At 27.8% G+C, this 57,671-nt stretch carries 60 protein-coding genes, 2 tRNA genes and 1 pseudogene; 9 read left to right on the plus strand and 54 right to left on the minus strand.

The genetic code is table 11. From position 1 onward, the window contains the following. Window positions 1–159: 159 nt before the first annotated feature. The 9 genes from EJJ37_RS10405 to EJJ37_RS10445 all read right to left on the minus strand — a co-directional run bounded on the left by EJJ37_RS10405 (window position 160) and on the right by EJJ37_RS10445 (window position 6,661). A tRNA-Val gene (locus EJJ37_RS10405) sits at window positions 160–235 on the minus strand. Between the two features lie 12 nt (window positions 236–247). Next, window positions 248–322, minus strand: a tRNA-Glu gene (locus EJJ37_RS10410). Window positions 323–481: 159 nt separating this feature from the next. Next, window positions 482–1,354 (minus strand): ComEC/Rec2 family competence protein, encoded by an 873-nt coding sequence (locus tag EJJ37_RS10415; RefSeq protein WP_243124875.1) that lies wholly within the window; start codon window positions 1,352–1,354, stop codon window positions 482–484. 265 nt (window positions 1,355–1,619) lie between these two features. Further along, window positions 1,620–3,431: an FUSC family protein gene (locus EJJ37_RS10420; protein WP_133015515.1), complete on the minus strand. Its 1,812-nt coding sequence runs from the start codon at window positions 3,429–3,431 to the stop codon at window positions 1,620–1,622. A 138-nt stretch (window positions 3,432–3,569) separates the two neighbouring features. Further along, on the minus strand, window positions 3,570–4,175 hold the full coding sequence (locus EJJ37_RS10425; protein ID WP_133015516.1) for a hypothetical protein: 606 nt from the start codon (window positions 4,173–4,175) through the stop codon (window positions 3,570–3,572). 143 nt (window positions 4,176–4,318) lie between these two features. Continuing rightward, a complete protein-coding gene (locus tag EJJ37_RS10430) occupies window positions 4,319–5,527 on the minus strand; it encodes a BaiN/RdsA family NAD(P)/FAD-dependent oxidoreductase (RefSeq protein WP_133015517.1) in 1,209 nt (402 codons plus the stop codon). Between the two features lie 137 nt (window positions 5,528–5,664). Further along, window positions 5,665–5,892, minus strand: coding sequence for a hypothetical protein (locus EJJ37_RS10435; protein ID WP_133015518.1), 228 nt, complete (start codon window positions 5,890–5,892; stop codon window positions 5,665–5,667). 9 nt (window positions 5,893–5,901) lie between these two features. Then, the gene (locus tag EJJ37_RS10440; protein ID WP_133015519.1) at window positions 5,902–6,279 is read right to left on the minus strand and encodes an SHOCT-like domain-containing protein; all 378 of its coding nucleotides are present in this window, start codon (window positions 6,277–6,279) and stop codon (window positions 5,902–5,904) included. A 16-nt stretch (window positions 6,280–6,295) separates the two neighbouring features. Next, window positions 6,296–6,661, minus strand: coding sequence for a DUF2089 domain-containing protein (locus EJJ37_RS10445; RefSeq protein WP_133015520.1), 366 nt, complete (start codon window positions 6,659–6,661; stop codon window positions 6,296–6,298). A 309-nt stretch (window positions 6,662–6,970) separates the two neighbouring features. Between EJJ37_RS10445 and EJJ37_RS10450 the strand changes: the two genes are divergently transcribed. Continuing rightward, a complete protein-coding gene (locus EJJ37_RS10450) occupies window positions 6,971–8,266 on the plus strand; it encodes a DUF1002 domain-containing protein (RefSeq protein WP_133015521.1) in 1,296 nt (431 codons plus the stop codon). 72 nt (window positions 8,267–8,338) lie between these two features. Here the strand turns inward: EJJ37_RS10450 and EJJ37_RS21040 are convergent, their stop codons facing one another. Further along, window positions 8,339–9,571: a collagen-like domain-containing protein gene (locus tag EJJ37_RS21040; RefSeq protein WP_133015588.1), complete on the minus strand. Its 1,233-nt coding sequence runs from the start codon at window positions 9,569–9,571 to the stop codon at window positions 8,339–8,341. A gap of 310 nt (window positions 9,572–9,881) precedes the next feature. Here EJJ37_RS21040 and EJJ37_RS10460 point away from each other — a divergent pair, with 310 nt between their 5' ends. Next, window positions 9,882–10,400: an NUDIX hydrolase gene (locus EJJ37_RS10460; RefSeq protein ID WP_133015522.1), complete on the plus strand. Its 519-nt coding sequence runs from the start codon at window positions 9,882–9,884 to the stop codon at window positions 10,398–10,400. A gap of 63 nt (window positions 10,401–10,463) precedes the next feature. Here the strand turns inward: EJJ37_RS10460 and EJJ37_RS10465 are convergent, their stop codons facing one another. From EJJ37_RS10465 to EJJ37_RS20220, 6 genes are all read right to left on the minus strand, one after another. Beyond that, complete coding sequence (locus tag EJJ37_RS10465; RefSeq protein ID WP_133015523.1) at window positions 10,464–11,567, minus strand: DHHW family protein; 1,104 nt, start codon at window positions 11,565–11,567, stop codon at window positions 10,464–10,466. A 14-nt stretch (window positions 11,568–11,581) separates the two neighbouring features. Then, a complete protein-coding gene (locus tag EJJ37_RS10470; RefSeq protein WP_133015524.1) occupies window positions 11,582–12,958 on the minus strand; it encodes an MBOAT family O-acyltransferase in 1,377 nt (458 codons plus the stop codon). 338 nt (window positions 12,959–13,296) lie between these two features. Further along, window positions 13,297–14,442 carry a glycosyltransferase family 2 protein gene (locus EJJ37_RS10475; protein WP_133015525.1) on the minus strand — a complete coding sequence of 382 codons (1,146 nt, stop codon included), beginning with the start codon at window positions 14,440–14,442 and terminating at the stop codon, window positions 13,297–13,299. Window positions 14,443–14,525: 83 nt separating this feature from the next. After that, on the minus strand, window positions 14,526–15,218 hold the full coding sequence (locus tag EJJ37_RS10480; RefSeq protein WP_133015526.1) for a TIGR01906 family membrane protein: 693 nt from the start codon (window positions 15,216–15,218) through the stop codon (window positions 14,526–14,528). Window positions 15,219–15,349: 131 nt separating this feature from the next. Then, a complete protein-coding gene (locus EJJ37_RS10485) occupies window positions 15,350–16,114 on the minus strand; it encodes a hypothetical protein (protein ID WP_133015527.1) in 765 nt (254 codons plus the stop codon). Window positions 16,115–16,331: 217 nt separating this feature from the next. After that, the gene (locus EJJ37_RS20220) at window positions 16,332–16,484 is read right to left on the minus strand and encodes a hypothetical protein (RefSeq protein WP_166484738.1); all 153 of its coding nucleotides are present in this window, start codon (window positions 16,482–16,484) and stop codon (window positions 16,332–16,334) included. A 324-nt stretch (window positions 16,485–16,808) separates the two neighbouring features. Here EJJ37_RS20220 and EJJ37_RS10490 point away from each other — a divergent pair, with 324 nt between their 5' ends. Further along, window positions 16,809–17,993 (plus strand): AI-2E family transporter, encoded by a 1,185-nt coding sequence (locus tag EJJ37_RS10490; protein ID WP_133015528.1) that lies wholly within the window; start codon window positions 16,809–16,811, stop codon window positions 17,991–17,993. Between the two features lie 77 nt (window positions 17,994–18,070). Here EJJ37_RS10490 and EJJ37_RS10495 read toward each other — a convergent pair whose 3' ends face one another. Both EJJ37_RS10495 and EJJ37_RS20225 read right to left on the minus strand, forming a co-directional pair. Further along, window positions 18,071–18,319, minus strand: coding sequence for a hypothetical protein (locus tag EJJ37_RS10495; protein WP_133015529.1), 249 nt, complete (start codon window positions 18,317–18,319; stop codon window positions 18,071–18,073). Between the two features lie 178 nt (window positions 18,320–18,497). Then, window positions 18,498–18,647, minus strand: a complete 150-nt coding sequence (locus tag EJJ37_RS20225) for a hypothetical protein (RefSeq protein ID WP_166484739.1) — start codon at window positions 18,645–18,647, stop codon at window positions 18,498–18,500. A 335-nt stretch (window positions 18,648–18,982) separates the two neighbouring features. Here EJJ37_RS20225 and EJJ37_RS10500 point away from each other — a divergent pair, with 335 nt between their 5' ends. Beyond that, the gene (locus EJJ37_RS10500; RefSeq protein ID WP_133015530.1) at window positions 18,983–20,884 is read left to right on the plus strand and encodes a type I glutamate--ammonia ligase; all 1,902 of its coding nucleotides are present in this window, start codon (window positions 18,983–18,985) and stop codon (window positions 20,882–20,884) included. A gap of 46 nt (window positions 20,885–20,930) precedes the next feature. Here EJJ37_RS10500 and EJJ37_RS10505 read toward each other — a convergent pair whose 3' ends face one another. From EJJ37_RS10505 to EJJ37_RS10525, 5 genes are all read right to left on the minus strand, one after another. Continuing rightward, a complete protein-coding gene (locus tag EJJ37_RS10505) occupies window positions 20,931–21,473 on the minus strand; it encodes a YybS family protein (protein WP_133015531.1) in 543 nt (180 codons plus the stop codon). A gap of 13 nt (window positions 21,474–21,486) precedes the next feature. Further along, window positions 21,487–22,107 carry a J domain-containing protein gene (locus EJJ37_RS10510; RefSeq protein WP_133015532.1) on the minus strand — a complete coding sequence of 207 codons (621 nt, stop codon included), beginning with the start codon at window positions 22,105–22,107 and terminating at the stop codon, window positions 21,487–21,489. Window positions 22,108–22,164: 57 nt separating this feature from the next. Beyond that, the gene (locus EJJ37_RS10515; RefSeq protein WP_133015533.1) at window positions 22,165–23,064 is read right to left on the minus strand and encodes a DUF5685 family protein; all 900 of its coding nucleotides are present in this window, start codon (window positions 23,062–23,064) and stop codon (window positions 22,165–22,167) included. A gap of 156 nt (window positions 23,065–23,220) precedes the next feature. Continuing rightward, window positions 23,221–24,015, minus strand: a complete 795-nt coding sequence (locus tag EJJ37_RS10520; protein WP_133015534.1) for a TPM domain-containing protein — start codon at window positions 24,013–24,015, stop codon at window positions 23,221–23,223. Then, window positions 24,012–25,079 (minus strand): TFIIB-type zinc ribbon-containing protein, encoded by a 1,068-nt coding sequence (locus tag EJJ37_RS10525; RefSeq protein WP_133015535.1) that lies wholly within the window; start codon window positions 25,077–25,079, stop codon window positions 24,012–24,014. The genes EJJ37_RS10520 and EJJ37_RS10525 overlap by 4 nt, the downstream gene beginning before the upstream one ends. A gap of 825 nt (window positions 25,080–25,904) precedes the next feature. On the opposite strand from EJJ37_RS10525, the pseudogene EJJ37_RS20875 reads away from it, so the two are divergent. Continuing rightward, window positions 25,905–26,183, plus strand: a pseudogene (locus tag EJJ37_RS20875) (3D domain-containing protein); the annotation flags it as partial. 281 nt (window positions 26,184–26,464) lie between these two features. Here EJJ37_RS20875 and EJJ37_RS10535 read toward each other — a convergent pair. After that, the gene (locus EJJ37_RS10535) at window positions 26,465–26,968 is read right to left on the minus strand and encodes a DUF4358 domain-containing protein (RefSeq protein WP_133015536.1); all 504 of its coding nucleotides are present in this window, start codon (window positions 26,966–26,968) and stop codon (window positions 26,465–26,467) included. A gap of 287 nt (window positions 26,969–27,255) precedes the next feature. Between EJJ37_RS10535 and EJJ37_RS10540 the strand changes: the two genes are divergently transcribed. Further along, the gene (locus EJJ37_RS10540; protein ID WP_243124876.1) at window positions 27,256–28,050 is read left to right on the plus strand and encodes an N-acetylmuramoyl-L-alanine amidase family protein; all 795 of its coding nucleotides are present in this window, start codon (window positions 27,256–27,258) and stop codon (window positions 28,048–28,050) included. 50 nt (window positions 28,051–28,100) lie between these two features. Here the strand turns inward: EJJ37_RS10540 and EJJ37_RS10545 are convergent, their stop codons facing one another. The 5 genes from EJJ37_RS10545 to EJJ37_RS10565 all read right to left on the minus strand — a co-directional run bounded on the left by EJJ37_RS10545 (window position 28,101) and on the right by EJJ37_RS10565 (window position 34,695). Continuing rightward, window positions 28,101–31,868: a glycosyl hydrolase 53 family protein gene (locus tag EJJ37_RS10545; protein WP_133015537.1), complete on the minus strand. Its 3,768-nt coding sequence runs from the start codon at window positions 31,866–31,868 to the stop codon at window positions 28,101–28,103. A gap of 180 nt (window positions 31,869–32,048) precedes the next feature. Further along, a complete protein-coding gene (locus tag EJJ37_RS10550; RefSeq protein WP_133015538.1) occupies window positions 32,049–32,924 on the minus strand; it encodes an aldose 1-epimerase family protein in 876 nt (291 codons plus the stop codon). Between the two features lie 179 nt (window positions 32,925–33,103). After that, complete coding sequence (locus EJJ37_RS10555) at window positions 33,104–33,418, minus strand: rhodanese-like domain-containing protein (RefSeq protein WP_133015539.1); 315 nt, start codon at window positions 33,416–33,418, stop codon at window positions 33,104–33,106. A 67-nt stretch (window positions 33,419–33,485) separates the two neighbouring features. Continuing rightward, window positions 33,486–34,031 (minus strand): class I SAM-dependent methyltransferase, encoded by a 546-nt coding sequence (locus tag EJJ37_RS10560; RefSeq protein ID WP_204596859.1) that lies wholly within the window; start codon window positions 34,029–34,031, stop codon window positions 33,486–33,488. 193 nt (window positions 34,032–34,224) lie between these two features. Continuing rightward, window positions 34,225–34,695, minus strand: a complete 471-nt coding sequence (locus EJJ37_RS10565) for a hypothetical protein (protein ID WP_133015541.1) — start codon at window positions 34,693–34,695, stop codon at window positions 34,225–34,227. 322 nt (window positions 34,696–35,017) lie between these two features. On the opposite strand from EJJ37_RS10565, the gene EJJ37_RS10570 reads away from it, so the two are divergent. Next, window positions 35,018–35,320 carry a hypothetical protein gene (locus EJJ37_RS10570; protein ID WP_133015542.1) on the plus strand — a complete coding sequence of 101 codons (303 nt, stop codon included), beginning with the start codon at window positions 35,018–35,020 and terminating at the stop codon, window positions 35,318–35,320. A 50-nt stretch (window positions 35,321–35,370) separates the two neighbouring features. Here the strand turns inward: EJJ37_RS10570 and EJJ37_RS10575 are convergent, their stop codons facing one another. From EJJ37_RS10575 to EJJ37_RS10645, 15 genes are read right to left on the minus strand one after another with little or no spacing between them, the layout of a single operon-like run. Further along, window positions 35,371–35,823: a 4Fe-4S binding protein gene (locus EJJ37_RS10575; RefSeq protein ID WP_166484740.1), complete on the minus strand. Its 453-nt coding sequence runs from the start codon at window positions 35,821–35,823 to the stop codon at window positions 35,371–35,373. After that, window positions 35,816–36,259: an NADH-quinone oxidoreductase subunit B family protein gene (locus EJJ37_RS10580; RefSeq protein WP_133015544.1), complete on the minus strand. Its 444-nt coding sequence runs from the start codon at window positions 36,257–36,259 to the stop codon at window positions 35,816–35,818. The genes EJJ37_RS10575 and EJJ37_RS10580 overlap by 8 nt, the downstream gene beginning before the upstream one ends. Before the next feature lie 12 nt (window positions 36,260–36,271). Next, a complete protein-coding gene (locus EJJ37_RS10585) occupies window positions 36,272–37,249 on the minus strand; it encodes a respiratory chain complex I subunit 1 family protein (RefSeq protein WP_133015545.1) in 978 nt (325 codons plus the stop codon). Between the two features lie 11 nt (window positions 37,250–37,260). Continuing rightward, the gene (locus EJJ37_RS10590; RefSeq protein ID WP_133015546.1) at window positions 37,261–39,270 is read right to left on the minus strand and encodes a proton-conducting transporter transmembrane domain-containing protein; all 2,010 of its coding nucleotides are present in this window, start codon (window positions 39,268–39,270) and stop codon (window positions 37,261–37,263) included. After that, window positions 39,267–39,602, minus strand: a complete 336-nt coding sequence (locus EJJ37_RS10595) for a sodium:proton antiporter (RefSeq protein WP_133015547.1) — start codon at window positions 39,600–39,602, stop codon at window positions 39,267–39,269. Before EJJ37_RS10595 ends, EJJ37_RS10590 begins: the two co-directional genes overlap by 4 nt. After that, the gene (locus EJJ37_RS10600) at window positions 39,603–40,043 is read right to left on the minus strand and encodes an MnhB domain-containing protein (RefSeq protein WP_133015548.1); all 441 of its coding nucleotides are present in this window, start codon (window positions 40,041–40,043) and stop codon (window positions 39,603–39,605) included. Between the two features lies 1 nt (window position 40,044). Then, window positions 40,045–40,323 (minus strand): hydrogen gas-evolving membrane-bound hydrogenase subunit E, encoded by a 279-nt coding sequence (mbhE, locus tag EJJ37_RS10605; RefSeq protein ID WP_133015549.1) that lies wholly within the window; start codon window positions 40,321–40,323, stop codon window positions 40,045–40,047. After that, window positions 40,320–40,583: a hydrogenase subunit MbhD domain-containing protein gene (locus EJJ37_RS10610; protein WP_133015550.1), complete on the minus strand. Its 264-nt coding sequence runs from the start codon at window positions 40,581–40,583 to the stop codon at window positions 40,320–40,322. Before EJJ37_RS10610 ends, mbhE begins: the two co-directional genes overlap by 4 nt. After that, the gene (gene mnhG / locus EJJ37_RS10615; RefSeq protein ID WP_133015551.1) at window positions 40,576–40,920 is read right to left on the minus strand and encodes a monovalent cation/H(+) antiporter subunit G; all 345 of its coding nucleotides are present in this window, start codon (window positions 40,918–40,920) and stop codon (window positions 40,576–40,578) included. The genes EJJ37_RS10610 and mnhG overlap by 8 nt, the downstream gene beginning before the upstream one ends. Further along, complete coding sequence (locus EJJ37_RS10620) at window positions 40,920–41,183, minus strand: MrpF/PhaF family protein (protein WP_133015552.1); 264 nt, start codon at window positions 41,181–41,183, stop codon at window positions 40,920–40,922. The genes mnhG and EJJ37_RS10620 overlap by 1 nt, the downstream gene beginning before the upstream one ends. Further along, window positions 41,183–41,713 (minus strand): Na+/H+ antiporter subunit E, encoded by a 531-nt coding sequence (locus EJJ37_RS10625; RefSeq protein WP_133015553.1) that lies wholly within the window; start codon window positions 41,711–41,713, stop codon window positions 41,183–41,185. The genes EJJ37_RS10620 and EJJ37_RS10625 overlap by 1 nt, the downstream gene beginning before the upstream one ends. 18 nt (window positions 41,714–41,731) lie before the next feature. After that, a complete protein-coding gene (gene hypB / locus EJJ37_RS10630; RefSeq protein WP_133015554.1) occupies window positions 41,732–42,376 on the minus strand; it encodes a hydrogenase nickel incorporation protein HypB in 645 nt (214 codons plus the stop codon). Then, window positions 42,377–42,718 carry a hydrogenase maturation nickel metallochaperone HypA gene (gene hypA / locus EJJ37_RS10635; protein ID WP_133015555.1) on the minus strand — a complete coding sequence of 114 codons (342 nt, stop codon included), beginning with the start codon at window positions 42,716–42,718 and terminating at the stop codon, window positions 42,377–42,379. 4 nt (window positions 42,719–42,722) lie between these two features. After that, window positions 42,723–43,805: a hydrogenase large subunit gene (locus tag EJJ37_RS10640; RefSeq protein ID WP_133015556.1), complete on the minus strand. Its 1,083-nt coding sequence runs from the start codon at window positions 43,803–43,805 to the stop codon at window positions 42,723–42,725. Window positions 43,806–43,820: 15 nt separating this feature from the next. Beyond that, window positions 43,821–44,198: an NADH-quinone oxidoreductase subunit C gene (locus EJJ37_RS10645; RefSeq protein ID WP_166484741.1), complete on the minus strand. Its 378-nt coding sequence runs from the start codon at window positions 44,196–44,198 to the stop codon at window positions 43,821–43,823. A gap of 246 nt (window positions 44,199–44,444) precedes the next feature. Here EJJ37_RS10645 and EJJ37_RS10650 point away from each other — a divergent pair, with 246 nt between their 5' ends. After that, window positions 44,445–44,861 (plus strand): hypothetical protein, encoded by a 417-nt coding sequence (locus EJJ37_RS10650; protein ID WP_133015558.1) that lies wholly within the window; start codon window positions 44,445–44,447, stop codon window positions 44,859–44,861. 134 nt (window positions 44,862–44,995) lie between these two features. Here EJJ37_RS10650 and EJJ37_RS10655 read toward each other — a convergent pair whose 3' ends face one another. The 7 genes from EJJ37_RS10655 to EJJ37_RS10685 form a co-directional block, all read right to left on the minus strand. After that, entirely contained in the window at window positions 44,996–45,616 is a 621-nt protein-coding gene (locus EJJ37_RS10655) for a hypothetical protein (protein WP_133015559.1), read from the minus strand. A gap of 219 nt (window positions 45,617–45,835) precedes the next feature. After that, window positions 45,836–46,993 (minus strand): tRNA uracil 4-sulfurtransferase ThiI, encoded by a 1,158-nt coding sequence (gene thiI, locus EJJ37_RS10660; protein WP_133015560.1) that lies wholly within the window; start codon window positions 46,991–46,993, stop codon window positions 45,836–45,838. Continuing rightward, window positions 46,990–48,132, minus strand: coding sequence for a cysteine desulfurase family protein (locus EJJ37_RS10665; RefSeq protein WP_133015561.1), 1,143 nt, complete (start codon window positions 48,130–48,132; stop codon window positions 46,990–46,992). Before EJJ37_RS10665 ends, thiI begins: the two co-directional genes overlap by 4 nt. A 253-nt stretch (window positions 48,133–48,385) precedes the next feature. Then, the gene (locus EJJ37_RS10670; RefSeq protein ID WP_133015562.1) at window positions 48,386–48,823 is read right to left on the minus strand and encodes an ACT domain-containing protein; all 438 of its coding nucleotides are present in this window, start codon (window positions 48,821–48,823) and stop codon (window positions 48,386–48,388) included. A 1-nt stretch (window position 48,824) separates the two neighbouring features. After that, a complete protein-coding gene (thrB, locus tag EJJ37_RS10675; protein WP_133015563.1) occupies window positions 48,825–49,724 on the minus strand; it encodes a homoserine kinase in 900 nt (299 codons plus the stop codon). Beyond that, the gene (gene thrC, locus EJJ37_RS10680; protein WP_133015564.1) at window positions 49,717–51,186 is read right to left on the minus strand and encodes a threonine synthase; all 1,470 of its coding nucleotides are present in this window, start codon (window positions 51,184–51,186) and stop codon (window positions 49,717–49,719) included. The genes thrB and thrC overlap by 8 nt, the downstream gene beginning before the upstream one ends. A 238-nt stretch (window positions 51,187–51,424) precedes the next feature. Next, window positions 51,425–53,974 (minus strand): calcium-translocating P-type ATPase, PMCA-type, encoded by a 2,550-nt coding sequence (locus EJJ37_RS10685; RefSeq protein ID WP_133015565.1) that lies wholly within the window; start codon window positions 53,972–53,974, stop codon window positions 51,425–51,427. A gap of 281 nt (window positions 53,975–54,255) precedes the next feature. Here EJJ37_RS10685 and EJJ37_RS10690 point away from each other — a divergent pair, with 281 nt between their 5' ends. After that, complete coding sequence (locus tag EJJ37_RS10690; RefSeq protein WP_133015566.1) at window positions 54,256–55,893, plus strand: putative manganese-dependent inorganic diphosphatase; 1,638 nt, start codon at window positions 54,256–54,258, stop codon at window positions 55,891–55,893. 40 nt (window positions 55,894–55,933) lie between these two features. On the opposite strand, the gene EJJ37_RS10695 is transcribed toward EJJ37_RS10690, so the two are convergent. From EJJ37_RS10695 to EJJ37_RS10705, 3 genes are all read right to left on the minus strand, one after another. Then, complete coding sequence (locus EJJ37_RS10695) at window positions 55,934–56,104, minus strand: YvrJ family protein (protein WP_133015567.1); 171 nt, start codon at window positions 56,102–56,104, stop codon at window positions 55,934–55,936. Window positions 56,105–56,181: 77 nt separating this feature from the next. Then, a complete protein-coding gene (locus tag EJJ37_RS10700; protein ID WP_133015568.1) occupies window positions 56,182–56,982 on the minus strand; it encodes an aminotransferase class IV in 801 nt (266 codons plus the stop codon). 27 nt (window positions 56,983–57,009) lie between these two features. Then, a complete protein-coding gene (locus EJJ37_RS10705) occupies window positions 57,010–57,648 on the minus strand; it encodes an HAD-IB family hydrolase (protein WP_133015569.1) in 639 nt (212 codons plus the stop codon). Between the last annotated feature and the right edge of the window lie 23 nt (window positions 57,649–57,671).

Raw genomic sequence — 57,671 nt, forward strand, 5'->3', positions numbered from 1 at the left:
CCTCCTTTTGTCTATTAAATTTGGCTGCGAACCTTTTTTAATTATTGACAAAAGGAGTTTTTTTATATACTCACCGCTTAAGCTACTCTGAACATACCTGCACAGCAGGTAGTATTCATTTATACAATAAAAAAAGACGAGTAATTTATACTCGTCTTTTGGTGGAAACAACAGGGATCGAACCTGTGACCCTCTGCTTGTAAGGCAGATGCTCTCCCAGCTGAGCTATGCTTCCAAATTAAAATCATGGTGACCCCTAGGGGAATCGAACCCCTGTTACCACCGTGAAAGGGTGGTGTCTTGACCGCTTGACCAAGGGGCCATAATCAACTTATTATTTAAACATTTTTTTCGCAACTTGCTTATTAAATATAATATATATTTAATATTATGTCAACACTTTTTAATATAATATTTTTATATAAAAATAAAAGCTGATAATAGACCTTAATTTATTATCAACCTTCATTAAGATATTAAACTATTTTTGAATAAAATATATATTTTCCCCATCACTTTTAATACTTATATCTCCACTACTTGTATAAAATGTTTTTATTTTATATTTATCTAATAAAGATACAAGCTTTCTATCTGGATACATAAAGTAAGAACAAGTTATAGCTGCATAACTTGGTGAAACTGACTCTAAAAAATTTCCTACTTCATCATTATATATTCCATGATGTGCCATTTTTAAAAAAGTGTATGTTCCAGTATTCTCTTTTATAAATTCTTTCATTCGCTCATCTTCAGCATCTGCTGCAAATAGAAATCTATATTTTCCATAATCAATTCCAACTATAATACAATAATCATTAGATTTATCATAATGCTCTTTAAGGGCTGGATATATTGTTATTTTTGCTCCATTTATATCAGTTACAATATTACTATGTAGTAATATTGGTTGTAGATTATTTCGCTCAACAGCTTCAATATAATTTTTGTATTGAATTGTACTTTTTTCATAATCAGCTTGAACTAAATTATTAATCTTAAAATTATCTAAAATAATAGGAGCCCCTCCAATATGATCTTTATCATTGTGAGTTAAAATTAAATATTCTATCTCTTCAACACCTTTAAAATTTAAAAATTCTTCTATTTTTGCACTATTTTCATAAAATCCACAGTCTATAACAATAAACTTTCCTTCACTCTCTATTAAAATAAAATCTGATTTCCCTGTACTTAATATATCTATTTCAAAAGGATGTTTAATTGTAACATCTGCATCTACCCATCTTTTACTATCACTTTTAATCTTTAAAAAGCTTATAATACTACAAATCATTACTAAAATAACTATAGTTACTCTGATTTTAGTCCTTTTTATTAAATTAATTCTCATACATATCACTTCTTAATTACTAATTTTTTTCTTTATATTATTATACTCTTTAATATATATATAAGTTATACATTAAAAGAAAATAACATTTTTAAAGATATGTTATATATAATCATTTTATTTTCATATAACTGACATAAAGTTGACATATTCATGTAATATAATCATATTCATAAAGAACAACACCAACCAATATAGTAGTGTTGTAATTAGTTAATATCATTCCCTTCACAAAAGGTATAGATTAGTTCCCCCTATTTCTAATCTATATCTTTTTTATTAATGTTCTTATACTATTATTAAAATCCTCATATAATTCACTTAAATATTTAAATATATTTTCATTATATTTTTTCTTATAAACCATCAAAACCTTATATCCAACCTTAACTACAAATTCATTATTTTTATCAATAAACTCTGAAATGCTATTATCACTATACTGTAAATTTCTAAGATATAATTTTTGAGTTAAAAGAGTTGTATGTATTATTAAGTCTCTTATATAATTATCACCTTTACTCTTATTTAAATACTCCCTACTAGTATCAATCAAATATTGATCATATCTTAATATTTTATTTACTAATTGCATTATTCCATCTTTTAACCTATAAGGAAAAATAAATTTATTAGCTAATAAAACTACTATTACTCCTATTATTACGTAAAAAATTCTATATATTAGTAATTTATTTAAACTTACTGATAATGAAGATATACAAATAGATGCCATAGCTGCAAATAATGAAATTTTATAATATTCTTTAAATCCATATAGTAAATATAATGATATAACTAGAATCAAAATAGTTATCCATTGTGTATGAAATAAATGTATTACTACCCCAGTAAATAAAATTGCTATAATATTTCCCTTTATTCTTTCTCTAGTTTTTGAAATTGTATCCTCATAATAAGGTTGCATAATTGACATTATAGTTATAATAGCCCATATAATCTTATAGTACCCTAATAACTCTGCTATAAATATAGAAAAGGTTAATGTTATTGCCATTCTCATAGCAAACTTAAATCTTATTGATGATGGAACAAAATATTCCTTAAATACTACTTTGGGTTTATCTAAGTAAGTTCTTTCCCATTCCTTATAAATTCTATCGGCCTCTCTACTGTCTAATTCTTTAGCTTCTTTAAGCTGCTCTACTATAGATGTTACTATAAGCAATATTTCATTAACTACATATGAGCTTTTTTTATATTTTTCACTTATAAATTTACTTTTATACATTACATCTTCCAGTTTACACTTTTTCTTAGAATACTTTATTATTAATTCAACTAATGATAAAAAATCTAACATTTGTTCCTTAGAGATTTTCTTTTCTTCATATTGCTCATATATATTTTTTAAATATATATTTAAATATTCTATGTTTAAATATAATTTAAACTGTATGGTGCCTAAATTAGTAGTAAGATACTTTTTATGTCGTGTTATATACACCTTATATACTAAATCCATCATTATTTTAGAGCAATTTTCCGTTAATTTTTCATCATATTTGTCATCTATAATATTTTCCATTTGTTTTTGTATGTTAAAAAAAGCAGAATTAACACTATTCCCCATTATTTCTTTACCATTACTTCTTTTTATATATGTTCCTGCTATAATGACCAATGCTCCAAAAACTACAGCTAATAATCTATTAGGCAATTCATAAATTGAAACATTGGCATACTGAGTAAAAACATAAAGCATTATAAATGGTTTATAAAACGTTGCATCATAGGGTGATGTTACAATATAAACCAGTAAAAATATTGCAACAAAATCAATTACAATTCCTGTCCATATATTTAATGCTGATATAAAAGCTATTAATACTATAAGCAAATCTAATGCTAATATTCTAACTATTCTATTAAGAGGTTTTACATAAAAATTTTGCCTTCCTATTACAGTAGAAGTTAATGCTATAGGAAATGCTAACATTACATTTTCACTTCCAAATAATATTCCAACCCCTAGCATAGTTATTACTGCAACAGTGCCGTTTCTAATCATTGATGTAACATTTAAATTATATTTTTCAACAAGATAATTAAGCATTTTCTCTCACCTTCTAATTAAAGCAATAAAATATTCTTTATTAACTTATCCTTATAAATACTTAACTATTCCTTAATATATATTATTTAAAGAAAAAATAAAATGTAAAGGATATATATTACTTATTTCCTTTACATTTTATTTTCTTTTCAAATCATCAATTTGCTTTTGCAACTCATCAATTTGCTTAGTTAATAACTCTATAGATTGCTTTAATTGATATATATCATCATTAAATTGTGTTGAATTTGACGAACTATTACTACTAGATTTTTTATTTTTATTTGAAGCTACATTAGTTTGACTTTCATCACTTGAAGTCGAACAAAAGGGGTTAGCTGCATTTCTGTAAATGGGACTATATATTCTTCCCGGTCCACCTTGATAATATTGTTGTTGAGCATTAAAGACCTCAATTGCTTGCCCTACTAATTGTAACCAGTTACCAACCACATTTTGAATATTAAATGGTAAATTACCTGCCATAACATTTCCCAGTAGCTCTCCTATTACTAATAACAGTTGTGGTGGAATATCTTGAAATCCTCCCGGAATATCACTACATGCTTCTCTCTGACCTTTAGTAGCATTTGCATTAGAATTACCAAATCTACAATTATTACATTGCTCTGAATCTTCTTGGCTATTATCATTACTATTATTTTTATTATTGCCTTGTTGCTCATATATATTTCTACAAAAATTTATTAAGTCATCAAAACTATTAAACCCATTTTGGTCCATTGTTTTTCCTCTGAAAAAGTTATTCAATATTATCTTACTCTTTAAAAAATTATTTGATACAATGCAATGATATATTTAAATCTGATAATCTTGAAAAAAGAACTTCAGCTATTGTTTTAGCTACTACTTACATAACGAACAATTTAGTTAAAATCTGAACCTGCTAAATATCCAGTTGAAAATGCCATTTGAAGATTATAACCTCCTGTTTCAGCATCAATATCTATAACTTCTCCTGCAAAATATAAATTCTTAATTATTTTAGATTCCATAGTTGAAGCATTAATTTCTTTTACCTTAACACCACCAGACGTAACCTGTGCAGCTTTTATAGATAAAGTTTCTCTGGCAGTAAGTTTCATTTCTTTCATATATTCTATTATTTTATTTTCATCTTCTTTTTTTAAATCACTAGACTTAACTTCTGTTAAATCTAACATTTCAAATACTACTTTTAAAAAGTTTTGTGGTAAAACTCCCTTTAAATTATTTAAGACAGTTTTATTTGGATTACTTCTTATTATTTGAGAAATTTCATCCTTAGACTTATCCTTTAAGAAATCTAAAGTGACTTCTACTTCACCTTCACTTAAAGCTTTGCTTATATATGAAGAAAGTTTTAAAACTGCTGGTCCTGATATTCCAAAATGAGTAAATAACATATCACCAAACTTTTCAATTTTTTTCTTTTTAAGCTTAGTTGAAACTACTACATCTTTCATAGCAACTCCTTGTAGTTTTTTCACAAATTCTTCTTTTATAACAAGTGGTATTAAAGCCGCATGTATTGGTGTTATTGTGTGCCCATGCTTCTCTAATATTTCATACATAGCTCCATCAGATCCGGTATGGGGAAAACTCTTTCCTCCTGTTGTTATTATAACCTTATCACCTAGTATCTTTTCTCCATAAGATGTTGTAACTCCTTTGATAGTGCCATCTTCAACTACTAAGTCACATATCATAGTGTTATATCTAACTTTTACTTTATTCTTTTCTAAATCATTTCTCAATAATTCTATAACTTCATCTGCCTTATCACTTTTTGTATATACTTTTTCATCAAGCTCAACTTTATATTCAAGTCCATTATTACTAAAGTATTCTAGAAGTGAATAGTTAGAAAATGTATATAAAGCACTATATAAAAACTTCTTATTATTTACTATTTTATCGAAAAACTCTTCTATATCTCTATTATTAGTTATGTTACAACGCCCTCCACCAGTAAGTCTTAACTTCATACCAATTTCTTTATTTCTTTCTATTAATGTAACTTCATTATTTTTTGCTGCACTAAGAGCTGCCATAATACCAGCAGGTCCTCCCCCAACAACTATAACTTTAGCCAAACTTGTCACCTCACTAAATTTCCTTTGTTTATTCACTCATTATATCATACTTTATAATTGTCTCCATAAGATTAAACTATAAAAATAAATTGTACTACACCAAACTCTTAGTGTAGTACTCCTTATTATTAAATAAATCAAACTTTTATTATAATTTTATCACCATTAGCTGAACTTATATTAACAATTTCAAGACCTTTATACTTTTTTAATTCCTTTTTGCAACTATTTATCATAGCTAAAATTATCTTTTTATCTTCCTTACTAATTTCTTTATTTGGAATTAACCTTACACCAATACTAACAAGGAATAATGGAACTGGAACCAATAGCTTTACATCTTTAGACTTTATCTTAACTTTCATAGCTATCTCCTATTCCACTAAAACTTTAACTTCATCTCCCTCTGCCGAAGTTATATTAACTATTTCACCCATAACTGCAGAATCTAAGGAATTACTTATTATATCCATTAATTCGTCCATATTAATTCCATCCATATTGTTAGACATCATAGGTAATTTACCAGTTGCTTTTATTATTGTCTTTATTACTTTAACTGGCAATTTTATCCTTACCTCATCACCTTCATGACTTTCAATATTCACCTTTAACATTTTATTATCATAATCTTTAACCACTATCATTTGTTCATTTTGTTGTTCTAATGCATCAATAAGCTCCTTTGCTTTATCAGCATTAAGCTTACCTTCTTCTACCATTTTCAAAATTCTCATAATCTCTTCATTCATTCTTTTCTACCTCCATTTATTCTTTTAATTTCTTTAACGCTTCATCTGCAGATATTTCTCCCTTTTCTAAAGCCTCTAAAATATCTGATTTTTCTTTTTTATTTTTTGCTTCCTTCATAACATCATATCCTAAGGCTAATATTACTTCATCAAGCTTTGCTCTAACAGTTGGATATGAAATTCCCAATTCTTTTTCAACATCCTTTATACTACCTCTACACTTTATGAATGTTTCTATAAAATAAAGTTGCTGTGTACTTAAATAATCAAACTTTGATAAACTAAATTCATTTTCTACAACTGTATTACATCCTGTACATCTTAACTTCATTACCTTAAAATTTTGATTACATACAGGACATTTACTTAAAACCTTATACATTTAACCAACTCCTATAAGTCTATATTAACATTACGACTTTATTTTGTAAATATAGGTGTATTAATAAAATTAATTTATTTATTAAAATAATTAATTTTATTTTTAAAATAATTAATTTTATTTATTTTATTATTAATTTTATTATAAAGATCTTATGTGAAAAATTTTTAAGAAATTGTTCGTTTGATTTTAATAAACCAATCCGATATAATTTATAAAATAGGTAATACATACTGCTTTAACTATCTAATTCCATTGGGTAATTTTATTACATCATATTGAAATAATTTATTTAAAAAGGAGATAATTATGGGATTAAAGAAGAAAATTTCGGCATTACTTATATGTGGTGCAATTATTTTAGGAAATGTAAGTACCGCTTACGCTGATGGTGCTAATGTTGTAACTTTAGGGACAAACCTATCTGCTGAACAAAAACAAATAGTTTTAGATTACTTTGGAGTAAAAGAAAATGAAGTAGTTATATTAGAAGTAAATAATCAAGAGGAAAGAAAGTATCTAGAGGGAGTTGCTACGGAAGCACAACTTGGTACAAGAACTTATTCTTGTGCATATGTACAACCAACTTCAAAAGGTAATGGCCTTAATGTTAAAACTGTAAACTTGACTTATGTTACATCTTCAATGATAGCAAGTACACTTACAACATGTGGAATTACTGATGCCAACGTAATTGCAATGACTCCATTATCAGGAGGAGTAAGTGGTACTGGAGCTTTAACTGGAATAATGAAAGCTTTTGAGGATGCTACTGGGGAACCACTTGATGAAACAAAAAAAGAAATTGCATCTGAAGAATTAGTTATAACTGGTGATTTAGGTGAAGATATTGGACAAGATAAAGCTACTGGTGTAATAAATGATATCAAGACGGAAATAATTAAAAATAATACTCAAGATACTATTCAAATAGCTGATACAATAAATAATGTTACTAATAATTACAATGTTACTTTAACACCTGAACAACAACAGCAATTAGAGAGTCTAATGACTAAAGTTGCAGAGCAAGATTATGATTATAAAGAAATGAAAGATGCTCTAAATAGTGTTAAAGATGTTGTTAATGAAAAACTTGACGAAATTGGTGAAAAAGTACCATCAAATTTAATTGATTCTATAAAAGAATGGTTTACTGGAATTGGCGATTGGTTTAGTGGTTTATTTAATAACAATGAAAAAGATTTAGGTATACTAGAAACAACTAATGATGACCTTTTAGGTGACAATGTTGTAATTGATGCAACTGATAAAGACGCTATAAAATTACCTACAGTTGAAGAAACTCAAGGATTCTTTGAAAAAATTTGGAATTGGTTTACTGGTCTATTTAATAATAATTCAGATAATAATGAACCAGAAAATAATGAAAATTCTATAGAACAAGTTGACTCTCCAGTTATAGAAGACTCTGAAAATACAGATTCGACTATACCAGTTGACGATAACTCAAATACAGAGGACACTACAAATTCTATAGAAAACAGTATAAATTCTACAGAAGATACAAGCTCTACAGAAGAAAATATGGACTCTTCTCAAGACCAAAATAATCCAATAGATAGTGAAAATATAAATAACTAAAAAATAAAAGAACTACTAACATTAAATCTAGTAGTTCTTTTTTTAACTATATTATCTAAATAAATAACATATTTATGATAATCTAACTATTGTTACTGTAGCTGCATTAACTATAACACTCTTAAGATCTTGAGTTAAATTAGTTAATCTTACAATATAATCATTCTCTGGACTTATTATTACACTAAGTGAAATACTATTATTATTTACATCTCTTGAAATTGATGCTATATGCCTACTACCTGAAATAAGCATACCATTAGCATTTGTTAATCCAAAAATAACATTTCTAATATCACTATATAATCCACAACCATCCTCATCAGTTGAATAAGATACTGTATATTTAACAAAATATGACTTATTTCCATCTAATCTTATATCAGTACTATTTCCAACATGATTTATGCTATCCCCTGTAATTTGATCTTCTGAGAAGCTTACATGATTTCCATATTCTACAGTTTGATTATCTCCTAATTCTCTAAACATTACTGCATAATCACTTATAGTTCCTGATGGTCCTGTAGCACCTGTAGCACCTGTAGCACCTGTTGCTCCTCTTGGTCCTTGTGGCCCAGTTGCTCCGGTTGCTCCTCTTGGTCCTGTAGCACCGGTTGCTCCAGTTGCTCCTGTTGCTCCTTGTGGTCCTCTTTCTCCTTGTATACCTTGAATACCTTGAACACCTTGTGGTCCTGTTGGCCCTATTGGTCCTTGTGGTCCTGTTGCTCCTGTTACTCCCTGTAAACCTCTTTCTCCTTGTATACCTTGTGCCCCTGTTGCTCCAGTTGCTCCTGTAGGCCCTGTTGGTCCTTGAACACCTTGTATACCTTGAACACCTTGTGGTCCTGTTGGTCCTATTGGTCCTGTTACTCCTTGTGCTCCTGTTGCTCCAGTTGCTCCTGTTGCTCCTGTTGCTCCTCTTTCACCTGCTGGGCCTTGTGGTCCTGTTGCTCCTGTTGCTCCTCTTGCTCCTGCTGGTCCTTGTGCTCCTGTTGCTCCTGTTGCACCTGTCGCACCTGTTGCTCCTGTTGCCCCTCTTGCTCCTGCTGCTCCTGTTGCCCCAGTAGCTCCTGTTGCTCCTGTCGCACCTGTTGCTCCTGTTGCCCCTCTTGCTCCTCTTTCTCCTTGTGCTCCTGTTGCTCCTCTTGGTCCTGTTGCCCCAGTAGCTCCTGTTGCTCCTGGACAACCTCTTGGTCCTCTTGGTCCCCTTGGTCCTCTTGGCCCTCTTGGTCCAACGCAACAACATTTACATTCATCATCACAACATTCATCATCCCAATATTCTTTAGATGAACATTCCATATTTTCATCTATATCATCTGAAAATAACTCTTCGTCTTCATATTCATCCATTTTACTTCTATTTAATCTGCTTTTTCTTAATCTATTCCTATTATTAGGATCATTCATTGAGTTATTATAGTAACGCATTTTATCCTCCCAATTACATACTAAATTTGTCATTTGCTCTGTCTATACTTTCATTTTATGTCGATTTTTTTTTATTGTTACATATTATTTAGATAAAATATCTCATAATGTTACATTTAAACTTTATGATATAATATTTAAATAATATATTAAGTATAAATTATTATAAGGAGATATATTTATGAAATTTTATGAAACCACTATTAAAGAAACGGAAATATATGCTGGTAACTATTTAAATTTAATGAATGTTCAAGTTGAATTACCTAATGGAAAATTATCTAATAGAGATATAATTAAACACCCAGGAGCTTGCGCTATAATTCCCTTTATAAGCGAAAATGAAATTATATTAGTAGAACAATTTAGAAAACCTTTAGAGAGGACTCTTCTTGAGATTCCAGCAGGAAAACTTAATAAGAATGAATCACCTATAACATGTGCTCATAGAGAGTTGGAAGAGGAAACTGGATATAAAGCTAAAGATATGATTTATCTAGGAAAAATCGCCACTGCACCTGGCTTTTGTGATGAAATAATTCACTTATTTAAAGCTACTAATTTATATGATGGTACAAAATCATGCGATGAAGATGAGTTTACAGATATAAAAAAGTTTACATTAGATGAAATGAAATTAATGATAAAAAAAGGCGAAATAATCGATACAAAAACCATCAGTATTCTATCTTATTTATAATCTATAAATAAGATACGCAGTAATAATAAAAGTATTTAATCCTCTTATTATTACTGCGCAAATTTAATATTTAAGCCTTAATATGTTATTCTCTGTAGCTAAATTTATAAAATTATATACAATTAAAATATCTTCAAAATCATTTTCTTCTAAATAACCAGTTAATTTACTACTAAAATGTCTTAAATCTATAACATGGACCTCTTCATAATTTTGAGTCAAAAATGGAACTAATGAATTTCCAAATGAATCTTTTATAACTAATATTTTTTTATTATTTTTAATATCTTTATTCTTTATTATAGTTAATGGATTATTTCCATATAAAAATAACGAATACTTATCTCTTAAAGACTCTTTCGAATAATCATATATAGAATCATATACTTTATCTCCCACTATTTCCATTGTTAAATTATTAAAATCATAATAAGTCATAATATCTGCCTTAATATTAAATGGTTTTGCTTTCGAATAATATGTTCCATAAAAATTAGGCAATTCTACTTCTTGAAAATTCTCAAAATCAACTCTATTTCCCTTAATTGAATCAATAAACTTACAATAAGCTAAATAAGCTCCATATGTTGTCCAGTGATGATCTGTTTTATAATAAATATAACTATTTTTATTATCTAATAATTCTTTCATTATATCTATATTGTTAGTAAAAGATGAAAAATCATATATTTCATTAATTATTTCTTCTTGCATAATTATAGGTGAACCCTTTGGTAAATTTTCTTTATATATTTCATATGAGTTTGGTACAATCATTAATGAAACTTTATCATGATACTTTTCTGCAAAATTATTTATAACTTTAACGTTGCTTTTTAATTTTTCCTCATTTAAAGAATTAAATTTTTCAAATAGTTCTCCATTACTCCCATATATTATTCCATTATTCTCAATTTTACCTAAAATATATTCATTAATTGATTTTAAGCTTATCCATTTATCTCTTAGCGGAAATTGATCATTAATATACTCCTCATAATCTTCTTGAAAACTTCCATCTAAAAATTTTTTTATTGAAAATGTAACACTTGTTTTTAAATTTCTATTTTCTAATTCTGAAAACTTTTTATCATTTTTAATTAAACTAACTATTGTCAATACTATAACTACTATAATAAAAGAATATAACAAATAATTTTTTTTCATATAATCACCATCCCTTAAAATCTAAAATATAAAAATGGATTATATGTAGCATCAACTAAATAAGCTATACTTATCAGAAATATAACCATTAAAATAACCGTCTTTAAGATGTCACTCTTAATAAGCTTATTATATATATTTTTTACCATAGGAGTTGAAAGTACTGTTGCAATTATAAAAGTAATCCCGTAATTTCTCACATAATATATCCATTGACTATTTTTACTTATGCTAAACATTTCTTTCAATAATATTTTTAGTTGCTCTAAATCAACTACTGCAAATATTGCCCATCCAAGCAATATAAAAAATATTGAATATATATGTGAAATTATTTTATGATTTTTTAAAAACTTTAATAAAACTGCTTTCTCTATACTAATTAAAATAAAGAAGTATAATCCCCACAGTATAAAATTGTAACTAGCTCCATGCCAAAATCCAGTTAAAAACCATACTATAAAAAGATTTATATATAGTCTTAATCTTCCTACTCTGTTTCCTCCTAAAGGTATATATACATACTCTTTAAACCAAGTTCCTAATGTAATATGCCATCTTCTCCAAAATTCAGTTATACTCTTTGATATGTATGGATAATTAAAATTTCTTGGAAAGTTAAATCCTAATATCTTACCAAGCCCTATTGCCATTAGTGAATATCCACTAAAATCAAAATATATTTGAAGTGCAAATGCTAAAACAGACATCCATGCTATTATTGTTCCTACTCCTCCAAAGCCTCTTCCTTCAATTTCAGACCAAAATGCACCTATGTTATTTGCTATAAGCACCTTACTTCCTAATCCAATTATAAATAACTCTATTCCATCTTGAATTTGTATTATATCTATCTTTCTATGTTTTAAATCAAGATTTATATCTGTATATTTAACTATGGGGCCTGCAATAAGTTGTGGAAATAAACATACAAATGCTCCAAAATTAATAATATTTTTTTCTGCCTTAACTTTCCCTAAAAATACGTCTATAGTATATGACATAGTTTGAAATGTATAAAAACTAATACCTAATGGTAATGTTATATTTACATATTTTAGAGATATTCCTAAAATATTATTTACATTTTCTATAAAAAAGTTAAAATACTTAAAGAAAAATAACATTCCTAAATTAAATATCATTGATATAGATAAAAGCAGTATACATATCTTTTTATTATTTCTACTTTTCTCTATTCCTCTACTAACCAAGTAATCTACAACTATTGATGCTACCATTATCAAAAAGTACTTAGGTTCACCCCAAGAATAAAATATTAAACTTACAAGCAGCAAGGTTAAATTTTTAAATTTAGTTGGAGTTAAAAAATATAAAATCATTGCTATAGGCAAAAATCTAAATATAAATAAAATACTACTAAAAACCATTTTTTCTCTCTTTCATCCGCCTCTTATTTTCCAATATTTTCATTAACCTCAGAGGCATTTTTTTAATATTTTTCTCTTATTAATTAGACTGTATTCCCTATGAATTTGTTCCTTATGCCATTTTTAAATATACATTCTGTAAATATATGTATTAACCTCAGAGGAAGTTTGTCTCTTTCTAACATGATATTTCCCTAAAAAACTTTATACAATTATAGGATTATATTAAAAAAGTAATTATATGTCCCAAAAGAAATTTATATAAACTTCTATAGGAATTATAATTACTTCTTTTATTTATATCTTCTATTAAAAGAATTAACCTTACTATGCTTAATCTATAGATATTTAGTATAATCACTTAATTTTAATGGATACTCTAATTTAGGTGGTTCTATCTTTAATTCTTTAAAATCTCTTTCGAATACACCTCTATTATATAAAATCTTTTCTGCTTCTCCGTTAAATGTTGATGCTAATTCATTAAAAAAATATGCACATTTTATTTTTCCTAGATTATAATAACAAACACATAATTGCAAGCTTGGTATCCATGTATAATAATCACTATTTGAAAGAGCCATATTATAACTATCAGGTCTTGAGTCTAATGCTACTCTATACCAAAATGCTGCCTGCTTAAAATTTTGTTTTTCCATATAATAATTTCCTAAACTACAAGCTACTTCAGCTGTTGGAGTATCTATCTTAAAGGACTCAAATGCAATATCAGGTATTCTCTCCTTATTATCTATTATATTTAATGCATTTATAATCCTTAAATATGCTCCCTTTACATCCTCTATCCAACCTTGCTTAGTGTCTATAAACTTTCTATATTGTTTTATAGCTTCATTATAATATTTATTATCAAATAATTCATTAGCATAATAATACATATCCCTAGGAGTAAACTTCTCGTTGTTTTTTTCCATATTCTTGAATATTTGAAGATTTCTATCTGTATATTCTTTAACCTTTCCATGCTCAATAGCAAAATTCCCCTCAAGTCCTTTTCCATAAACCTCTAAATATTCATGAACATTTCCTATCCAAACAAATCCACATTTTCTTCTAACTATTCTATTTCTTCTTAATGATGTAGTTACCTTACCATCATTACTTCTAGCTAGTATATATTCTGCGCTAACATAGTCATAACTATCATCCATATTTTCTAAAAGTGATTCTATTTTTTTAATATCGTCATCATTAATATAATCGTCACCATCTAACCACATTATATAATCGCTAGTTGCTTTACTAAATGCAAAATTTCTTGCTGCTGAAAAATCATTTATCCATTTAAAATCATATATTTTAGAATTAAATTTTGATGCAATTTCCTTTGTTTCATCCTTAGATCCTGTATCTACTATTATAATTTCACTTATAAATGATTTTACTGAGTTTAAGCATCTCCAAAGAGTTTTTGCTTCATCTTTTACAATCATACATAAGCTTAAAGAAACTTTTCTCTTCATGTATCTCCTTCATTAAAATAAAAATTAATGCACATATTATAATAAGAAACCTTATTATAATATGTGCATTGCTATCTAATTATTTAATACTTATATTTTTTCTCGCTAATGATTTTTTGCTTTATAACCTTAATGACTATACATACTATTATAATTATTCCTAGTATTACAGCTCCATATATCATAAATAAATCTTCAGGTAATGCATTTATTATAGGATCCATATTCTCATCAAATATCCAATAATCATTTTTAAAAAATATTTTATGAAATATTATAAAAGCTTTTGAAAAATCTATAATATATGCTGATACTAATACTATAAAAAACACAATTAAAATGTTTGACCCAGAATTAAGATTAATTATAATTTTTCTCATGAAATATTTGTTATTCTTAACTTTACAAACAATAGCATAAACTAAATTAACTATTATAAAAATTAAAGCTATAATAATTAGCGAAATAAAAATTCTTTTAACTTCATAAAAATGTATCTCACCATAAGGACTCATAGCAAAATTTTTAAATTTCAATGATTTTATAAATGGATTCTGAAGATAATTTATTAAACCACTATAATCACTCATTAAATTTTCTCTTGAAACTCCAGTAATATTAACCAAATCATATTTATCTATAATAAACTTATATATGAACCTAAGATTCAATGATATTATTGTGGCAATTGATATAATTGATATTGCAGTAAATATACTCCTTAATATTCTAAAAATAATATTAAAATATACTTTATCCCCACTATTTTTTCCCATAACTCCTCCTTTGAACTTATATTAATTTTAACATATTTATACTTATTTGTAATATAATTTATTATGTAAATAAAAAAATAGCAACTTTATATATGTTAAAGTTGCTATTTTTATACTTAATAAATATTTATTTACTTTATACTTTCTAAAAAACATTTATCCTTAACTCTTTTATCTCTATTATCAAAAGGATTATTTATAAGAGCCTTACAATATAAGCTTGGATAATTTCTGCTTAAATACTTCATATATTCAGCCCATTCTATTGTTAAATACTTATATACAGCCATTAAATCTTTTTCTATATGTTTTATTTCATATTCTTCAATTTCTTCACAATATCTTGTATCCAATTCTTCTTTTAGATGCATTATAGTCATTAACATTTCTGTAAATGTCTCATGCTCTAATAAATTCCCATTAGAAATTAAATTAATAAGTAAATCCCTATTATCATCTAATCTATTTCTTATATCCTTTAAATTTATCTTATCTATATTTATTTCATAATCATATTGAAGAATATCCTCATGTAATTTTGCAAAAGATTTGTCACACCATGTATCAGCAGTTATAGTTCTATGATTAGCCATAACCCCATGTGCATCTCCCTTTACTATATCAGATAATAGTTTTGTTCCAAGTTCAGTATAAAATAATCCTATAAGCATATTCAGTTTTTCTAATAAATGTTCCTTTTCTCTTCTTTCAAGCATTTTATCTATTACTATAGTAGTAAAAAATACTTCCAATGGAATAAATGCTATATCTGCAACTAAGAATATCATGGTATGATGTACATCCTTAAAAATTAAAACATGTACATAATGTAAAATTACAGACAATAATACAAGTCCAATACCTATTAAAATCGTTTCTTTTGTTCTTTTCTTCAAATTTTTCCTCCTTCTTAATTTATATAATCTTTTGTTTTTATTAAACTATTTTACTAATGTTTTATAGTATATCAGCTTGTTTTACTATAGTAAAGACTTGTATATTTAAGTTAATAAAAACACTGACTCAAATTACGTTGTAAAAATTAAAATTGAATCTCTAATTTTTAAACTTTACTCTGAATCAGTTTAATTTAGCGTTATTTTCTATAAACTATCACATATCATCATCTTCTTCTGAAGAAAATGAAAATACCTTTGAAGGATCAATTCCTAATTCCTCACAAGCTTCATTTAAATTACATCCTGTTTCATCCATATATTTTGCTACGTAAGCGTTAACATCAATTTGTGAATAAACATTTTCCATACTACATTCCTCCCTAATTTTTTAAATTAATACTTTCTTAAATTACATCATATATAATCAAGTAATTTATTTTATTATATATTTTGATTATTTAAAATATTCCTATATCACCCTTCCCCCATAAAATTTAGTATATTTTTACAAAAATTCTGATAATTATGATTATTCTATATTTTCTTATTTTTCCCTTCTAAATAGAATTAAATTTTATATAAAGTTTACAAAACTCACTTCTAACCAATATTATCCATAACCATTTTTAATATTATGATATAATATATTCTATATCATAATAACTACTTTAATCTTAGGACGGTGAAGGAATTGAAAATACATTTTGATAAAAACCTATTAAAATATTCACTATATGTTACTTTAACAGCCATTGCTATTTACTTAGCTTTAACTATCATGTCCAATATAGGTACAATTTTCACTACTACCTTTAATATTATTGGAGCTGGACTAAGCTTAATTAAGCCACTGCTTATTGCTATAGTTATAGCTTATCTACTATATCCTTTAACAAAAGGTATAGAAAATTTTCTTAGAACAAACACCCTATATAAAATAAAAAATCAATCTGTTAGAAGGGTAATTGCTATTGTAGCATCCTACCTTTTAATAATTGGAATTATATTAGCTTTACTTTGGGGTATTTATTTCATGATTGGTGGCCAATTATCTAAAAACACAACAATAACAAATATGATTTCAGATATATCTTCATATTTGAATACTAATTCATTTTCTACTTCATCAATAGAAAATACTTTAAAAAATCTCAATATACCTTTTATTGATAACTTACAACCTTATATAATTCAAATAGTTGATACTCTTCAAAAATATATTATGATTAATCTTGGAACTATGACTTCTAATATTATGTCTATAGGTAGTAATATTGCTTCTTTCTTTATAGGCATTATCATAAGTATTTATATACTTAAAGATTCTGAATACTTTATTGCCCTATGGAAAAAATTATATTATTTAATTTTTAGAGAAAGTCATGCTGGGAAAAAAATTTTAAAAACATTTAGGCTAATAAATGAAGTATTCTCAAAATTTATTCGTGGACAATTATTAGAAGCATTTTGTGTAGGTGCATTATCATCAATAGCTTTATCTATAGTTGGTATAGATTATGCTGTTGTAATAGGTCTTATCGCTGGTATTTGCAATATGATTCCTTATGTTGGACCTTTAGTTGGTACTATTTTAGCTGCAGTTATGGGATTATTAAGTGGCAGACCTATAAAGGTTGTTTATGCTATTATCTCTATGCTTGTTGTACAACAAGTTGATAATAATTTATTGGCTCCTAAAATAGTTGGAAATAGCGTTGGTCTTCATCCTGTATTTACTATGATGGCAATTCTAGTTGGTGGTAATGTAGGTGGATTATTAGGAATGCTACTTGCAGTTCCAGTTGCAGCTTCTATTAGAGTTTTATTTAATAAATGGTATGAAGAATATACAAACTCAAACTTAACAGAAAATTAGATATTTATCCATAAAACAAAAAAGTCTGAATTACAGACTTTTTTTGTTTTATAATATATAATTTTTCTAAATAAAAATTATAATACACAACTTAAAAGCATGGTAGCTATTCCACCTATAATTACTGTCTGTCCTATTTTTATATTATCAAGTTTCATAATAGCGTATAAAAATCCACCTATAACTAAAAATACACCAGCATATAATATTACATCAAAATATTGATTTAAATAACTCCTAGAAAGAAGAACACTAATAAGCATTACTCCTAATGTAACTACTACCCCATACCATTCTTCCCTAACCTTTTCTTTGCACTTATTCATTTTTCTCCCCATCTCCTTTATTATTTACCCCTAATTTATTATCTTTAAACTACTAATTAAAACGTATACTATAACACCATTTTACCATATTATTCCAATTGTTTGAATACATATTGTTTTTTTTGTAATAAAAAAATAAAAATCTCACTTATTAAATGAGATTTTTATTTTCTTATACTTAATTAAATATCTTAACTACTGTTTTTTTTCCATCGCATTTCCATTTAACTCTTTCTTTGCATTTATCACAAGTTATAATTCCATTAGCCTCACAACCTGGTTCCTCAAAAATTATTTCTCCGCATTTAGGACACAAAACATTATCCATAATTAATCTCCTCTTATTGTTAAAATTGTATTTGTATAATTTTATTATTAATCATATATCTATTATTATTCAATTATAATGAGTAATTTTTTAAATATATTTTTAATTTTTTGTAAAACTATGTTATAATTTGCAAATAGGAATAATTTACAAATAAATGCTATATTTTATTAATTATAATAATAAATGTATTGACATATTTAATAAATTTGTAATAAAATCACTATAAAGAATTTACGAATGTTTTTCTTTTTACCACTAATATTATTCGAGTTATAAAAGAGAGGATGTGAATTTATTTCGTAAATATTTATATATGTTGCGAAATTAAGCTTATGATTGATAATTTACTTTACACTATACCTAAAGAAAATCACACAAAAGAGCAAGTAAAAGAAATTCTATCTACCCATCCAGAAATAAAGTTTGTATCCTTTGTTGGTATTGACCTTTCTGGAAATGATACTGATGAAAAAATTCCAGTAAATTTATTTTTAGATGATTTAGACTCATTTTTACATGGAGTTGCAGTTCAAACAGATGGTTCATCAGTTGTTTTACCTGGAATTGCTACATTAAATAATGCAAAAGTAGATATGGTTGCTGATTTAAACTGTAAATGGTTTGTTGATTATAATTATGATTTTATTGATCATTCAACAAATAAACCTGTAGGTACTTTAAGAATACCTTGTTTCTTATATCACGATAATAAACCTGTAGATTCAAGAAATATCTTAAATAATGCAGTTAAAACTTTTAAAAATAATTTATGGAATATTTTCGAAACACATCCTGAAGTGTTAGATATTTATAACATAAAAAAAGATGACATTGATGAAATAGTTATAACTTCTGCTACAGAATTAGAATTTTGGGTTAGAACTCCAAATACTGATGCTGAACTTGAAGAATTATCTACTTCTCAAGTACTTCACGAACAATATTGGACAAGAACTAAAGGTAAAGTTCGTACAGCTTTAGAAGAAAGCTTGTTATTAATGGAAGCCTATGGTTTTGAACCTGAAATGGGACATAAAGAAGTTGGTGGAGTTAGAGCCAAATTAGATGCTTCTGGTAATTTTAATCATGTTATGGAACAAATTGAAGTTGATTGGAAGTATTCTGATGCAGTACAAGCTGCTGATAATGAATTATTCATAAAAATATTAGTTCAAGAAACTTATAGAAGATACGGATTAGATGTTACATTTATGGCTAAACCACTTGATGGCGTTGCTGGCTCTGGTATGCACGTTCATCTAGGAGTTAGCTTAAAACTTAAAAATGGTAAGAGAATAAACTTATTCCATACTACAAAAGATCACTTCTTAAGTGTTATTGGTTATGGTTCATTAATGGGTATTCTTAAAAATTATGAAGTTATGAATCCATTTATCTCTTCAACTAATAACTCTTTAAAAAGGTTAAAACCAGGATTTGAAGCTCCAGTTTGTATAGTTACCTCTCTTGGATTATCTCCAAGTAATCCATCTAGAAATAGATCTATACTTGTTGGACTTATTAGAGATTTAGCTAATCCTCTAGCTACAAGATTTGAATTGCGTTCTCCAAACCCTCATTCAAATGCCTATATAACTATCGCTGTATGCTATATGGCTATGCTTGATGGTATTCTTTATGCAGTAAATAATAATAAAACTGATGATGAATTATTAGCTGAGCTTTCTAAAGAGTATGGTGAAGAGGCCGATTACTTAGAAAAAAATAGAAAATACAGAGCTGAAGAGGATGTATTTGAAGACTTCACTGAAGAAGAAAGAAATAAATATTTTAGTAAAGCACCAGCTACAATTTATGAAAATATTAGTGCTTTAGATAAGTATCCTGAAAAAGTAGAAGTTCTAAAGAGAAATGGTGTATTAACTGATCAACTTATTAACAGCTTTAGAATGGCAACTATTCAAAGATGGAAAATGGAAATATCTCACAGAATAGTAAATAAGTTTACTTCTGAAATAAGAGCTTCTAAGTGCCTTCATGATTCAAGTAAAGCTCTTGATTTAGATTTGACTAACTGGATGAGAATTCACGAGTTAAGACTTTATATAATGAAAGATACTAATTCTACTAAGAGTCTTTTCACAAGACTTAAAGATGCAATTATTGAAGATAACTTATCACTTGCTTCTGACCTTTATTTAGAGTTAGAAGATAAAATGAGCTTATTAAGACATCTATACTCTTCTTATAAGAAGAATTTATTAGATATTTAGCAAAAAAATGAACTGCTACTTTTAGCAGTTCATTTTTTCTATTAATCTATATATTTTTATGTATTCTCTCCATATAGAATGTAATAATCATAGTCATTGCATAATCATAAATTAGGAAAATTGGCTGTGCTACTATCCATAATATTATAGATGCAATAGTTCTACCTGAAGTATCAAAAAATCTAGACATTAATACTTCTAATCCTGCTATTATATTTATTCCTAAAACATTCTGCATTATTATGAAACCAATTATAAATGCTATATTAAAGAATATAAGTTTAAGCACTATTTCTAACTTCTCTTTTCTTATTCTCTCTATAAAGTATTTAATTATTCCATATACCCCAAAGAATACAAAATATAAAAATGATATATTAATTGGAACTAAGAAAAATGCAATTAAACTAGATGATATATATACAAAAATAGATGTCTGAATATTACTTCTTATAATGCACACCGGTATTAAAGCTGATGCAATTGTTAATATTGCTAATGTACTTATTGGTAATATTGATGTTGCATACAATACTATAGTCGTTAATGCAACTAAAATACCACCAAGAGCTATATCCTTAGCCTTCATAAAACTCCCCCTATTAACAGCAACCTATAAGATCTCCACCAAAACATTCACATAATGAGTCTAAGCACCATAAATTCATACAACAATCACAAGTATCCATATTTCCATTTGAAGTTCTATATGTTTGACTATAACCTCTACCTCTTGATTGTAATTGGCTTAATGCTTGCCTATACTCAAAATTATTAGGATCCATAGTACATGCCCTTTGTATATTATTATAAGCTGATTCAAACCAACCCTTTGCCATCATAACATTTCCATATAAATAATACCATTCTGCATCTCTTTGCTTTATGGCATTAAGCTTTGATTCTGCTACAGATATACTTCTCATCTGAATAAGACTTCTTATCTCTGCATAAATAGCTGTATTACTACTATATGAATTAGATCCTGTATTATAACTTGCATTATATCCATTTGATGAAGAATTATAATTTGTATTTCCTCCACCATTTTTTAGCATATCATATGCCTTATTTACCTCAGCTAGTTTCTCTTGCGCCAAATCCTTTAGTGGATTATCTACATATTGATCAGGATGATATTGTTTTACTAGTTTTCTATAAGCTGATTTTATTTCTTCTTGAGAAGCTCCTGGCTTCACTCCTAATACCTCATACGGATTCATTTTAAACACTCTCCTTATCATCTGCTACCATTATAATTCATAAACCTTAAATATATCTTAATGTTTATTTTTCTTATCCTTGCAGTTACAATTATTAATTATTTTTTCGTATTTATCCATCATACCAAGACTAATTATATTTTCTAATATAGCTTTGTTCCTCTTTAAAGGTAATTTATCTAAAGCATATTTACAATTATATCCGCAATTTAAAATAGTAAATTCCATTCTTGGTTTAATTTCTTCTAATAATTCTTCATAACTTTTATTATCTTTATTATATAAATAATTTATTGGATTAAACTTATTTTTCTCTATATCTTCCTTTAAATCATCTAATGCATCTATTAAATATATCCATTTCCCAAGAGCATATCCTAAATCATAAAGTTCATATCTAAGCTCATCACAATCATCATCAACCTTCTCAGGATATAACTCTAAAATTTTAGCTACTATTAAACTAAAAGGATGTGAAATCTCATCTATTGATGAAAATTCTTTATTTTTCTCTAAATTAGATAGCATATTTAAATTTTCTTCTATTATATCATTAATCATAGTAACATTTCTGTTAAATTTTCGTTTATATGGAGCTAAAGCAGCACTTTCAAATTTACTTTTTAAACTCTTATCATCATTTACATCATCAATTAACTTATAATATACTAATGACACATTCATAGCTGCTGTATATTCTAATGCTTTATTATTTATAATCATAGGCTTATTCTTTAATGGATGAGCCATACACTTTTTAAATTCAATATTAGGCTCTTCATTATGTAAGGCATCTAAAAGTAAACCTAAAAAAGCCATATCATAATTTAAAGCTAATCTTGGAATATTTCCAAAATTATCTTTAATATGCATACATACACCACAATAATATCCCCTAAACATTTCATATTCTCTTATTTTAAGTTCAGGTTTAAGTGGAGTTACATAACCAAACAAATAATCACTCCTTTATATTTCTTATTTTTACATAAATTTAGTATAGTTTATTTACTAATATTAATCAATTTCTACTAATTAAAATTTTATTTATTATCTATCCATTAAATAAGAAATAGCCCCTTAAGGCATTACCTTAAAGAGCTATTTCTTATTTTAAAAGCTTCCCCCGCCACCGCCGTGAGTATTTCCACTACTTGATCTGTGAGTAGAACTTCCACTACCACCACTAGAATTATTTCTTTCAATTTTTGTTTTAGTAGTAAATGTATTTACAAAAGTATCTCTTCTTTTAGTAAATACTATAGAACTATTATCCACATAATTTACACTTGATACTGACTTTGAATTTTTATATGAATTCACTACAACTATACATGTTACTCCAGCCACTACAGCTGCAACTCCTAAGGCAATTAATACAATCTTTAAAGTATTTTCTTCCTCACTGTATGTGTATTGCCCTTCTGGTATCCCACTATCAATGTAATATTGTATATCCGTTAAAAATATATTACATGCATCAAAGTACTCTTCATTACGCAAATATTTACTTATATCACTAATAATAGAGTCTATTCTATTGTCAGTAAAATATTCTATTGCATCTCCACTAGTAGAAATCCATATTTTTCTATCATTCATATCTATTAATAATAATATTCCACTCTTATTATCTCCTAATCCATAACCATTATAATCATAATAATCATCTGCATAGTCCATAGTGTTTTTTCCTTGTAAATCATTTGTTGTAACTATAACTGCATCAATATTATAGCTTTCTCTAAACTTTTCAATATCCTCTCTCAACTTATCTCTTTCATCTTGTGATAAAAGTTTAGCCTCATCAACTACTGGATTTACATTAGCTTTAACTATAAAACTAAATGATAGTATAAAAATTAATACACTAATACAAGGTATAAACTTTTTCTTTAAATTCTTCATATAGTCATACCTCCTATGAATACTAATAAAAATACTATTATAAAAACAAGTAAAAATAATATAAATATTTTTACTTTAGATACAGGTAAAGCACCAAAAACTTTCCCTGTTTGTCCATTCATAGCAAAAATATAATTTTTACTTCCTAAACTATATGTCATCATCCATACAGGCATTAATGCATAATTACAAGAAGTTTTATTAAAGTTCTCATGTGTCCCTACAACATCAACAATTGAATATCCATTTATTGAATTTCTTAATATATCATTAGTTCCTAACCTTATTTTACTTTCTATTAAAGGTAAGACCTGTTCTTTTGTTTTATCATATTTCTCTGAAAAGAAGCCTGGTAAATATGCAATAGAAAATTCCTTAAACTCTCTAGAATCATATGGCTCTATACTTTCCATAATTTTATCATCCATTTTGCTTGATGCATTGCTAGGTACATTTTTAAATATTAGATTTGCTTCTCTATAAATATTATATATATCTGTTTTAGTATATTTATAATCTCCACTAACCCATGTTTTAATTTTTTTTCCTCTTGCACTCATTTGCCCAGTTACATTGGAATCAACTATCCAAAAAGGAATATAAATTCCTGTTATCTTTTCTAATTGTTTAGAAGAGGAAAACTCACTAGGTAAAAACCACTTCTTTTTGCTCCAATTTATAAAGTTCTCAATAGCCTTATCTTTATCTATTTTAAATGGAATAACTTTAGATGGCTTAAATTCTCCATTAAACTTATCACTTAAGACTACAGGTCCATGACAGTAGCAACAAAATGTAGCTGTAGTAGTATTATCTGCTACTATTTCAGCCCCACATCTTGGACAGGAATAAACTCTTGTTTTTTCTCCTATATTATCCCACTCTTTATTATAATTCTGTTCTAAATTCTCTTTGTTTATATGTTGATTATCTAAACCATTTAACCTATCTATCTCATCAACTGTAAATTCACTTAGACAAAAATCACATTTTCCTTTTTGTAACTCTGGATTAAACTTAATCTCAGCTCCACAATTAGGACACTTATATACAATAACAGCCATCTCTTTCCCCCTAATTTAATAATTTTTTATCTATAAAATTATACCATATTTTTTTACATTTTATTCAAAATACTAATTCTAATTTATCTTTTAAAACTTAACTTTCTTAGAACAGCCTCTTAAAATTTGTCTATATATTTTCACTAAAATTTTAATTTACTCTATTATAATATTAAAGGTTATATATCCATATTTATACTTTTTATTTTTCTTGACTTTTATTTATCAATATGCTTTAACCTCTTTTATTTAATATATTACGAGGGTTTTTCCATTATTAACTATTTAATTTTTGGAATTTTAATCCTTGTTATATTCTTCCTTAGCAATTTGACAGTATTTTTGATATATAGTATAAACTACTTGCAGGCCGAAGGAATTAAAATCAAAATCTTGGAGGTGTATTTTCTGTTTAAGAAAATTTTTGTTTTAACAACTTCACTTGCACTATCAATGTTCGGTATAAATGAATTTTGTGCACATGCAAGTGTTTTAAATAATGAAAATAAAAAAGTTATTAATGTTAGTTATTTAGAAAAACATGATGATAATAATGATATAAACTCAAATAATGTTTCAAATAATGAAGGTAATGCTGTTCTAATTAAATCTGATAACGATATAATTATTAGTGACATTCCTACTAGTAGCAATGTAAATATTGTATTTACTTCTACAGTTGATAACATTATGAATGATATTTCTATCTATAATAAAAAAGTAGAAGACCAAAAAGTTAATGAAGCTGAAACTAAAGCTGAAGCTAATGCTAAAACTGAAACTAAAACTCAAGAAGCTAGTACTTCATATAAAGCTACCTATACAATGGAAGCTACTGCATATACTGGAGATACTACTACTGCCACTGGTGTTACCCCTGTTCGTAACCCAAATGGACTTAGTACTATTGCTGTAGACCCATCAATAATTCCTTTAGGTTCAAAAGTTTATATCCCAGGCTATGGTGAAGCCATTGCTGCAGATACTGGTGGAGCTATTAAAGGTCATAAAATTGATTTATTTTTAAATTCTGAAAATGAATGTATTAATTGGGGAAGACAAAATGTTACCCTATATATCCTAGCTTATCCTGGGGAGTGGTAAAATTAATAAGTAATATTTTATTCCCTATTGTTCATACTAATTAAAGTAAGCTTTTTTATACTTTAATTAGGAGGGGTTATCTTGTTAATACCAAAATTTATTTTTTGTATACATAAATATAATTCTGAAATAATAAGAAATATTTGTTTCAAAGGTGGCTATTACGAAAAGCTAACTTGTAAAAAATGTGGTAAAGTTAAAAATCTATATTGGTAAAATAACTTTATTGTATAACATAAAAAGGAGTATCTTAATTTCAGGATACTCCTTTTTTAATTAAATTATTTTATTAATTCTTCATATGTTGCTTGTGCATCTGAAGCTACTTCACTGTTTAATATAAATAATGAAACTAAATTTCCATCAACCTTAACTTCTGCACTTTCAGCAATTTCCTTTTCTGCTGGATAAAAAGCATTTCCTACTTTATCTTGTAAAACCTGTTCTACTGAAGCTTTTACAGCATCAACTTTACCATCTTTAGCCTTAACAACCATAATAAATCCAGGCCCTGGAGAAATTTGAGTTTCTAATATTCCATAATCTTCTACATCATCTAAATTTAAATGATATATTTCTGATGCTATAGTATCATCAATTTCAGCTGCAGCTCTTACATATTCTTTTTCATTTAACTTTTCTACTACATCTTTTGCTGATACTGAAGCTGTTTGTTGCTGGCTTTGCTCAGTTGATGATGAATTTCCAGTATTCTTATTTCCACATCCAGTTAAAGTCGCTCCAACCATAATTGCTATTAATGTACTAACTAATATCTTTTTCATTCTTATAACCTCACTTTATTCTTTTGTTATATCACTTATCTTATCATTCTATTAGACTATTCACTTATTTAAATTGTTCCCAATACTTTTAAAATTTTTTCTTTTATTCGTTTCCAAATATTTACATTTACGTTTTTTTTCATTATACTTATATTAAGAAACACCTTCTACCCTTAAATTGAAGTAAAAGTTTTATTAATATAATTACAAATCGGGTAATTATATCCGAATAAATCATAGATTTATAGTGTTAATTAAACTTTAAAGTTTCTCTTTTATGAAATGAGGTGATTTATATAGACCATAATAATTTTGACTTAAACGCAAGACGAAAATTACTTCATGAACGAAAAAGACAAAGACAAAAAAGATTTAGGATTATAATTTCATCAATTCCACTACTGATTCTATCAATAACCATAACAGTTATTATGTTAAATAGAAATAATACAGTTGCAACATTTAATTTAGCTATACCTAAAGTCGAAGAAAAAGAAATTTATACTGTTTGCCTAGATCCAGGCCATGGTGATTGGGATTATGGTGCAATCAGTCCAAATGGTACAGCAGAAAAAGATATCACACTTGCCATTTCCTTAAAGCTAGGAAAACTATTAGAAGAAGATGGTAGCTTTAAGGTTATTTATACTCGTGCAACAGATACTATGGATTGGATAGAAACCTCTAATGATAGTCTAAAAGAAAGAATTAAAATCTCTAAACTATGTAATGCTGATATATTTGTTTCTATTCATTGTAACTACAGCTCTGATTCTAATGATGTTTCAGGGGTTGAAACTTGGTATAACCCTTCTAATGATAGTAGTTTAAATTTAGCAAAATATTTACAACAAGCTCTAATAGACTTAGATTATACTACTAATAGGGGGTTAAAATCCTATGTCCCCGGTGAAGAACTTGCAGTTTTAGAATTGAATACTTCAACATCAGCATTAATTGAATTAGGTTTCCTAACAAACTCTTCTGATGAGAAATATCTTACTTCAGACCTTGGACAATCCAACTGTGCCAATGCACTTTATAACGCAATTGTTGAATATAGAGATGACACCAATGAATAAAATAAAAAGCCACAATATATATAATTATATATTGTGACCTTTTATTACTTCTATACATTTTGTATCTTGTTTATTTTTCCCTTCAAAAATGCTATCCCTATAATTATACTTATAGCACCTAATAATCCTATTGCTTGAGAACCAATGCCTTCACCAGTTTTAGGTAATTTTCCTAATTGATCATTTTTTATTTCATTCCCCTTATCATTTTCCTCTACTTTAATAATAATCTCATCTTTATTATTCTCATTAGTTATATTAGAATTACTTTCAATGTCCTCATCATCAGGATTTATACCTTCACTTTCATTAATAACTTCCTCTAAAAGATTATATTTTTCTTTTAATAAAGCAATAATTGAATTAACTTCCTCTTCTGTTGCATCTTCATCATTTATTAATTCATTAGCTATAGCTAATACCTTCTTATATTCATTAAAACTTTCTTCTGTATATTTATTTTTATCAATATCCTTATACTCTTCAACTAATAACAAAAGTTCTGTCTTATCCACTTTTTTTATTAATGAGTTAATAGCATTATTTATAGATATCACAGCCTCATCTATTTTTTCTTGAGTTACTTCTGCACTTACCATTAATTTTTTAGCCTCATTAATATTATTAGTTAGTTCATTCCATGATTTAGGTGTATATTCTTTCTCATCTATTAAATCTAGATTATTTATTACATCTTCTAATTCATCATAATTTATGTTAGTAATATAATTTAACTCTATACTATCTATTACTGTCCAACAACCCGCTTTTCCATCAAAATCAAATCCAATTTCAACATCTTCACTATTTACCCAAACTGGAATTGAAATTTTCTGCCATACATTATTAGTATGTCCTATTTTAAATTCTGTTACCTTTTCTCCCTGTCTTATATACATAAAGTCTGAATTATAATCTCCACCGCTGTATACCCAAGCACTTAATTCATATTTACCACAATTTAAATCCTTCACCTTTTGATTAATATTTACATTAAATTCTTTATCACTCCATACTGATAGTGCATATTTTCCTGATGGTGCATCATCGCCAAACCAAGTTCTATCTTGTGCTTGTACTGCATTAATATCACCTTCCACATTCCACCCTTCAAGTGTTCCTATTTCAAAATCCCAATTCTCTAATACTATTCTCTCTGACATTCTTAAGATAACTTCTTTATTTAAAGAAGGCTTTACTTCTACATTGCTTAATTTAGCAGCTCCATAACCTTCTGCTTCACATAATATAACATAGTTTTTATTATCCAGAATATCTTTGATCTCAAAAATTCCATTTTCATCACTTGTTGTAACAAATTTCTCTTCTTCTTTTAGACTTATTGTAACTTTAGCACCAGAAACCTTATTATTGTTATTATCAACAACAATCCCAGTAATGCTTCCTAATGATTTTTCTAATTCAAAATTAACCTCTTCGGTCGTAATTCCCTTGTTTACTTTAATATCAGAAACAGCCATTTCTAAATAGCCTTCTTTAGTTGCAGTAACATTATATCTATCTCCAATTTCTATATATTCTATTTTATATTGACCATTTTCATCAGTTACTGCCTTATACTCTTTATTATCATTTCCTACAGCTGTTATAGTAACACCTGATACTATATTTCCTTCATTATCTTTTACAACTCCCGATATTGCTCCTGAATTAATTATTAATTTAAAATCTATTCCATTAGTATCTTCCTCAAGGCTTACCTTAATATTATCAGCATAAGTACTTTCATAACCTTGCCTTTTGACATTAATCTTATAATTATCACCAGCCGGTAAATCTCCTAAAATATAAGTTCCATCGGCTTTTGATATAGTACTAAATTTCTTTTCTCCTACAACTGAATAAACTTCTGCTCCTTCTATTGGGTTATTATTTTCATCAGTTATCTTTCCTTGTACACTTCCACTGCCTAAAACTATTTCAATCTTCGATACTTCACCTTGAACTACATCAAACACTTTAGTTGAACTACTATATCCATCTTTATTTACAGTAATTGAATTATTATAAGAAGTTTCAACTTCATTCATAAAAAATCTTCCATATTTATCCGTAGTCTTTACATACTTCTCATTGTTTATGTTTAAAACAACCTCTGCTCCAACTATCTTATTTCCATTTTCGCCAGTAACAATTCCAGAAATAATTCCTTTAGTTGTTCCTTCAGTATTATCTCTAAAAGAGTTTAAGGAAGGTAAAGCTTTACCATCAAAATCAAACAATGTTGTATTAGATACTACGTTATCTCCTGCTTTATCTTCACTTCCATCTTCAGCTTCTCCCCTTTCCATAGCCCATCCTACTCCATCATAAGCTATCATAACAGGATCCCAATATAAATCTCCTATTATACAATTATTTTCTGCATTTCTTATTCCATTAAATAACTCATCTAAAAATTCCTTTTGCCCTTGTGGAGATGATTCATGACTTTCATTTCCATTATCACTTAATTGTCCTGGCCATCCATCTGGCTTAGTTGGATTCCAGTTATATCCCGTTTCCATAATTAATATTTTCTTATTATATTTTTGTGATAATTCATTAAACCATGGAATTATATCTTCTACATTCTTTTTAGTCCAAAATGGATAATATGAAGCACCTATAATATCATAATTAACATTATTCTCAATACAGCCATCTAAAAATGTAGTATATCTGTTATCCTCACCTGCTTCATCCAAATGAAGTACTACTTTGGTATTAGTTGAAATTTCTTTTACTGCTCTATATCCAGCATTTAAAAATCTTGCCAACTGTTCAAAATTTGATACTCTTCCATATGGATATAATATTCCATACTGCATTTCATTCCCTAAAGAAATATATTCTGGGGTAGTACCTTGATCTACAAGTTTTTGCATTACCTCTTTAGTATACTCATATACCAATTTTTCTAATTTATCAACAGCAGCATCATTTTCTAATCCCTCTATTTCCTTTCTCCAAGACGATGGAATTTCTTGTGTTGCACCATTTGGCCACCAATCACTATAATTTAATGTAACTTCTATTTCCATTCCAACTTCTTTTGCTCTTCTTGCACTTTTTAATAAATCTTCTGTATTTTGATATCCGTCTGGTAAATAGTAATTAGGATTTGTTATAGAGCCATGCTCTCTACCTGTATCATTATGTGTTCTTAATCTTGCAAAATTAAATCCACTTTCAGCTAATATATGAAATACATCTCTTTCTTCTCCCTCACTATCATAGAATCTTCCACCTAGGTCTTCTATATAGTTAACCATGGTTAAGTCTCCACCTTTTAAAAACTTATATTCTTCATCAGTTTTGACTAAAGAAATACAATCATAATTTGACCATGTTCCTCCTCTTCCCTTTGAATAAAATCCTATAGTTACTGAATTATTAGTTACCTCAAAATTTAATACAACCTTAGTAAATTCATTTGTTATAGGTATACTTGTTCTAGCTCCTGTTCCACCAAAATCATTAGCATAAAGATAATGTGCTTCTTGATTCCCTCCACTGGCAGCATAAGCTTCTACTCTATAATATCCATTTTCTATTCCAGTAATAGTCTGCTCTGTCCATACTTCATAATCAGTATCATTCCAATAACCTAAACTATATGAATCATCATATCCCCAATTATCCTTACCTGTAGCTGCATTAACATCTCCCTTTACATCCCAACCATCTAACCAGTTCTTAAAACTACTATTAATTATCTTATTATCCTCAGCCATGGTAGGAATAGTTATTAAAGATGTAGTATATATTGCAGTTGCAATAATTCCAAAAACCTTTTTTATTATTCTCTTAATCAAAATCCAATATCCCCCTTATACCTGTTATACGTTTTCATAATCATATTTATATTAGCATTATTATTTGTTATTAAAATAAGTAAAATCATTAGATTATAGTAATTTAATTAGTAATTTATTTTTAATAAAAAAATCTAAATAACAGTAATACACTACTATTATTTAGATTCTTTTAAATTATTATTTTATTGTTAATGTATATGCACTATTAAACTTTTGACCTACTTCTAACTTTTCTATTCCAGCTTTATCTTTTAATTCTCCATCAAAATCCTCAAAGTCAGCATGTCCATACCATGGTTCTATACATACAAAAGGTGCTCCTGTTGCTTTTGTCCATAATCCCATATAAGGAAATCCAGTAAAGTCCATAGTTAATACTTTATCATGATTAACAGATTTTAAACTTATTTTATTAGATTTTAAGCTATCAAAAACTAAGGCATCTCCCTTAAATACATCAAAGTTTAATGGTATTATATTATTGTCAACTAAATATTGCTTTCTTTCACGCTTTATATAACCCTGTTCACTTATAGGAATTATGTCACAATTTTCTTTTTCATTAAACTCAAAATAATAGTCATCTATTATTTCTCCAGCTACCATTGGACACATAAAGGCTGGATGAGCTCCTATTGAAAAATAAATTATCTTATTATCAGTATTTTCTACTATATATTCTGTTACAACTCCATTTTCTACTAAAGTATAAACAATTTTTAATGAAAATTTATATGGATACACCTTTAAAGTTTCTTCTGAAGCAACTAATTCAAAAATAATCTTATCATCTGTTTTTTCAATCATTTCAAACTCTTTTAATCTAGCTAATCCATGTTGTGGTAAATTATATTCTTTACCATCAACCTTATAAGTTCCATTCTTAACTTTTCCTACTATCGGAAATAATACTGGTGCACTATAGCCCCAATACCTTTTGTTTCTATTCCATAAATATTCAGTTCCATCTACCTTTGATGTAATATTGTGAAGCTCTGCTCCCTGTTTACTTACAGTAATCTTAACCTTTTCATTTTCTAATGTATATAACATTTTTTTCTCCCCTAACCATTATATATTTATAATAAAAAACACCTCGAAATATTATTGAATTATCACAATGATATCCTATACATAATTATATAATATATCAATAAATTATCATAGCCTAAAGAAAAAGCGCATTTAAAATAGTGAAGCTTAAATATCTACTATCCTAAATACGCTATTTTTTATTCTAATATACCATTGTATCCTAAAATACCTTGGCCCAAATTATATAATTTAGTAAAACCTTCTTCTTCTAGCATTTCACATGCTAATGCACTCTTATGTCCAGCTTTGCAATAAACTAAAATAGGCTTATCTTTATTTTCTTTTAAATCTTCAATTTCCCACTCTAGCTCCTCAACAGGAATATTTATTGCATTTGGTATTTTATTTTCCTTAAATTCACTATATCTTCTAACATCTATAATCATTAGATCTTTACAATCTTTAATTAAATTTTCAGCTTGCACACTACTAATTGATTTAAATGAACTCATAACTACACCTCTTTTATCTTTACATTTAAATTAATTATAGTAATAATAACTATTATTTACAAGCAATTTATTTCTTTATGGGCTTTATTGCATCTATAATAATTGAAACCATTCCTAAATTATTTTTAGAATTCCTAGTATCAAATCTATAACTTCTACATATTTTGCCCTTTGATTCATCCCATTCTCTATAATGAAAATCTCCTTGTTCATCACAATATTCTAAAAGTGTAACTTCAAAACCAGCACTCTCAAAGACATTCACTAATGTTTTGTAATCATATACGATTTTATGTGCACATGCTGGATGATCCTCATGTCCCGGTCCTCCAATTTTAATCATATTTTGATACCATTCATTTCTAAAGTTTTTATCAGGAACTGCACATCTTACATATCCACCTGGCTTTAAAAATTTATAACAATTTTCTGCTGCCTTTAATCCTTCTTCATAGGTTAAATGTTCCCATACATGCTCCGCTAAAATTGCCTCTATCTCATTATCTTTTACAATATTTTCCCACTGCTCTATTGATAATAAATTAAGCTCATTCTCCTGAGTTGAAACCCATCCATCATATTTTACTTTTCCTGCTCCTACGATTATTCTCATAATACTCATCCCCCTAATACTTTTATAAAAAATGTGTAATTATATAATTTTCAACGAGCACCTTTATGCAAATAATTTAAATTTTATTATTATATTGAATAATATATATTTTATACCATTTTTATCCTTTAAGTAAATATTTTTAATTTTTTCATAAAAATAATCATAATATATATTAATTTATTAAAATTATTTAGCAATTTAATACTTCAAAATTTATGGTTGTTCCTAAAAGTATTAAAAGTATTGCAATAAGTCTTTTATAACTATCTCTAATTTCTTCTTCACTTCTATTTTGTCCAGTTTGTGATAAAGCTGTTTTATAGTTATCAAATAAAATTCCTGTAAAAATTGCTGTTACAAATAAAAATATTACATTAGTTCCTTTAGGTACTTCAGTTAAATCTTGCAACGTATCTGCATAGTTCGTAGAGTTTAATTGATCTGTTATTTTTACTTTTTGCCATTCAAGATATAGTATATTAAGTATAGAGGCATATATAATTAAACTAATTCCAAACTCCGACAAATTAGTAATTTCTATCTGCTTAATTAACTGATTTTTTTCCTCCTCTGTAATAGTTGAATTATTATCTGGGTTTGAATTACTTTTAGTATCATCATTAGTACTATTTTTTTTATTCTTACTTTTACATCTCTTCATATATCTAAATTTAAAATTACTCGTCAATACATGATATTCAAATGAAAACATACAGTTACATATATGCTACTTTTATGTTCTTCTTAGTAATTTAATATATTTTATCTAAAAATTGAAATATATCATATATTCTCTTCAATCACTTTTTATACCCTAATTTTTCCCATTATAATATCATTATAAATTTGTTTTTTCTTAATAAATTTATCATTTTGGAATTGATTCCAATATTTTTTTGATAAATTATCATTTTTATCGTTGTAAATATTTTACACAAAGCGTATAATATTATTACTTAAGGAAATTTTTAGGAGGTTTTTTTATGGAAGATAATTCTAACAACGTAAAAGATTCATTTCAAATTTTTTTAGCTGAAAGAAATATACCAGATCCAGATGAAATGTTAGGTAAAGCTTTAAAATATTTAAAAGATAGAGGCCAAAAAGTTTCATTTAAAGGCTTTGATATAAATAATACAGCAATTGTTGAAATAGATAATGTACTATATAGTTTTGATAAATGCTTTGGTCTTTGGCAATCAGCTAAATTTACTAAACTTCAAGGTGCTCTTTCAGACCATCTTATAACTAGTAAAAAATCCAAAATAGAAAGTTTTTACTCTTAAACATATAGTTAAAGCGCACATTAGGTGCGCCTTTATATTTTATCTTATAATTATTTCTTTTTAACTTCTTCTTTATTTGCCACAGCTTCTTTCTGTTTTATTGTTTCTTTGGTCTTAGATGATGGCTTTGGAGGTAACTTTTTAATAAAACTCCCACCAACATTTAATTCTTCCTTATTTTCCGAAATCATAAGAACTTCATCTGTTAATGTTATTGCCTTTTTAGGGCAAAAGTCTTTACATAATCCACAGAATGTACATGAAGTTAAATCAAAATTCATTTTTATCTCTTGTCCACCTTCTAATTGCTTTATCTCTTTCGTTATTGCCTCACCTGCACATACTCTAATACATATCCCACATCCAATACATGCATCTGAATCAAAGGAAAGCTTTCCTCTATAATTTTCAACTCCTTTTACTTCATCAATTGGTTTTTCATCTGTTAGTACCGGCTTGAATATATTAGAGATTCCTTCTAAAAAGTAAGGAAGTTTAAACATAATTTTCATCCTCCCTCTTTTTGTTTAGTATTTCGACAGCTTCTAATATTCCCTTTGCTATAGCCTCTGGTTTTGGTGCACAACCTGCCACTGTTACATCAACCTTTGTCCATTTATCTAAAGGTCCATCCACAGAATAACTTCCCTTAAAAACATTACAAGATGCTGGACATGAGCCTATAGATACAACAACCTTTGGTTCTGGAACCTGAGATAATACCCTTAACATTCTATCTCTTGATTGCACTGTTACAGGTCCTGTTACAACAACTATATCTGCATGTCTTGGTGAACCAGCAAATTTAACGCCAAACCTTTCAATATCGTATCTAGGTCCAAGTAATGCTAAAAGTTCAATATCACATCCATTACAAGATCCTGTATTTACATGATATATCCAAGGAGATCTTTTTCTTCCCTTTTCAATTATTGACATTTATATACCTCCCTATAGATTCAAGCTTACTAAAACATAACTTAATAAAGATAAAACCGTTGGTATTGTCCAATAGAACTTAAACATTTGATTAGTTTTATATCTTCCCATAAGCCCTCTAACTACTGATAAAAACAATATAGCTATAACTATTACCAAAACTAGTAATATTAATGTATTAATTAATAAATCAATTCCTATATTCCCTGTAGTTACACCTATTCCACCTAAAAATAACACTACAAATAATGCAGTCATAACATAAACCTTTATATCATGGGTAAGCTTAAATAATCCCAAATATAAGCCACTATATTCAGCTAATGGACCTTCACAAATTTCTGTTTCAGCTTCTGCTACATCAAAAGGTGATATTCCAATTTTAGCTGGCAATATCATTAAAAAAGCAATTGCAGCTGGAAGTAAAGATATGGTAAATAGAAAACTTCCATTTCCTTGTTGCGCACTAGCTATAGATGATAAAGAATAGGTTGTTCCTTCTCCTAATAGCATTCCAGCTTTTTTACAAACAGCAAGTAATGATGTTATTAAAGGTAATTCATAGGCAACCATTGCCACAACCTCTCTTGATACACCAATTGATGCAAATGGTGATCCTGATGCCATACCTCCAACTATCATTGCCACTGCTGGTATAATTAATAAGTAAATTATTACAACTATATCAGCTGTACCACCAAAAAATAAACAATTATATATAGGAAGTAATACTGGTATTATACAAATACTAACTAATGCTATTATTGGTGCTAAAATAAATAACCTTTCATTTGCATTCCTTGGAACTATAGTATCTTTTCCTAAAAGTTTTACAAAATCATAAAATGGTTGTGTAATTTTAGGTCCTCTTCTTCGTTGCATTCTAGCTACTATCTTTCTATCTAGACCTGATAAAAATAATCCCATAATCACTGTAAAAACAAAACCTGGGAATATAATTAAATATATTAACTTACTTAAATACTCCATATTCCCTCCTCCTATAAAAATATAATTGTAATCACAGATACTATTACTAAAGTTGCTACTATCCATAAAGAATAATCATTAACACTACCATTATGAGCCTTTTGTATGCTATTAAAATATCCCCTTAATTGATACTTCATTCCCCAGAATAAATCATTAGCACCAACTTTTACTTCTTCCCCTTGCTCTCCTCCCACATAAATATCATATTTACATGCTGAATCTAAAGGGGCTTCTGAATAATTTACACTATTAATTCTATGCTTTTCATATTTTTTAAATATACTCATATCAAATTCATTATCTGATTTTTCATGTATTTCTTCTCCTAAATTATTACCTTTGAAAATAACAAATACTAAAATAGCAAGTAATAATATTACAAAAAGTATTAGAAAATTAGTTGGATTATATATACCTTTTGTTAAGAATTCAATATTATTAATACCATCAAAAGCAAATAGTGAATCATAAGTATTTCCTAATGCTGAAGATACATACCCTGTCAAATCATATACACTTTTAATTACTGGAATTAATATCTTGTTAACTATTACCTTTGGGAATAGCCCAAATATAACTATACCTAAAGCTAACACTCCCATTGGAATTTTCATTGATGTTGGAACATCTTCTATATTTTTATGTTCTTTATTTATAGGTCCAAAAAACACAGAATGTCCCACCTTTATAAATGATGCTAAAGTAAGTGCAGAAACCACAACAGCTATTATAGATACTATTCCCAATGAACCTGTAAATCCTGCTTCATATATCATCCATTTTGATGCAAAACCATTAAATGGCGGAATTCCGCTAATTCCTGCAGCTCCAAATAAGAACATTGCCATAGTAAATGGCATTCTTTTTCCTAGACCTGAAACTGACTCTAAATCTGTAGTTCCAGTAGTATAAAGTATAGCTCCTGCAGTTAAGAACAATAATCCTTTAAATATAGCATGATTAATCATATGATAAGTTCCACCAGTCATTGCTAAAACACTTACTTCTCCAGTTTCTATTATTGCAATACCAAGAGCCGTTATAATATATCCAATTTGAGAAACTGAGTGAAATGCTAATAGCCTCTTAAAATCATGTTGTAACAATGCCATAGATACTCCAATTACCATTGTTATAACACCCCAAACTAATATTAAATATCCTACTGGCTTATTAGATGCTAGTCCAAAAATCATAAAGACTAATCTTATAATTGCATATATTCCAGTTTTACTCATTACTCCTGAAAGTATCATTGAAATTGATGATGGTGCAGCCATATGTGCATCTGTTGGCCATGTATGACATGGAACCATAAATGCTTTAACTGCATATCCAACCATCATAAGTGAAAATGCTACTATTAATGTTGGTGTCATAGATTCCATAGCTTTTATAACTACTGCTATATCTGCTAAATTTAATGTCTTTGTTTCACTATATATTAAGCAAGTTCCTAATAAAATCAATGATGAGCCTAAAGATCCTGTTACTATATATTTAAATGCTGCTTCTACTGATTTATCCTTATAATTTCTAAATGCAGTCAATGCAATTGCTGCAAATGTCATTATTTCAAGCATTACATACATATTAAATAAATCACCAGTAAATACAAAACCTATCATACTTGATGTTAATAGCAAAAATAATACATAATACTTCTCTAATCCATTATCATGACTCATATATTTTAAAGAATAAATTACTGATAAAAGTGATGCTCCTGTAATTATTAAAGCTAAAAACATCCCTAATGAGTCTATTTGAAGTCCAATCCCAAAAGCCTTGCCACCTATTGGACTCCAATTTCCCATCCAACTTACTATAATTTCTCCATTAATTAAAATTGGCTTAATTAATAATATTACACACAAAAAGGATACTGCTGTTGCAATAACTGCAAGTGCTCTCTTTATCTTTATATATTTGTCCTTAAATAATCCAAGTACAAATGCTAAAATGAATGGAGTCATTATTGCTATTATTGGAAGATTATTAATAAATTTTATACTCATCCTCTAATCCTCCTTATATCATCACTTTCTATACTGTTATAATGTTTTTGAATTTTAATTACGATAGATAATGCAAGTGCTGTAACGCATGCTCCAATTACTATAGATGTAAGAGTTAATGCTTGAGGAATAGGATCTACAAAATAAGTACTATTATCAGTGAATATTGGTGCCGTACCATTAGTTCTAAATCCAATTGATATTAGCAATAAATTAATTCCTGAATCTAAAACTCCCATTCCAATAACTATCTTTATTAAGTTTTTCTTTAAAACAATTATTGCAAGTCCAATTACAATTAAAAGAAAAGCTCCAATATAATTAATTGTCATCTACTCTTCCCCCTTACTCTTTAAATTAGCTATCATAATTAATAATAAAAAGGAAATTCCTGCAAAAACTTTAAAACCTACAGCAAAATTCATTAAAAATATACTTCCTGATGAAAATAAATCCCCTGGATTACCCTTTTCAAGAATATTTCCAAAAAAGACTCCTGAACCTACTAATCCTATAAATGCTAGTATTATAAATCCTAACGCTCCAATATCCTCTGCAATTTTAAATGTATTTGCTGCTATTCCCTTATTTACCCCTTTAAATCCATATCCAATATAAATAATAGCTATGGCACCAGCTATTAAAACTCCTCCTTGGAACCCACCACCTGGTGATAAATGACCATGAATTATAATATATAATCCTAATGTAAGCAAAATCGGCAATACTAAATTTGTACAAGATATTAAAATAGAATCTCTTCTTTTTTTCATATTATTTATCCTCCTTTGCTTTCTTTTCTGGTCTTAAAACTGCTGCAACTCCACAAATTGCAGTAAATAATACTATAGATTCTCCCAAAGTATCATATCCTCTAAAATCAAATACTATTGCTGTAACTGAGTTTATTGCAGCTGTTTCTTTAATAGTCTCATTTATTATTATTTGAGATGCATCTCCAAAAACTTCTGGTTTTAAGCCCATTTTAAAACCTAAAAAAGTAAAGATTACAAGTAGTAAGAAAAGAATTAAGTAAGTTATCTTTTTTCTCATTCCTCTTCCTCCTTAACCTTTTTTGCTTTAACTTTATTTAAAGTTATTATAAAGATTACTGGAGTTAATATAGCTCCCACGGCTGCCTCTGCCAAAGCAACATCTGGTGCTTTAAGTAATAAAAACTCTAAAGCTAAAAATCCTCCTAAAACAGCCATAGCAATAGTACATTGAAGTATATCATCTAGGAAAAATACACAAAGTGCTGATGCAACTAATCCAACTATTATTAAAGTATTTAATACATCAAAACTACTCATTTATATCCCTCCCATAATGATCAAATTTTGTTTTTTCATAAAGCCCAGCTTTAATTTTATATGCCGCTCTTGCCATGGCATGTGCACCTACAGGATTGCTTATAATTAAAAACACTACAGTTATTAAAGCCTTTATCCCTAAGGAAGTATTACCAGTTCCAAAACCATATATACTACATGCTAATGATATTGGCATTGCCCCCATTGTTGCTATATTAGTTGCACTTTGAAGTCTACAGAATGTATCTGGCATTCTAATTACACCTACAACACCTGCAATAACAAAAAAAATACCTACTACAAGTAATATACAAACTATTATCCCTAATATAGACATTACAATTCCCCCTCTAAATACTTAGAAATCAATACTGTTCCAATAAATCCTAGAAGAGTTACTATAAGTCCAAGATCTAAATACATGGCTCTGTCTTCTACAGCTCCAAATAAAATCATAATTACACCTAAAATTATATCTATTGAATCTGCTGCTAAAACTCTATCTATTACGTTAGGTCCTTTAAATACCCTGTATAATAAAATCAATGCTAGGATGGCTAAAATTATTGCAACTATAGTAAATATAGAATTTATATTCATTAATTAAAAAGCCTCCTTACAAAATACTCAAATCTTCCCTTTATTATCTCTGATGCTTCTTTAGTATCTTCTGTTGTAGCATCTATCCAATGAATATATATTGCATTTTCATTTCCATCCTCATATATATCCATTGTTATAGTTCCTGGTGTTAATGTTATACAATTAGACAACATTGCCAATCCATAGTCCGATTGTAACTCTGTAGTTATCTTTACTATTCCTGGATTAATATTTAAATTGGGAGACAAGGCTTTTATAGCAACACTAAAATTTGCTTTTATTAGCTCCCATATATAGACTGGAATGAAAATTATTAAATTTATAAATCTAAACTTTTTAAATAACCATAATCCATCTTTTTTGGCAAAAAATGAACTTGAAAAATACGCAACAATTATACCTACAATAACACCTACTATTAGCTCTTGAGATCCTAATTTTAAAATATTAAAATCTTGCATTAAAAATAAAATCCAAAATAGGTATGACAAAATGAAAGCTCCCACAAATGATGTCCATTTTTTCATCCATAATCACCTTCTATCTTATATTTTTTTTATTAACCACTCTGTGAACTCTTTAGTTGCACTCTTCTCTAATGAGTTAATTTTAAAGATTTTTGAATTTGGATTTCTAATAAGTGTTTGCTCCCTTACCTCATCTTCATTAAATTTAAAGTATTTTATCATATCATATTTAGTAATCACTAGTGCATCTGCCTTTGAAAACATTAATGGATATTTAACAACCTTATCGTCCCCTTCTGGTACACTTAATAATGCTACCTTTAATACTTCTCCAATATCAAATTCTGCTGGACATACTAAATTACCTATGTTTTCAACTATAAGAAAATCTAACTCCTCTAAATTAAAATATTCTATTATATTTTTTATAGACATTGCCTCTATATGACATGCTCCTTGTGAATTAAGTTGTACAACTGGTATTCCTGCATCTTGAATTTTTTTAGCATCTATAGTACCTTCTATATCTCCTTCTATTACACCAACTCTTAAGTCTTTACTTTTAAGCTCTTCTATTAAATTTAATATAAACGTTGTTTTTCCAGCACCTGGAGATCCCATTACATTAATCATTTTTACATTTTTATTCATAAGAGCTTCTTGAACTTCCTTGTGACACTCTTCATTCCATTCTAAAATTTGTCTTACAACTTTTATTTGCATTTATTCAACCTCCATGGTATCTAAATAAAACTCTCGCCCTTTTGTAATTTCATATTTATTTCCATTGCAAATTGGACAAACATAACTATTTTTCTCTAACTTTCCTTCATAGCTACATTCATTACATTTAATTTCTACTGCTATTCTTTCTATATTTATTTTTGTATTTTCAGCAATAGTATCTTTAGCAACAATATTAAAATAATAAGATATACAACTTGGTACTAAATCTGTTAATTCACCAACTTTAATATTTATCTCTTTTATTCTCTTAATATTATGCTTTTTACCTTCTTCTAGACATATCTTAAGTAGCCCTTGAGTTACTGATAATTCATGCATACTTCTACCTATCTAAACATGAGAAACAAGGATCTATACTTGCTACTATAAGTCCTGCATCTGCAATAGTATTATTTTTTAACATAACTGGAACAGTCATTGCATTTTTAAAGGTTGGTACATGAATATTAACTCTTCCATTTGTTTGTCCTCCGTTCGAAACTACATAATAAGTAACTTCACCTCTTGGAGCTTCAGTTACAGCCATATACTCTCCTACTGGAACCTTAGGAATCTTATTTCCTAGATTAATAGGACCATCAGGCATATTATTAAGAGCTTGCTCAATTATCTTACAACTTTCTTCAATTTCTATTAGTCTTACAACAGCTCTTGAAAAAACATCACCATCATTTGCCACAGCTACATTAAAATCAAATTCTTCATAGCAATTATATGGCATTGTTTTTCTTACATCGAAATTAACCCCAGAAGCTCTTCCATGTGGTCCACAAGCTCCATAATTTAATGCATCATCCTTTGTTAATATTCCTACCCCCTTTGTTCTTGCTGCTATACTTGAATCTTTAGCATAAACCTTATAAATATTTTTATATTCACTTCTTAACTCTGCTATCATTTTTATTAGAGTTTCTTTTTGTTCATTACTTATATCTCTTCTTGAGCCACCAATTATATTCATAGCGTAATTTACTCTATTTCCTGATATAACCTCAAGCATATCCATTATTTTTTCTCTCGAAGCAAAGCACATCATAAATAAAGAATCAAATGCTACTATATGAGCAGCTAAACCTAGCCATAAATAATGAGAGTGTAATCTTTCTAATTCACTTAATATTACTCTTATATAACTTCCTCTCTTAGGAACCTCCATGCCAGCAATATTTTCTACAGCTAAACAATAAGTCATTGCATGAGAATGAGAACAAATTCCACATACTCTTTCAACCAAAGTTATTGTTTGAATAGGATTTCTAATTTCCGTTAATTTTTCTATTCCTCTATGGTTGTACCCTATAAAAACTTCTGAATCCTTTATAAATTCACCTTCAGTAAGAAGCTTAACATGCACTGGCTCTTCTAATGCAGGATGATATGGTCCTAATGGTAAAACGTAGCTCAACTTTTCCCCCTCCTTCTAATTATCCTTTAATTTTTTAAGTTCATTTAGAGGCATTATAAGTATTTGCCCTTCACCGTCCTTAAACTCGTCTGGCAAAAATAATCTTCCACTAAATATTAATCCTTCAAACTTTAATGGCATCATTTCTTGTATTTCTTCCTCAAACCACTGTGCACCTTTATATACATTAGTTACTGTTGGTAATACTTTTTCTCCCTTTACATGATACTGTCTTCTAACATCATCATATTCTAAAGTGTAAACTACTACATTATTTTTCTCAGCATCAACGTAACCATTTATGGCTACTAAGCGTCCCCCCTTATCCCTAACCTCCTGTACCTTTGATACAATATCATTTTTTGAAATTTCTTCTATTGTAATATTGCCCATAATACTCCCCCTCATATAAGGATTTTTTGTTATTTTTGTATTAATTTTACACTCTTTCACTTTTTATTATACATAAGATAGAGGCTTATTATAATAAAATATTGGAATTTTTTTGAAAATAAATCCCTCTATTTATTCTTCCTTTTATTAATGCTATTTTTTGTTTTATATCTATAACTTTTATGCTATAATGTCTATATAATTGTTGTTAATATAGTATAATTTATAATAAAAGGAGTTTTTGCAATGGGTTTCAAAGATAAAATGACTAAATATTACTCTGATGCATACATGAATAAATATGGAGATAGAATGACAAGTGTTTCTGGTACGGTTTTATCAGTTAAAACAGAAACTAAAAGCTTTCTAGGAATTTTCAATAGATTACATGTTTGGTTAGTTGTTAAGTCTGATGCTGGTAAACAAATAGCTAAATGTGAATATAAGAGAAACAGATGGTTTAAAAAGCCAGAATTTATAGATATATCTCAAGGTCACAAAATAATTGTTATGGGAATTAAAGGTGAAAAAGGTAAAGCAAATTCTGAAGTTGTTATGGCTTCAAACATTGCAAACTTAACTACAAGAAAAGATTTACACCCATTTGATCATAGCCAAATAAAGAAAGCTAGACAACAAGCTACTAGAATGAGAACTAGATAGTTTAAATATAAAAAAGAGATTTCGCATTTTGCAAAATCTCTTTTTTTATATTTAATTCTAATTTATTAACTAATTAAAAATTATGGCTAATCAATACAAAAATATTTTTAATAAATAATAATTAAAACTTATAATTATTTACAGTGTTCACATTTAAAATCTTTTCCACTTTCATATACTGTTCCACTATGTATTACTTTACTTCTTGATAATGTTCTACAAGTATTTTTTGCATGATAAGTTTTTCCTTTTGGAGTCCAGTATACTATAACCTCTTCCTTTAATTCTTCTACAATTTCTTTGTTTTCTATAGCTTCCTTAACATCATTAATTAAAATTTCATCAATATTTTCAGAAGAATTATTAAACTCATCTATTTCATTTTCTTCTATTTCATTTATATTTTCTACTGATTCTATTAATTCAGTTTTTTCCACCTTATTTACTTCATCTATATTATCTATTTTATCTATAAATTTTACTTCTTCAATTTCTTCAGTTAATATATCTGCAGCTATTTCTTCTAACAATTCACTATCGATTTCATTAATATTGTTGTCATCATTAACTTTTATATCACTTATTTCAGTTGATACCTCTTCTTTTATACCCTTATCTTCTTTGCCCCACTTTTTAAAAATAGATAAAGGTAAACTTTTAAGAACTATTACCCCTGCATTTCTTCTTGTAAAATCGCCTTTAAAAAAATATATAATACAAATTATAACTATTATCGCTACTATTATCTCAAACATTTTTATTTTCATCCTATCTATATTAATTTCTAAATTATACTTATAAATTACTAACACCTTTGATTATACTATTAATACTAGTATTAAATAAAGTAGTATTATTAATATTATTTACTTATTAGATAAAAACTTTTGTTATTTTAGAGAAATTAATAAAACCACACTTTATATTAAGTAAATATATAGTGTGGTTAAATACTTTATACCTTTATTAAATTATTAAAACACCACTAATTCAGTTTCATTAATAGCCTTTTCTACCATTGCATCTACATCTAAAACAGATTCTGCTTTTCTCATAGCATCTAATTGAGGCTTAGTTTTAGGGTGCTTTGGTACGAATATTGTACAACAATCTTCATATGGTAAAATAGAAGTTTCATATGTTCCTATTTCCTTTGCAATATCCATAATATCACCTTTATCCATTGCAATTAATGGTCTAAATACTGGTCTATCTGCACAGTCAGTACTTACTATTAATCCTTCCATAGTTTGGCTTGCAACTTGACCTATACTTTCTCCACTTGAGATTGATTGTACTCCATACTTTTCAGCTAAAACACATGCACATCTCATCATAAATCTTCTCATTAATATAGTTAATTCATCTTGTCTACACTTTTCCATTATGTCTAATTGAATTTCTGTAAATGGTACTATGTATAAATTAACTCTTTCTGTATAGTTTGAAAGTATTTTTGCTAATTCCTTAACTTTATCTTTAGCTCTTTCTGAAGTATATGGATGGCTATGATAATAAACACAGTTAAGCTCTACACCTCTTCTAGCCATTAAATATCCAGCTACTGGAGAATCAATACCTCCTGAAAGCATTAACATAGTGCTTCCATTCATTCCATATGGTAATCCTCCAACACCTTTTATTTTATCCTTGCTTGTAAATACATATGCTTTTTCTCTAATCTCAATATTTACTAAGCATTCTGGATTCTTAACATCAACTTCTAATCCACCTCCAAAATGATGAAGTACATATCCTCCTACATCTCTAGAAGTTTCAATAGAATTTAATTGGAACTTTTTATTTGCTCTATTTGTTTCTATTTTAAATGTCTTTGGATTAGCTTCTTTTACTTTTCTTAAAGCCTCTTCTTTTATTGCCGTTAAATCTCTTTCTACTTCAGTAACTATACATACTTCAGCTACTCCAAAAACTTTTCTTACTCTTTCTACAGCTGCATCAATATCCTCAGCTTTAATAAATCCTCTTCCTTGATCAGTAACAAATTCAAATTGTAGACCTGCAAGTTTTTTCTCTATATTTTCTTTTAATCTTCTTTCAAACTTTCCTCTGTTTAATCCTTTTAGGAATATTTCTGAAGCATATTTAACTAATATTAATTTATTATTCATCTTTTTACTCTCCTTAAAAACATTAATGACTTTTTTAGTACATCAATTGTATAATCTACTTCTTCCTTTGTATTTTCGTATGAGAATGAGAATCTTATAGCAGACTCAACTTCCCTATTATTTAACCCTAATGCCTTTATTACATAACTTCCATGAGCAGCACTACTTTTTGATGTACATGCAGAACCAGTAGCAACATATACTCCTGCTTCCTCTAACAAGTGTAATAAAACTTCTGCTCTTACTCCTAAAAAGGATACATTTAAAATATAAGGACTAAATCCTTCTATCCCACTATTTATTCTAATATCCTTTATTTCTTTTAATCTTTCTATAAAATAAGTTTTAAGTTCAGAAACCTCTTTATATCTTTGATCCATATTTTCAAAAGTAATTTTTGCAGCCTTTTCAAAGCCAATTATTCCAGGAAGATTTTCTGTTCCAGCTCTAAATCCTCTTTCTTGGCTTCCACCTGAAATAAGTGAATTTAATATTATTCCTTTTTTTATGTAAACTAATCCAGCTCCTTTTGGCCCATGAATTTTGTGTCCTGCTGCTGTTAATAAATCTATTTTAGCTTTATTAACATCAATAGGTAATTTTCCATATCCTTGGACAGCATCTACATGAAATTTTGCCCTAGAACTTTTTCCCTTTATTAGATTTCCTATAGCTTCTAGGTCTTGTATGGCTCCCATTTCATTATTAACATACATTATTGATACTAAAACAGTATCCTTACTTATTGCTTCTTCTAAATCTTCTAATGAAATTCTTCCTTCATTGTCTACATCTAAATATGTAACTTTAACACCTTTATCTTCTAACTCTTTACATGTATTAATTATTGAATGATGCTCAAAAGTAGTTGTTATAAGATGATGACCTGGCTTTAATAACCCTTTTAAAACGAGATTATTTCCTTCGCTTCCACCAGATGTAAAATAAATCTCATCTTTACTGCATTTAATGGTAGATGCAAAATACTCTCTAGCTTCATTTAATCTTTTTTCACAGTTCATTCCTATCTTATGTAAAGATGATGGATTGCCAAAATACTCCTTCATACCCTTACCTACTTCTTCTATTACTTCATCATAAGGCATTGTAGTAGCACTATTATCAAAATAAATATTCAATGACAATCACTCCTTTCTTTTAGTATTTACATAATAAATGAAATTTAAAATTTTAATTTTATAAATTGAACTTACAATTTTATCACTTGAAAAAAATTTTTTCATATTAATTTAAAATTCTACCATTTACTTTGCAATAAGTAAATAATTTATAGAATAAAATCTAGTATTCCCATCATTTTTCTATGAAATATATATAAATTCACATAAAAAAAGAGCTTATTACTATGTTAGTAACACTGCTCTTTAACTTTTATTCCATTGCTATAAATTCAACTTTATCAACAAATTCTAATTTTCTTAAATCTTCTAGCATTTTGCTTAATTCAATTTTCATAGTTGATATATCAATAGTTAAACTTAGGTTTGCTAAATTATTAATTGGAATACCTTGATCTATAGTTAAAATATTTCCACCTTGCTCAGAAATAAAATTTAGTATATTAGAAAGTACACCCTTTTGATGCCCAATTATCATATTAAAAGTTGCTTTTCTTCCATTAGACATTTGAGAAAATTCAAAAACATAATCTTTGTACTTATAATAAACACTTCTACTTATTCCTGCTAACTTAGTAGCTTCAGTAATCTCTTTTACCTTACCTTCTTGTAAGATTTTTTTTGTATTAATTACCTTTTCAAATACCTCTGGCAAAACCTTTTTATCAATAACTAAATAATCACCGTTCATATTATTCACCTTTCAAAATTTTTGCCCCATGTTTATCTATTTTTAACTCTTTAATATCCCAATTAATATTTTGTTCTTTCATAAAGTTTGTAAAATTACCTACAAAACTTATATCTTTATTATCCACTATTGCCATTAATGTTGGTCCTGCGCCACTTAAAAAACAACTAAGTGCTCCAAGCTCTAAGGATTTATTATAAACTTTATCAAAATTATCAATAAGTTTACTTCTAAATCTTTCATGTATTCTATCTTTAGTAGCTTCCTTTAACAAAGCATAATTTCCATTTGAGAAACATGATATTAGAAGGGCAGCCCTCCCTACATTATAAATACAATCTCCAAACAGAACTTCTTTAGGCAGTATTGATCTAGCCTTTTCAGTTGAAAGTTTAAATCTCGGAATTAATGCAATAAACTTAATTCCATCTTTAACTTCTACACAATTATACAATGGTTTTTTATTATCTACCATTATAGTAGAAACTAATCCTCCAAAAATAGCTGGACATACGTTATCAGGATGCCCTTCAATCTCAACAGCTAAACTTAATATCTCATCTCTGTTTATTCCCATATTCATTAATGCAAAAGCTCCTATAAGCCCTGCTACTATGCAACTTGAGCTTGAACCTAGGCCCCTTGATATTGGGATATCTTGCTTTATTATTTTAATCCTTATACCATTAAATTTAAAGTCATATTTATCAAAAACTTTCTTTATGGCCATAAAAATGATATTATCCTCATTTTGAAATTCTTCTTCAAACCCTTCAAAGAATAGCCCCTTACTCTCTTTAAGTTCAAATTCATATTCATTATATATATTTAAGGCAATTCCCAGCGAATCAAAGCCAGGCCCCAAATTGGCTGATGTCGCCGGTACTCTTACCTTAATCATTTTTAGTTCTCCTTAAAAAACTAAGTAAACTATCTGTCATTTTATCCTTATCACATACCTCATTATGAAGTACTTCCTTTTTATCTAAGTTCTTTAGATTATTAGGTATATTAGTGTTAGTATTATCCCTTAATATATTTAATATTTCAAAATCATTTTTCCCACTAATATCTATTCCTAAAGCATTGCAAATACTTCTTGGAAATTTATATGGACTCGCTGTTGATGCAATCAACGCCTGTCTATAATCTGAAGTTTCCTTTCTATACTTATCTAATACTACATAGCCCACTGCAGTATGTGTATCCATTAAATATCCTTCTTTATCATATGCATATTTAATAGCATCATAAACTTCATTAATATTTGCATAATCGCCATAAAAATCATTTAAAAATTCTTTAGCATTTGGTGAAATTGAATACACCCCTTTTGAATTCAACTCCTCCATAAGCTTCTTAGTTTCTAATGAATCCCTGTTATTAGCCTCAAATAACAATCTTTCTAAATTTGATGAAATTAAGATATCCATCGATGGTGATTCTGTTAGTATTAGTTCTCTTCTCTTATCATATACTCCTGTTTTTAAGAAGTCTGTTAATACATTATTTTCATTTGATGAACATATTAACTTTCCTATAGGTAGCCCCATTTTTTTCCCATAGTAAGCTGCTAATATATTCCCAAAGTTCCCTGTTGGAACCACTATATTTATCTTATCGCCCTCTTTTATTTTTTGCTTATTAACTAAATCAAAATATCCATAAAAATAATAAACAATTTGTGGTATTAACCTTCCAATATTAATTGAATTTGCAGAAGATAATAAAAAACCGTCTTCTTTTAATTTCTTCTTCAATTCATTATCCCCAAATATTGACTTAACCCCACTTTGTGCGTTATCGAAATTGCCCCTAATTCCGATTACTTTTACATTACTTCCTTCTTGTGTCACCATTTGCTTTTGCTGAATTGCACTTACCCCTTTTTCAGGATAGTAAACTACAACCTTAAATCCCTCTACATTGCTAAACCCCTGCAACGCAGCCTTACCTGTATCTCCAGATGTTGCTGTTAATATTACTATTTCTTCATTAATATTTTCTTTTCTCTTTGCAGCTTTCATTATTTGTGGTAAGAATAAAAGTGCTGCATCCTTAAAAGCTGATGTAGGTCCATGATATAATTCTAAAAAGTTTTTTTCTTCTCTTACAAAGAATTTATCTCTATAAGCTTGTCTTATTGCTTCTTTTAAATTTTCATCACCTATATCATCAAAAAATTCCCTAATTATTTCATATGCTAATTCTTCATAAGAAAGCCCCATTTTCTTTTTTAAATTATCATATAATCTTGGAAATTCTACTGGAACATATAATCCTCCATCATCAGCAATCCCCTTTATAATTGCTTCAGAAGATGAAATAATTTCCCCTTTTCCTCTAGTGCTTATAAACTTCATTTTACACCTCCAATAACTTTATTTATTTTTCATCCTTCTGTATTATATTTGTATTTTTAAGCAAGAATTACCATATGAAAATTTTACCATGTATCTCTATAAAATACAACTGTTTTTTTCTTGTAAACATTTTAATTTTATTTTTTTATTTTTATCCAAAAAAATAGACTATCTCTCTTCAAACTACTCTCATCAAATAGAGAAAGATTAGTTTATTCTAGAGATAATCTATTTAAAATTACTTTTTAGATTTTATAAGAAGATATACACTGTTTATTAAGAATATTATTCCTGAGAAGAATATTACTAATAACCATTGTCCTAAATTTAAGGCAACTGTATTAAATATTCCTCTTAAAAATGGAATATATAATATACCACATATCATTGTAATTGAAATTATTGCTGCCCCTAATAAATATATATTGGATAATACATTTATTTCAAATATAGAATGTCTTTCTGATCTACACTCAAAAACATGTAAAAGTTGAGACATAACCAATGTGCATAATGCAATTGTCCTACAAGTTGCTAAGTCCATTCCATAATATCTACCAACCATAAATGATAATAAAGTACAAATTCCAATTAGACATCCTCTAACAATAATTTTTTCCCAAAGTCCCCTTGCAAATATACCTTCATTCTTTTCCCTTGGTGATTGTCTCATTATATCTTTATCTGCAGGATCAATTCCTAATGCAATAGCTGGTAATCCATCTGTAGCTAAATTTACAAATAAAATTTGTATTGGTGTAAGTGGATTTGGTAAATAAAATAATGAGGCTAAGAACATTGTTAACACTTCACCTAAATTACAAGATAATAAGTATCTAATAAATTTTCTTATATTATCATATATAATTCTTCCTTCTTCAACTGCAGATACTATTGTTGCAAAATTATCATCCATTAAAACCATTGATGCAGCCTCTTTAGTAACATCTGTTCCTGATATTCCCATAGCAACTCCAATATCAGCTTCTTTTATGGCAGGAGCATCATTAACACCGTCACCAGTCATTGCAACTATATTATTATTCTTTTTAAATGCCTTTACTATTCTTAACTTATGATTTGGAGATACCCTTGCAAATACTCTTAACTTCTCCACTCTCTTTACTAATTCTTCATCAGACATCTTTTCCAATTCATCACCAGTAATAGCTTGATCATCTGTAGTACAAATATTAATACTCTTTGCAATTGCTAATGCAGTATTTTTATGGTCTCCAGTTATCATTACAGGCTTAATCCCTGCCATTTTACACTTTAATACAGCATCTTTAACTTCTATTCTAGGAGGGTCCATACTTCCTGCAACTCCTAAGAATATTAAATTATCTTCAACAGAGTCATTTTTAACTACATGCTCTTCTTTATAAGCTGCTGCTATACACCTTAAAGCTCTATTAGACATAGATTCAATATAACTATATATTTGCTTTTTCTTCTGAGCTGTAAGAGGCTTTATTTTACCATTTTCTAATACAGCATTACATCTCTCTAATACTCTTTCCGGTGCTCCCTTCATATAACAACTTTCCTTACCATTTGCATTCATTATTACAGTCATCATTTTTCTAGTAGAATCAAATGGTATTTCAAATACTCTGTTAGCTCTTGAAATAAAGCTTTCTGCTTCATTTGTATCATTAAAAAACACTTTAACTAAAGCTGTTTCTGTAGGATCTCCCATAACAGCTTTATCAATATCCTTAATATCATAGTTATAATTTGTATCATTACAATATACAAAAGCTTCCTTTAGCTTTTCACAATTATTTAACTTCTCTTTATCCAATTCATAAATTTTCCCATTTGTTAAAATTTCTTTTACAGTCATTTTATTTTGAGTTAAAGTTCCAGTTTTATCCGAACAAATTACAGAAGTACATCCTAAAGTTTCAACTGCTGGCAATTTTCTAATTAATGCATTTCTCTTAAGCATCCTACTTACACCTAATGCTAATGCAACAGTAACTATAGCAGCCAAACCTTCTGGTATTGCAGCAACAGCCAATGACACACCTAAAAGGAACATTTCAGTAATATCATTTCCTCTTAATATTCCAAGAACAGTTACAATTACGCACACTATAACACAAACTATTACTAATATTTTACCTAAAGAATCTAGTCTTTCTCTTAAAGGTGACTTTTCTTCTTCTATGTTATCTAAAAGATTTGCTATTTTACCCATTTCGGTTTGCATACCTATAGAATCAATTAATAACAATCCTCTACCTTTTAAAACTATTGTACCCATGTATCCTTCATTTTTTCCTTTGCTTGTATCTTTAGATATACCTACTGATTCTCCTGTTAATAATGATTCATCTACTACCATATTAGCAGCATCAATAAATGTTCCATCCGCGGGAATTCTATCTCCTGCTTCTAATACTACAACATCTCCAATTGTTAACTCTCTAGAATTTATAACCTTAATATTTCCATCTCTTATAGCTTTACAAGTTGGCGCTGCCATCTCCTGCAATGCCTCTAATGACTTTTCAGTTCTAAATTCTTGTACAAAACCTAATATTGCATTTACAATTACTATAATAAGTATCGTTATTGCATCTGCCTTGTCTCCAATAAATCCTGATATAATAGTGGCACCCATTAATACCCATACTAAGAAATCATTAAATTGAGATAAGAAAATTAAAACTGGTGACTTTTTCTTTTTATGTTTAAGTTCATTTAAACCATAGGTTTTAATTCTTTTTTCTGCTTCTCTAGTACTTAATCCTCTAGTAAATTCTTTTTCCTGTATCACTCTTTCTCCTCCTCATCAAGAACTCTTGTATATATATATTAATGTTTATGTAATACTATGAATAATTAAGTTAAATTTCTATTTAATATACTTTACATTTTTATTTACAAATCACATTTACAAATATAGAATAGTATTATGTGAAAATATGTATAAAGCTATTAATAAGATAGTCTTTTTTTAATAGCAGTTTGCTAGTTTAAAATTATTAAAAGTTGCCTTTTGCAACCTAACAAATTAATTGCTTTATTTATCTAAATATACTAAGGAGGGCATATTACATGAAAGATATAATTTATGTAACTGGTCATAAAAATCCAGACTCAGATTCAATATGTGCAGCTTATGCATATTCTGAATTTAAAAATAAAATTGGTGAAACTGAAACTGTGGCTTGCAGACTTGGTAATGTAAACCAAGAAACTCAATTCATATTAGATTATTTTGGTGCAGAAGCCCCAAAGTTCTTAAACACAGTTAAACTTAAAGTAGAAGACTTACAATTTGATAATATAAGTCCTATTTCTCCTGATATCTCATTAAAAACTGCTTGGACAATCATGAGAGATAAAAATATAAAGACTTTACCTGTTGCAGATGAAAATGACCATTTATTAGGAGTATTATCTGTTGCTAACCTTACTTCTTGCTACATGGATATATGGGATAACAGAATATTAGCAAAAAGTAATACAACTTTAGATAACATAATTGATACTTTATCTGCTAAAGTTTGTTATGCAAATGAAGATACAAAACAATTCCCTGGTAAGATAGCTGTTACAGCTATGCAACCTGATACTATGTCTGAGCATATAGAAGCAGGTGATATTGCTATTGTTGGTGATAGAGAAGAAGCACAAGCTGAATTAATTAACCTTAATGTTTCATTAATGATAGTTACTGGTGGATATGCTCCATCTGAAAAAATAATAAGCTTAGCTAAAGAACATGGTGTTACTGTAATAGTTACTCAACATGATTCATTTACAGCTTCAAGACTTATTGTTCAAAGTATCCCTGTTGGATATGTAATGGTTAAAGAAAATATAGTTTCTTTCACAACTGATGATTTAGTTGATGACATAAAAGGAATTATGAGTGAAACTAGATTTAGAAGCTATCCTGTTTTAGATCAAAACGGAAGAGTTGTTGGTACTGTTTCTAGATACCACTTAATTTCTAACCATAAGAAAAAAGTTATTCAAGTTGACCACAATGAAAGAGGTCAATCTGTTGATGGATTAGAAGATGCTGAAGTAGTAGAAATCATCGACCACCACAGAGTTGCTGATATTCAAACTAATAATCCAATTTACTTCAGAAATGAACCAGTTGGAAGTACTTCAACAATAGTTGCTAAATGCTTCTTTGAAAATGGTATTAGACCATCAAGAAAAGCTGCAGGACTTCTTTGTGGAGCAATAATCTCTGATACATTATTATTCAGAAGCCCAACTTGCACTCCACAAGATAAGTATATCTGCAAAAAGCTTGCTGAAATTGCTGGTATAAATATAGAAGAATTTGCAAAAGAAATGTTTAAAGCAGGTACTTCATTAAAAGGTAAGACTGTTGAACAAATCTTCAACACAGACTTCAAACCATTTACTATTGAAGGTACTAAAGTAGGTATCTCTCAAGTTAATACAATGGATATTGAAGGATTTATGCCTTTAAAAGAAGAAATGTTAAATTACATGGATCAAAAGGCTAAAGAAGCTGGATTAGAAATGGTTATGCTATTATTAACTGATATTTTAAACGAAGGTTCTGAAATATTAGTTACAGGTGCTAAACCTGAAATAGTTGAAAAAGCATTTAAGGTTACTTTAAAAGATAAAGGTGCATTCCTTCCTGGAGTTCTTTCTAGAAAGAAACAAGTTGTACCTCCAATAACTAATGCTATAACATCTTAATAAAAAAATGAGTGTATCCCTATGATACACTCATTTTTTGCTATTCATTATCAATTACAATACCAAGTTTAGTCGAAATTATGGTATTCAGCTTATTTATTGAAAATGTTAATGTCATTATTTGCTTTTCTAGTCGTATTAATAAATATGCACTAATAGCTACTGGAAAACCAACATTAGCAATTAAATTTACAAGTTCACTTATCTCCATAAAATTCCCTCCAAAAATAATCATTACACTTAATATATATCCAGTAACTATCATTTTTTAAATTTTATTTCTAAATATTAATATAATTTTCCTTCTAAAAGATCATTATATTTCTTCATAATATCTCTTAAAATCTCATTATTAACATCAAACTTTATATCATCAACTTGAGATATTGGTAATATAGCAACAGAAGTTCCTGAAATAAATAATGAGTCTAAATCACTTATTTCTGAGGCTCTTATTTCCTTTTCCTCTACTTCTACACCTAATGATTCTGCTATTTTAAATATTTTATCTCTTGTAATTCCTCTAAGCACTGCTTCACCTTTAGCTGTTATAAGCTTTTTATCTTTTATTCCAAAAAAGTTTGATTTACTGCCTTCCGTAATAAAACCATTTCTATCTACTAAAAGAGCTTCATGAGCCTTAGATTCCTTCATCTTCTCTGCAATTTTTGCCCTAAACTCTGTACTAACTATCTTTAAATTAGGATTTTCTCTTTCACCGTAATAAAGAATAACTTTTACTCCTTTTTCATAGTATTCTTCATCAGGATAAGAATGCATTATATAATATATTTTTAAATTACCATTACTTATGTTATATGTAATTTTTATATTACCAATAGCATTATCATTCTTTTCAATAACTTTAACTATTAAACTTTCTATGGTTTCTTCACTATATGGAAATTCTTTATTTATAAGTTTAAATGATTTTTTCATTCTAGCTAAGTGTTCCTTTAAAAACACTGGTTTCCCATTAACAACTCTTAAAACCTCATATATTATCTTTTCTTTATAATCTTCATCAGTAAAATCATTAATAGGATATATTATTCCATTATTTAAATAAAATTTATTTATCGCTTCCATTACTATTATACCTCCTTTGAAGATTATTTATTTCCATCTTAAAATTTCTATTTCATGTTTCTTTTTATAATTAATTAAATATGGATTTCCAACAAGATCTAATAATGGTTTATCTGATAATGAGTCTGAAAACATATATGAATTTTTAAAATCTACTTTTATATTTTTCTCTTCTAAAACCTTTTTTAGTCTTCTAACTTTTTCTTCACCTTTACAGTTGTTTCCGTCCATTTTTCTTATAAATTTTCCACCCTCAAATGTAAACTTAGTTCCAATTATTAAATCTACTTCTTTTATTGCATAAAATTCTTTAACATAAAACTCTGGTGATGCCGATATAAGTACTACCATATATCCTTCTTTTTTTAATTTTTTTATCATATCGACTGCATCTTTATAAAGTATTTTGCTTATTTTTTCATCATAAAATGATTTAGTAAGCTTAGCTAATTCTGCTTCGTCTATGTTTTCAATAAACTTTAAAAAACATTCTTTAACCCTTTTTTCATCATAAACTTTTACTCCATACATTAACCCTGAATATAATGCTCTTGGCAGAAATTTTATATTTTTTATATCTTTAGATACAAGATATTTAAAAAACTCCATTAATGTTTCTTTTCTTGTTATTGTATAATCTATATCAAATATCGCTAATTTTTCCACTTATTTTCCTCCAGCTTAACTAT

The organism is Clostridium cuniculi (assembly GCF_004353185.1).
Classification (GTDB): domain Bacteria; phylum Bacillota; class Clostridia; order Clostridiales; family Clostridiaceae; genus Clostridium; species Clostridium cuniculi.

Excerpts from the sequence above, each read along its gene's own strand:
- EJJ37_RS10415 (WP_243124875.1), bottom strand. The coding sequence starts at position 1,354 with ATGAGAATTAATTTAATAAAAAGGACTAAAATCAGAGTAACTATAGTT.
- EJJ37_RS10420 (WP_133015515.1), bottom strand. The coding sequence starts at position 3,431 with ATGCTTAATTATCTTGTTGAAAAATATAATTTAAATGTTACATCAATG.
- EJJ37_RS10425 (WP_133015516.1), bottom strand. The coding sequence starts at position 4,175 with ATGGACCAAAATGGGTTTAATAGTTTTGATGACTTAATAAATTTTTGT.
- EJJ37_RS10435 (WP_133015518.1), bottom strand. The coding sequence starts at position 5,892 with ATGAAAGTTAAGATAAAGTCTAAAGATGTAAAGCTATTGGTTCCAGTT.
- EJJ37_RS10440 (WP_133015519.1), bottom strand. The coding sequence starts at position 6,279 with ATGAATGAAGAGATTATGAGAATTTTGAAAATGGTAGAAGAAGGTAAG.
- EJJ37_RS10445 (WP_133015520.1), bottom strand. The coding sequence starts at position 6,661 with ATGTATAAGGTTTTAAGTAAATGTCCTGTATGTAATCAAAATTTTAAG.
- EJJ37_RS10450 (WP_133015521.1), top strand. The coding sequence starts at position 6,971 with ATGGGATTAAAGAAGAAAATTTCGGCATTACTTATATGTGGTGCAATT.
- EJJ37_RS21040 (WP_133015588.1), bottom strand. The coding sequence starts at position 9,571 with ATGGAATGTTCATCTAAAGAATATTGGGATGATGAATGTTGTGATGAT.
- EJJ37_RS10460 (WP_133015522.1), top strand. The coding sequence starts at position 9,882 with ATGAAATTTTATGAAACCACTATTAAAGAAACGGAAATATATGCTGGT.
- EJJ37_RS10465 (WP_133015523.1), bottom strand. The coding sequence starts at position 11,567 with ATGAAAAAAAATTATTTGTTATATTCTTTTATTATAGTAGTTATAGTA.
- EJJ37_RS10470 (WP_133015524.1), bottom strand. The coding sequence starts at position 12,958 with ATGGTTTTTAGTAGTATTTTATTTATATTTAGATTTTTGCCTATAGCA.
- EJJ37_RS10475 (WP_133015525.1), bottom strand. The coding sequence starts at position 14,442 with ATGAAGAGAAAAGTTTCTTTAAGCTTATGTATGATTGTAAAAGATGAA.
- EJJ37_RS10480 (WP_133015526.1), bottom strand. The coding sequence starts at position 15,218 with ATGGGAAAAAATAGTGGGGATAAAGTATATTTTAATATTATTTTTAGA.
- EJJ37_RS20220 (WP_166484738.1), bottom strand. The coding sequence starts at position 16,484 with ATGGAAAATGTTTATTCACAAATTGATGTTAACGCTTACGTAGCAAAA.
- EJJ37_RS10495 (WP_133015529.1), bottom strand. The coding sequence starts at position 18,319 with ATGAATAAGTGCAAAGAAAAGGTTAGGGAAGAATGGTATGGGGTAGTA.
- EJJ37_RS20225 (WP_166484739.1), bottom strand. The coding sequence starts at position 18,647 with ATGGATAATGTTTTGTGTCCTAAATGCGGAGAAATAATTTTTGAGGAA.
- EJJ37_RS10500 (WP_133015530.1), top strand. The coding sequence starts at position 18,983 with ATGATTGATAATTTACTTTACACTATACCTAAAGAAAATCACACAAAA.
- EJJ37_RS10505 (WP_133015531.1), bottom strand. The coding sequence starts at position 21,473 with ATGAAGGCTAAGGATATAGCTCTTGGTGGTATTTTAGTTGCATTAACG.
- EJJ37_RS10510 (WP_133015532.1), bottom strand. The coding sequence starts at position 22,107 with ATGAATCCGTATGAGGTATTAGGAGTGAAGCCAGGAGCTTCTCAAGAA.
- EJJ37_RS10520 (WP_133015534.1), bottom strand. The coding sequence starts at position 24,015 with ATGAAGAATTTAAAGAAAAAGTTTATACCTTGTATTAGTGTATTAATT.
- EJJ37_RS10525 (WP_133015535.1), bottom strand. The coding sequence starts at position 25,079 with ATGGCTGTTATTGTATATAAGTGTCCTAATTGTGGAGCTGAGATTAAG.
- EJJ37_RS10535 (WP_133015536.1), bottom strand. The coding sequence starts at position 26,968 with ATGAAAAAGATATTAGTTAGTACATTAATAGCAATTATGGTTGGAGCG.
- EJJ37_RS10550 (WP_133015538.1), bottom strand. The coding sequence starts at position 32,924 with ATGTTATATACATTAGAAAATGAAAAGGTTAAGATTACTGTAAGTAAA.
- EJJ37_RS10555 (WP_133015539.1), bottom strand. The coding sequence starts at position 33,418 with ATGAGTTCATTTAAATCAATTAGTAGTGTGCAAGCTGAAAATTTAATT.
- EJJ37_RS10560 (WP_204596859.1), bottom strand. The coding sequence starts at position 34,031 with ATGAGAATAATCGTAGGAGCAGGAAAAGTAAAATATGATGGATGGGTT.
- EJJ37_RS10565 (WP_133015541.1), bottom strand. The coding sequence starts at position 34,695 with ATGAAGAGATGTAAAAGTAAGAATAAAAAAAATAGTACTAATGATGAT.
- EJJ37_RS10570 (WP_133015542.1), top strand. The coding sequence starts at position 35,018 with ATGGAAGATAATTCTAACAACGTAAAAGATTCATTTCAAATTTTTTTA.
- EJJ37_RS10575 (WP_166484740.1), bottom strand. The coding sequence starts at position 35,823 with ATGTTTAAACTTCCTTACTTTTTAGAAGGAATCTCTAATATATTCAAG.
- EJJ37_RS10580 (WP_133015544.1), bottom strand. The coding sequence starts at position 36,259 with ATGTCAATAATTGAAAAGGGAAGAAAAAGATCTCCTTGGATATATCAT.
- EJJ37_RS10585 (WP_133015545.1), bottom strand. The coding sequence starts at position 37,249 with ATGGAGTATTTAAGTAAGTTAATATATTTAATTATATTCCCAGGTTTT.
- EJJ37_RS10590 (WP_133015546.1), bottom strand. The coding sequence starts at position 39,270 with ATGAGTATAAAATTTATTAATAATCTTCCAATAATAGCAATAATGACT.
- EJJ37_RS10595 (WP_133015547.1), bottom strand. The coding sequence starts at position 39,602 with ATGACAATTAATTATATTGGAGCTTTTCTTTTAATTGTAATTGGACTT.
- EJJ37_RS10600 (WP_133015548.1), bottom strand. The coding sequence starts at position 40,043 with ATGAAAAAAAGAAGAGATTCTATTTTAATATCTTGTACAAATTTAGTA.
- mbhE (WP_133015549.1), bottom strand. The coding sequence starts at position 40,323 with ATGAGAAAAAAGATAACTTACTTAATTCTTTTCTTACTACTTGTAATC.
- EJJ37_RS10610 (WP_133015550.1), bottom strand. The coding sequence starts at position 40,583 with ATGAGTAGTTTTGATGTATTAAATACTTTAATAATAGTTGGATTAGTT.
- mnhG (WP_133015551.1), bottom strand. The coding sequence starts at position 40,920 with ATGTCTATATTAGGGATAATAGTTTGTATATTACTTGTAGTAGGTATT.
- EJJ37_RS10620 (WP_133015552.1), bottom strand. The coding sequence starts at position 41,183 with ATGAATATAAATTCTATATTTACTATAGTTGCAATAATTTTAGCCATC.
- EJJ37_RS10625 (WP_133015553.1), bottom strand. The coding sequence starts at position 41,713 with ATGAAAAAATGGACATCATTTGTGGGAGCTTTCATTTTGTCATACCTA.
- hypB (WP_133015554.1), bottom strand. The coding sequence starts at position 42,376 with ATGCAAATAAAAGTTGTAAGACAAATTTTAGAATGGAATGAAGAGTGT.
- hypA (WP_133015555.1), bottom strand. The coding sequence starts at position 42,718 with ATGCATGAATTATCAGTAACTCAAGGGCTACTTAAGATATGTCTAGAA.
- EJJ37_RS10645 (WP_166484741.1), bottom strand. The coding sequence starts at position 44,198 with ATGGGCAATATTACAATAGAAGAAATTTCAAAAAATGATATTGTATCA.
- EJJ37_RS10650 (WP_133015558.1), top strand. The coding sequence starts at position 44,445 with ATGGGTTTCAAAGATAAAATGACTAAATATTACTCTGATGCATACATG.
- EJJ37_RS10655 (WP_133015559.1), bottom strand. The coding sequence starts at position 45,616 with ATGTTTGAGATAATAGTAGCGATAATAGTTATAATTTGTATTATATAT.
- thiI (WP_133015560.1), bottom strand. The coding sequence starts at position 46,993 with ATGAATAATAAATTAATATTAGTTAAATATGCTTCAGAAATATTCCTA.
- EJJ37_RS10670 (WP_133015562.1), bottom strand. The coding sequence starts at position 48,823 with ATGAACGGTGATTATTTAGTTATTGATAAAAAGGTTTTGCCAGAGGTA.
- thrB (WP_133015563.1), bottom strand. The coding sequence starts at position 49,724 with ATGATTAAGGTAAGAGTACCGGCGACATCAGCCAATTTGGGGCCTGGC.
- thrC (WP_133015564.1), bottom strand. The coding sequence starts at position 51,186 with ATGAAGTTTATAAGCACTAGAGGAAAAGGGGAAATTATTTCATCTTCT.
- EJJ37_RS10690 (WP_133015566.1), top strand. The coding sequence starts at position 54,256 with ATGAAAGATATAATTTATGTAACTGGTCATAAAAATCCAGACTCAGAT.
- EJJ37_RS10695 (WP_133015567.1), bottom strand. The coding sequence starts at position 56,104 with ATGGAGATAAGTGAACTTGTAAATTTAATTGCTAATGTTGGTTTTCCA.
- EJJ37_RS10700 (WP_133015568.1), bottom strand. The coding sequence starts at position 56,982 with ATGGAAGCGATAAATAAATTTTATTTAAATAATGGAATAATATATCCT.